General features: G+C 65.9%; 43 protein-coding genes and 4 riboswitches (2 of these 47 cut by a window edge). Of the genes, 30 read left to right on the top strand and 13 right to left on the bottom strand.

Features of this window, described 5'->3' with window-relative positions; all coding sequences use genetic code 11:
• Positions 1-1,012 carry the 3' portion of an LPXTG cell wall anchor domain-containing protein gene (locus J2T21_RS08155; RefSeq protein WP_307580321.1) on the top strand. 122 nt of this gene lie to the left of the window's left edge, so only the last 1,012 of its 1,134 coding nucleotides appear in the window; the start codon falls outside the window, past its left edge; it ends in the stop codon at positions 1,010-1,012.
• Between the two features lie 38 nt (positions 1,013-1,050).
• A complete protein-coding gene (locus tag J2T21_RS08150) occupies positions 1,051-1,479 on the top strand; it encodes an SRPBCC family protein (RefSeq protein ID WP_307580320.1) in 429 nt (142 codons plus the stop codon).
• A gap of 28 nt (positions 1,480-1,507) precedes the next feature.
• On the opposite strand, the gene J2T21_RS08145 is transcribed toward J2T21_RS08150, so the two are convergent.
• A complete protein-coding gene (locus tag J2T21_RS08145) occupies positions 1,508-2,008 on the bottom strand; it encodes an Lrp/AsnC family transcriptional regulator (RefSeq protein WP_307580319.1) in 501 nt (166 codons plus the stop codon).
• 145 nt (positions 2,009-2,153) lie between these two features.
• Between J2T21_RS08145 and kynU the strand changes: the two genes are divergently transcribed.
• Both kynU and J2T21_RS08135 read left to right on the top strand, forming a co-directional pair.
• Positions 2,154-3,440 carry a kynureninase gene (kynU, locus tag J2T21_RS08140; RefSeq protein WP_307580318.1) on the top strand — a complete coding sequence of 429 codons (1,287 nt, stop codon included), beginning with the start codon at positions 2,154-2,156 and terminating at the stop codon, positions 3,438-3,440.
• A 176-nt stretch (positions 3,441-3,616) separates the two neighbouring features.
• Positions 3,617-4,243, top strand: a complete 627-nt coding sequence (locus tag J2T21_RS08135) for a thymidine kinase (RefSeq protein ID WP_307580316.1) — start codon at positions 3,617-3,619, stop codon at positions 4,241-4,243.
• On the opposite strand, the gene J2T21_RS08130 is transcribed toward J2T21_RS08135, so the two are convergent.
• Entirely contained in the window at positions 4,240-4,812 is a 573-nt protein-coding gene (locus J2T21_RS08130) for a TetR family transcriptional regulator (protein WP_307580314.1), read from the bottom strand. The two genes, J2T21_RS08135 and J2T21_RS08130, sit on opposite strands and share 4 nt — an antisense overlap.
• 185 nt (positions 4,813-4,997) lie before the next feature.
• Here J2T21_RS08130 and J2T21_RS08125 point away from each other — a divergent pair, with 185 nt between their 5' ends.
• Both J2T21_RS08125 and J2T21_RS08120 read left to right on the top strand, forming a co-directional pair.
• Positions 4,998-5,327 carry a hypothetical protein gene (locus J2T21_RS08125; RefSeq protein WP_307580313.1) on the top strand — a complete coding sequence of 110 codons (330 nt, stop codon included), beginning with the start codon at positions 4,998-5,000 and terminating at the stop codon, positions 5,325-5,327.
• A 169-nt stretch (positions 5,328-5,496) separates the two neighbouring features.
• Positions 5,497-6,786, top strand: a complete 1,290-nt coding sequence (locus tag J2T21_RS08120; protein ID WP_307580312.1) for an adenylosuccinate synthase — start codon at positions 5,497-5,499, stop codon at positions 6,784-6,786.
• Positions 6,787-6,867: 81 nt separating this feature from the next.
• Here J2T21_RS08120 and J2T21_RS08115 read toward each other — a convergent pair whose 3' ends face one another.
• Positions 6,868-8,496 (bottom strand): MFS transporter, encoded by a 1,629-nt coding sequence (locus J2T21_RS08115; RefSeq protein WP_307580310.1) that lies wholly within the window; start codon positions 8,494-8,496, stop codon positions 6,868-6,870.
• A gap of 97 nt (positions 8,497-8,593) precedes the next feature.
• On the opposite strand from J2T21_RS08115, the gene J2T21_RS08110 reads away from it, so the two are divergent.
• Together J2T21_RS08110 and J2T21_RS08105 are read left to right on the top strand one after the other, a co-directional pair.
• A complete protein-coding gene (locus tag J2T21_RS08110) occupies positions 8,594-9,373 on the top strand; it encodes a carbon-nitrogen hydrolase family protein (RefSeq protein WP_307580308.1) in 780 nt (259 codons plus the stop codon).
• 225 nt (positions 9,374-9,598) lie between these two features.
• Positions 9,599-9,961, top strand: coding sequence for a hypothetical protein (locus J2T21_RS08105; RefSeq protein ID WP_307580306.1), 363 nt, complete (start codon positions 9,599-9,601; stop codon positions 9,959-9,961).
• A 103-nt stretch (positions 9,962-10,064) separates the two neighbouring features.
• Here J2T21_RS08105 and J2T21_RS08100 read toward each other — a convergent pair whose 3' ends face one another.
• A complete protein-coding gene (locus J2T21_RS08100) occupies positions 10,065-10,562 on the bottom strand; it encodes a CoA-binding protein (protein WP_307580304.1) in 498 nt (165 codons plus the stop codon).
• Entirely contained in the window at positions 10,562-11,935 is a 1,374-nt protein-coding gene (locus J2T21_RS08095) for an O-acetylhomoserine aminocarboxypropyltransferase/cysteine synthase family protein (RefSeq protein WP_307580302.1), read from the bottom strand. The genes J2T21_RS08100 and J2T21_RS08095 overlap by 1 nt, the downstream gene beginning before the upstream one ends.
• 157 nt (positions 11,936-12,092) lie before the next feature.
• Positions 12,093-12,188: riboswitch (SAM riboswitch) on the bottom strand.
• Between the two features lie 131 nt (positions 12,189-12,319).
• Between J2T21_RS08095 and J2T21_RS08090 the strand changes: the two genes are divergently transcribed.
• From J2T21_RS08090 to J2T21_RS08075, 4 genes are all read left to right on the top strand, one after another.
• Positions 12,320-12,871, top strand: a complete 552-nt coding sequence (locus J2T21_RS08090; RefSeq protein WP_307580300.1) for a histidine phosphatase family protein — start codon at positions 12,320-12,322, stop codon at positions 12,869-12,871.
• A 33-nt stretch (positions 12,872-12,904) separates the two neighbouring features.
• Positions 12,905-13,552, top strand: a complete 648-nt coding sequence (locus J2T21_RS08085) for a class I SAM-dependent methyltransferase (RefSeq protein WP_307580298.1) — start codon at positions 12,905-12,907, stop codon at positions 13,550-13,552.
• 92 nt (positions 13,553-13,644) lie between these two features.
• The gene (locus tag J2T21_RS08080; protein ID WP_307580296.1) at positions 13,645-15,366 is read left to right on the top strand and encodes a helix-turn-helix domain-containing protein; all 1,722 of its coding nucleotides are present in this window, start codon (positions 13,645-13,647) and stop codon (positions 15,364-15,366) included.
• Entirely contained in the window at positions 15,353-15,871 is a 519-nt protein-coding gene (locus J2T21_RS08075) for a methyltransferase family protein (RefSeq protein WP_307580294.1), read from the top strand. Before J2T21_RS08080 ends, J2T21_RS08075 begins: the two co-directional genes overlap by 14 nt.
• A 227-nt stretch (positions 15,872-16,098) precedes the next feature.
• Here the strand turns inward: J2T21_RS08075 and J2T21_RS08070 are convergent, their stop codons facing one another.
• The gene (locus tag J2T21_RS08070) at positions 16,099-17,538 is read right to left on the bottom strand and encodes an IS481 family transposase (RefSeq protein WP_307580293.1); all 1,440 of its coding nucleotides are present in this window, start codon (positions 17,536-17,538) and stop codon (positions 16,099-16,101) included.
• A gap of 150 nt (positions 17,539-17,688) precedes the next feature.
• Here J2T21_RS08070 and J2T21_RS08065 point away from each other — a divergent pair, with 150 nt between their 5' ends.
• Positions 17,689-18,918, top strand: coding sequence for a flavin-containing monooxygenase (locus tag J2T21_RS08065; RefSeq protein WP_307580291.1), 1,230 nt, complete (start codon positions 17,689-17,691; stop codon positions 18,916-18,918).
• 69 nt (positions 18,919-18,987) lie between these two features.
• Here J2T21_RS08065 and katG read toward each other — a convergent pair whose 3' ends face one another.
• Both katG and acs read right to left on the bottom strand, forming a co-directional pair.
• The gene (gene katG, locus J2T21_RS08060; protein WP_307580289.1) at positions 18,988-21,177 is read right to left on the bottom strand and encodes a catalase/peroxidase HPI; all 2,190 of its coding nucleotides are present in this window, start codon (positions 21,175-21,177) and stop codon (positions 18,988-18,990) included.
• 551 nt (positions 21,178-21,728) lie between these two features.
• On the bottom strand, positions 21,729-23,696 hold the full coding sequence (acs, locus tag J2T21_RS08055; protein WP_307580287.1) for an acetate--CoA ligase: 1,968 nt from the start codon (positions 23,694-23,696) through the stop codon (positions 21,729-21,731).
• 6 nt (positions 23,697-23,702) lie between these two features.
• Positions 23,703-23,793, bottom strand: a riboswitch (SAM riboswitch).
• A gap of 420 nt (positions 23,794-24,213) precedes the next feature.
• Positions 24,214-24,310, top strand: a riboswitch (SAM riboswitch).
• 6 nt (positions 24,311-24,316) lie between these two features.
• Between acs and J2T21_RS08050 the strand changes: the two genes are divergently transcribed.
• Complete coding sequence (locus J2T21_RS08050; protein WP_307580285.1) at positions 24,317-25,654, top strand: acyl-CoA dehydrogenase family protein; 1,338 nt, start codon at positions 24,317-24,319, stop codon at positions 25,652-25,654.
• 80 nt (positions 25,655-25,734) lie between these two features.
• On the top strand, positions 25,735-27,138 hold the full coding sequence (locus tag J2T21_RS08045; RefSeq protein WP_307580283.1) for an LLM class flavin-dependent oxidoreductase: 1,404 nt from the start codon (positions 25,735-25,737) through the stop codon (positions 27,136-27,138).
• 68 nt (positions 27,139-27,206) lie between these two features.
• On the opposite strand, the gene J2T21_RS08040 is transcribed toward J2T21_RS08045, so the two are convergent.
• Positions 27,207-27,860: a DUF1345 domain-containing protein gene (locus J2T21_RS08040; protein ID WP_307580281.1), complete on the bottom strand. Its 654-nt coding sequence runs from the start codon at positions 27,858-27,860 to the stop codon at positions 27,207-27,209.
• 509 nt (positions 27,861-28,369) lie between these two features.
• Positions 28,370-28,464, top strand: a riboswitch (SAM riboswitch).
• Positions 28,465-28,569: 105 nt separating this feature from the next.
• Here J2T21_RS08040 and J2T21_RS08035 point away from each other — a divergent pair.
• The 7 genes from J2T21_RS08035 (at position 28,570) to J2T21_RS08005 (ending at position 37,030) form a co-directional block, all read left to right on the top strand.
• On the top strand, positions 28,570-30,228 hold the full coding sequence (locus tag J2T21_RS08035; RefSeq protein WP_307580279.1) for an ABC transporter substrate-binding protein: 1,659 nt from the start codon (positions 28,570-28,572) through the stop codon (positions 30,226-30,228).
• 6 nt (positions 30,229-30,234) lie between these two features.
• Positions 30,235-31,194 carry an ABC transporter permease gene (locus J2T21_RS08030; RefSeq protein ID WP_307580278.1) on the top strand — a complete coding sequence of 320 codons (960 nt, stop codon included), beginning with the start codon at positions 30,235-30,237 and terminating at the stop codon, positions 31,192-31,194.
• An 18-nt stretch (positions 31,195-31,212) separates the two neighbouring features.
• Entirely contained in the window at positions 31,213-32,121 is a 909-nt protein-coding gene (locus J2T21_RS08025; RefSeq protein ID WP_307580275.1) for an ABC transporter permease, read from the top strand.
• A 13-nt stretch (positions 32,122-32,134) separates the two neighbouring features.
• A complete protein-coding gene (locus J2T21_RS08020) occupies positions 32,135-33,772 on the top strand; it encodes a dipeptide ABC transporter ATP-binding protein (protein ID WP_307580274.1) in 1,638 nt (545 codons plus the stop codon).
• 47 nt (positions 33,773-33,819) lie between these two features.
• Entirely contained in the window at positions 33,820-35,055 is a 1,236-nt protein-coding gene (locus J2T21_RS08015) for an acyl-CoA dehydrogenase family protein (protein ID WP_307580271.1), read from the top strand.
• Positions 35,056-36,474, top strand: coding sequence for an LLM class flavin-dependent oxidoreductase (locus tag J2T21_RS08010; protein ID WP_307580270.1), 1,419 nt, complete (start codon positions 35,056-35,058; stop codon positions 36,472-36,474).
• Between the two features lie 127 nt (positions 36,475-36,601).
• The gene (locus tag J2T21_RS08005) at positions 36,602-37,030 is read left to right on the top strand and encodes a CoA-binding protein (RefSeq protein ID WP_307580268.1); all 429 of its coding nucleotides are present in this window, start codon (positions 36,602-36,604) and stop codon (positions 37,028-37,030) included.
• A 273-nt stretch (positions 37,031-37,303) separates the two neighbouring features.
• Here the strand turns inward: J2T21_RS08005 and J2T21_RS08000 are convergent, their stop codons facing one another.
• Entirely contained in the window at positions 37,304-37,774 is a 471-nt protein-coding gene (locus J2T21_RS08000; RefSeq protein WP_307580266.1) for a hypothetical protein, read from the bottom strand.
• 817 nt (positions 37,775-38,591) lie between these two features.
• Here J2T21_RS08000 and J2T21_RS07995 point away from each other — a divergent pair.
• The 8 genes from J2T21_RS07995 to J2T21_RS07960 all read left to right on the top strand — a co-directional run bounded on the left by J2T21_RS07995 (position 38,592) and on the right by J2T21_RS07960 (position 53,837).
• Positions 38,592-47,858 carry a DUF7927 domain-containing protein gene (locus tag J2T21_RS07995; RefSeq protein WP_307580265.1) on the top strand — a complete coding sequence of 3,089 codons (9,267 nt, stop codon included), beginning with the start codon at positions 38,592-38,594 and terminating at the stop codon, positions 47,856-47,858.
• A 138-nt stretch (positions 47,859-47,996) separates the two neighbouring features.
• Positions 47,997-48,392 carry an MmcQ/YjbR family DNA-binding protein gene (locus J2T21_RS07990; RefSeq protein ID WP_307580263.1) on the top strand — a complete coding sequence of 132 codons (396 nt, stop codon included), beginning with the start codon at positions 47,997-47,999 and terminating at the stop codon, positions 48,390-48,392.
• A 23-nt stretch (positions 48,393-48,415) separates the two neighbouring features.
• On the top strand, positions 48,416-48,739 hold the full coding sequence (locus tag J2T21_RS07985) for a putative quinol monooxygenase (protein WP_307580261.1): 324 nt from the start codon (positions 48,416-48,418) through the stop codon (positions 48,737-48,739).
• A gap of 9 nt (positions 48,740-48,748) precedes the next feature.
• Positions 48,749-50,173: a DUF1990 family protein gene (locus tag J2T21_RS07980; protein ID WP_307580259.1), complete on the top strand. Its 1,425-nt coding sequence runs from the start codon at positions 48,749-48,751 to the stop codon at positions 50,171-50,173.
• Positions 50,174-50,281: 108 nt separating this feature from the next.
• Positions 50,282-50,950 (top strand): DNA alkylation repair protein, encoded by a 669-nt coding sequence (locus J2T21_RS07975; RefSeq protein ID WP_307580258.1) that lies wholly within the window; start codon positions 50,282-50,284, stop codon positions 50,948-50,950.
• Between the two features lie 86 nt (positions 50,951-51,036).
• A complete protein-coding gene (locus J2T21_RS07970; protein ID WP_307580256.1) occupies positions 51,037-51,771 on the top strand; it encodes a hypothetical protein in 735 nt (244 codons plus the stop codon).
• A 48-nt stretch (positions 51,772-51,819) separates the two neighbouring features.
• The gene (locus J2T21_RS07965) at positions 51,820-53,445 is read left to right on the top strand and encodes an HD domain-containing phosphohydrolase (RefSeq protein WP_307580254.1); all 1,626 of its coding nucleotides are present in this window, start codon (positions 51,820-51,822) and stop codon (positions 53,443-53,445) included.
• 101 nt (positions 53,446-53,546) lie between these two features.
• Positions 53,547-53,837 carry an antibiotic biosynthesis monooxygenase family protein gene (locus J2T21_RS07960; protein WP_071214690.1) on the top strand — a complete coding sequence of 97 codons (291 nt, stop codon included), beginning with the start codon at positions 53,547-53,549 and terminating at the stop codon, positions 53,835-53,837.
• A gap of 92 nt (positions 53,838-53,929) precedes the next feature.
• On the opposite strand, the gene J2T21_RS07955 is transcribed toward J2T21_RS07960, so the two are convergent.
• The 3 genes from J2T21_RS07955 to purL form a co-directional block, all read right to left on the bottom strand.
• Positions 53,930-54,712, bottom strand: coding sequence for an SDR family oxidoreductase (locus J2T21_RS07955; RefSeq protein WP_071214691.1), 783 nt, complete (start codon positions 54,710-54,712; stop codon positions 53,930-53,932).
• 213 nt (positions 54,713-54,925) lie between these two features.
• Positions 54,926-56,830 (bottom strand): FAD-binding monooxygenase, encoded by a 1,905-nt coding sequence (locus J2T21_RS07950; RefSeq protein WP_307580250.1) that lies wholly within the window; start codon positions 56,828-56,830, stop codon positions 54,926-54,928.
• Positions 56,831-57,265: 435 nt separating this feature from the next.
• On the bottom strand, positions 57,266-57,671 hold the 3' end of the coding sequence (purL, locus tag J2T21_RS07945; RefSeq protein WP_307580494.1) for a phosphoribosylformylglycinamidine synthase subunit PurL. The gene runs 1,880 nt beyond the window's last position; 406 of the gene's 2,286 nt are visible here — the last part of the coding sequence; the start codon falls outside the window, past its right edge — the gene reads right to left on this strand; its stop codon occupies positions 57,266-57,268.

The raw sequence follows: 57,671 nt of genomic DNA, 5'->3' as shown, positions 1-57,671 counted from the left end.
GACCGAAAGCATTCAAGACGCCACCGTGTCCGTTGCTGAAACCGCCGATGAAGAACCGAATCCGGCGACCGTGCCGGACCTTGGTGTTGCTGCCGCGGAAGACCAGGAAACGGTTGGCGTCGAAGCCGTCCAAGACGAATCCCAAGTCGATGCCCAGCAGGTCTCCACGGGAAGCGGCTCGGCCTCGGAGGCGTCTGAAACACCGGTTTCGCCAGATGGCGACGCGGCTGAGACCCCCGACGGCGTTGCCGTATCCGAAACCCTGGGCACCGGTCCCGTCACCGACGCCGGTTCGGACGGCACTTCGGGTCTCGCGACTGCACCGGCCGTGGAGCCCACGCCCCCCGGACCGACATCCACGCAGTCCGAGGGATCCGGAGTTCCCGAAAGCGAAATAGGCGATGCTACCGAGGTTGAGAGTGACGTCGTTGATCTGCCGTGGTGGCTCAAAGGAATCGAGATCCCGGAAGGCGCGGAAAACTGGACCGATGCCCAGTGGGAGGACTTCATCATGCAGATCGCCCAAGTGCTCGAGAACGAGCCTGCTTTCCAGGAACTCGATTCCATCATTGGAGAACTCGTTGAGCATGGCCGTGAAACGGATCTTGACGCGCTCTACGAGCACTTGCTATGGATGTTCGACGGTAACGAAGCCGCCGCACAGGAAGCATTTGAGGAGATCGTTTTCGGGTTGATCGAGAGCGGCGTGGTGGACGCCGGGATCCTCGATCCGAAGGAATCGGGGTCGCCCCAATCGTCAGCAAGGCCGGAACCGACGGAGCCCGCCGAAACCCCCAAGCCAGAAATCAAGCCCGCTGGCACGGTCACCAAGCCGGTCTTGGACCAGAAGCCGATCGTCAAGGCCGTCCTCAAACCGATCATGAGTTCCCAGACCGGCGAGCTGGCCGAGACCGGATCCAGCGATGTATTGGTCTACGCCGGGGCGGGTGCCGCAATGCTCCTGCTCGGTGCCTTCGCACTGCGAATGCGCAGGAAGCCCCGGGGCCACTAAGCGTTTCATTTTGGACCGACGCGTGACACGATTCGGCTATGACACAGTTTCAGGCTTTGGATACTCAGGAGCTGATTCACCTCTCGGTGACACGGGTGTGGGAACTACTCACCGACTGGGTTGCGGCCCCGAAGTGGATGCCTGGCGTCGACTCCATGGAACCGGAGCAACTCACCAGCCCCGGTGCGGTGCTTGACTACCGCTCCGGGACCCACGAACGCCAGTTGCTCATCACGGAGCTGCACGAAGAGCGGGTCATTGCCCTGTCCTCCGGCGGCGGAGACATCAGCGTGCTCTACCGCTACGAGCTCACCGAGGAATCCGAGCAAACGCGCGTCCGGTTGACCATCAGCGTGGACGCGGCCGAGGAATTGCGGGACGAGGTCGGGGACCTGCTGTCCGCCATCGCAGGTTCCGAGGCCGATACCTTGAAGTCGTTGCGTTCCTATGCGGAGGCAGCCCCGTAACGACGTGCCAGGCCTCGCCCAGTACGTGTCAGTCCGGGTTGGCAGCGGACAGATGCTCGAAGACGATGTTGGTTTGCGTCGAGGAGAACGCGGGGTTTGCACCGAGGTTCCCGGCCACGAAATCCCGCAGGGACTCGATGGAATCGGTGACGACATGGACCAGGATGTCCGGTGTCCCGCCAAGCACAAACACGTCCTGGACCTCGGGAAGCCCACGCAGGGTGCGTGCCGATTCCAGCATGGCGTCGCGTGCCTCGGACCGAACCACCACCGATATCATTGCGGCAATGCGCAGGCCCAGCTTGGCGGGATCGACATCTGCATGGAACCCGCGGATCACCCCGGCATCCTGCAACGCCCGGACGCGGCCCAGGCACGTGGACGGGGCAACCCCTGCGCGCGAGGCCAGAAGGTTGTTGGGGGTGCGCGCGTCCGCGCTGAGCTCGCGAAGGATCCGCAGGTCGACATCATCGAGGCGAACAGCGTTCTGCCAGCTGGTGTGGTTCTTGATGGAACCAGAATTTAGCACGGAAAACTCCTGAGGTTTTGGGCACTTGTTCAGTGCCCTATCTAGTGCACCATGAATAATTCTATGATGGGCATTCCCCGTCGTTGTCCGCCGAGCGATGGCAGGGACCCCGGCACGCATTCCAGAAAGGCCATCGAACCCCACCATGAGCACTCCCACCCAAACGGACCGCGCAAGTCTCCACGCAGCGGATGCAACTGACCCGTTGGCCTCGTTCAAAGATCGCTTCTCCCTCCCCGAAGGGCTGATCTACCTCGATGGAAACTCACTGGGCCCGATGCCGCTCGGTGCCGCCGAACGTGCGGCCGAGGTCATCAACAACGAATGGGCCCACGGTCTGATCCGTTCCTGGAACACCGCCGGGTGGTTTGAGATGCCCAGCAGGCTGGGTGACAAGCTGGCCCGGATCATCGGCGGAAACGACGGCGAAACCGTCGTCACCGACACCACCAGCCTGAACCTGTTCAAGGCCCTGGCTTCGGCGGTGCGCATCCAGCAGCAGGACGCTCCGACAAGGCGCGTGATCCTGACCGAACGCGACAATTTCCCCACCGACATCTACATTGCCGAAGGGATCAGCGACTTCCTGAACTCGGTCAACGCTGAAAACAACGAGCACTACGAGGTGCGCCTGATCGACGAGAACCTGACCCTGGAGCAGGCCCTGGATGATTCGGTGGCAGTGCTGGCCCTCTCCCACGTCAACTACCGCACCGGCGCCATGTGGGATATGAAGGATGTCACCGCCAAGGCCCACGCCGCAGGTGCCCTGGCCATCTGGGACCTTGCCCATGCAGCAGGGGCCGTGCCGGTGGACCTCAACGGCGCCGACGCCGACTACGCGGTGGGCTGCACCTACAAGTACCTCAACGGCGGCCCGGGCTCCCCGGCGTTCATCTGGGTCAACGAGCGCCACCAGGGCCGATTCTGGCAACCGCTGACCGGGTGGTGGTCCCATGCAGCACCGTTCGAGATGGCCGACAGCTACACCGCTGCCAACGACGTGCGCCGTTTCTTGTGCGGCACCCAGCCCATCACCTCCATGGCCATGGTGGAATGCGGGCTGGACGTGGCACTGGAGGCCGACATCGAGCTGGTGCGCGCCAAGTCCCTCGCGCTGGCCGACCTGTTCATCGCCCTGGTGCGCGAGCGCTGCGGCGAGTTCGGGCTCGAGTTGGTCACACCCGAGATCCATGCCGAGCGCGGCAGCCACGTCAGCTTCCGCCACCCCGAGGGGTACGCGATCATCCAGGCGCTGACCGACCGCGGTGTCATCGGCGATTACCGTGAACCCGAGGTCCTGCGCTTTGGCCTCACCCCGCTGTACCTTTCCTACACCGATATCTGGGATGCCGTGGAGATCCTGCGCGACGTCCTGGAAACAAGTTCCTGGGACGTGCCGGCCTACCGCACGCGCCACGCCGTGACCTAGAGGCATCGCCGGTGCCCGTCTTTTGGCCGGCGCCGCGGCCGTGATGTCCCGGTGCCAGTGGACCGCAAAGTCCCCGGGCACCGGGACATTTGCGTGCGCTGCCCACTCCGGTCGGTCCGTGGGTGAATGGTTCAGCGCATAGAATCTTCCACGATGCCCAACTCGAAAGGACCGATGTGGCGAAGCTGTATTTCCGTTATGGGGCAATGAATTCCGGCAAATCCACGGGATTGCTCCAGACCGCGTTCAATTACGAGGAGCGCGGGCAGCGGGTCCTGTTGGCGAAGCCGGGGGTCGACACCAAGGGTGACTCCCGCATCGTGTCCCGCCTGGGCATGAGCCGAGACGTGGATTTCCTGATCCCCCCGACGGCCGACATCCGGGAACTGTTCGCCCGGCAGGCGGCGGGGGACGATCCCGACGCGCTGGTCCAGCACGTGGATGCCCCGCCGGTGGCGTGCCTGCTGGTGGACGAGGCCCAGTTCCTGACTCCGGAACAGGTCGATGACCTGTTCCGCATTGCGATCCTGGACAACGTCCCGGTGCTTGCCTACGGAATCCGCTCGGATTTCCGCACCCACGCCTTTCCCGGGTCGCGGCGCCTGCTGGAAATCGCGCACAGCCTCGAGGAGCTCAAGACCATTTGCCGCTGCGGCAGGAAAGCGGTGTTCAACACCCGGCGCATCGGTACCCGGATCATCTTCGACGGCGACCAGGTGGCCATCGACGGTGATGAGGTTTGGTACGAGTCGCTGTGCGGAGCCTGCTACCTCGAGGCCTCGAACGGACGCTTGGGCAGCTAAGCGCCTGCCCGGTGCTCCAGTGCCAAGCCCTGCAGGATAACCCGCACCCCGTAGTCAAAGGCCGATTCTTCCCATTCGGTTGACACCGGTTCCGGTTCGGCCCCGGCCGAAAGCGCCACCGCTTCCTGGTGGGAAGCAATCGATCCCAGCAAATGGTTGACCAGTACGTGGCGGGCGAAGGTCGCATCGGTCTCCGGGATACCTGCGATCTTCAGGAAATCCAACAACCAACCCATCGGGTCCAACGATTCGGGCCGCATGGACTGGGCCAGTTGCATGACCTCGGCCGAGTCCGGAACGGCGATCAACGCGCTGCGCAGCTGGCGCAGCAGCGCCGCGATGGACAAGGGTGCCAATGAAGGGGTCGGGGTCGTGGGCCGGGGCACCGAATCCAGGAGCTTGGCCGCGACGTCCACGAGCAGTTCCTGCTTGGATTTCACATGCCAGTACAGCGCGCCGACCTGGACATCGAGTTCCCTGGCCAGCCGACGCATGGACAGGTCGGCCAGGCCAAACTCCGAGAGCACGCCCACGGCGGCATCAATGAGCTGTTCACGTGTCAGGGCCATGGCTCCCAGTCTAGGCGGCACGCCCAAACAAGTCTGAATGCAGGCTGACTTCCCCGCGTCATCGAGCCCGCCGGGAGCAGCGCGGCGCAGCATCCGCAAAAAGTCTTTTCCCCGATCTCTCGACGCAAGGGGCACCGGCGAGGTTTGATGGGGGCATGAGTATGCAATTTCCTACACCAGAGGCAATGAACGAGTTTCAGCGGCTCACCCGTGCCCTGCTCGGCGAGGGAGTGGTTGCTGGAAAGATGTTTGGCAAAGACGCCCTGAAGTACGAATCCAAGGCGATTGCCTGCCTGCTCTCGGACACCATGGGATTCAAGGTCGGGCGCGAGAGCGAAGCCATGCGCACGGCCATGGCCTATCCCGGGGCGGCGCTTTTCGACCCCTCGGGACAAGGACGGCCCTTCCGCGACTGGGTGTCGGTTCCCGAAAGTTCGATGGCCCACTGGGAAGCATTGGTGCGGGCCGCATTAACTGCGGCAATCGAGGCAGAGGACGAGCCCAAGGAAGCATAAATCAACCCATTGATCCTTCATCGGGTAAACTCGTGACGTAAGAGCCCCTTACTGTTCTTCCTGATCCTGCTTGGGCCAATCGAAGAGCGAGGGGCATTTCTGCGCCCGGCACCGCCGGGACCCGGCACCATGTGCCGGCCGCGCTGAATCGAGCAAGGGGGAGGATCCCATGCCAGCAATCGTGATCGTCGGAGCCCAGTGGGGCGACGAAGGCAAAGGCAAGGCCACAGACCTTTTGGGTGGCCAGGTCGACTATGTTGTGAAGCCAAACGGCGGCAACAACGCCGGCCATACAGTCGTCGTTGGCGGTGAAAAGTATGAGCTCAAGCTCCTTCCCGCCGGCATTCTTTCGCCAAATGCCATCCCGATCATCGGCAACGGCTGCGTGGTGAACCTCGAAGCGCTCTTTGAAGAGATTGACGGGCTCGAAGCCCGCGGTGCGGACACCTCGAAGCTGCGGGTCTCGGCCAACGCACACCTGGTCGCCCCGTACCACCAGACCATGGACAAGGTCACCGAACGCTTCCTGGGCAAGCGCGCCATCGGCACCACCGGGCGCGGCATCGGCCCGGCATACATGGACAAGATCGGCCGCCTCGGCATCCGCGTGCAGGACGTCTTCGACGAATCCATCCTGCGCCAAAAGGTCGAGGGCGCACTGCGCCAGAAGAACGAGCTGCTGGTCAAGGTCTACAACCGCCGCAACGTCGAGGTGGAGGAAATCGTCGAGTACTTCCTCTCCTACGCCGAGCGACTGCGCCCGTTGGTGATCGATGCGACCCTCGAGCTGAACAACGCCCTGGATGCCGGGAAGGTCGTGCTCATGGAGGGCGGCCAGGCCACTTTCCTGGACGTGGACCACGGCACCTACCCGTTCGTGACCTCCTCGAACCCGACCGCAGGCGGCGCCTCGGTGGGTTCGGGCATCGGCCCGACCCGCATCAGCCGCTCGATCGGCATCATCAAGGCCTACACCACCCGCGTGGGTGCAGGACCGTTCCCCACCGAGCTCTTCGACGAGATGGGCGAATACCTGCAGAAGACCGGCGGAGAATTCGGCGTGAACACCGGCCGCCCGCGCCGCTGCGGTTGGTACGACGCGGTTCTGGCCCGCCATGCCTCGCGCGTTAATGGCTTCACCGACTACTTCGTCACCAAGCTCGATGTGCTGTCCAACATCGAGAAGATCCCGGTGTGCGTGGCCTACGACGTGGACGGGGTGCGCCACGACGAAATGCCGATGACGCAGACCGACTTCCACCACGCCAAGCCGATCTTCGAGTACTTCGACGGCTGGACCGAGGACATCACCACGGCCCGCACCCTGGAAGACCTTCCGGAGAATGCACGCAAGTACGTGCTGGCCCTCGAGGCCATGAGCGGGACCCGGTTCTCCGCCATCGGCGTCGGACCGGATCGTGAGCAGACCATCGTCCGCCACGACCTGATCAACGACTAGGTTCCACACGCCAGGGGGCGTGGTTCTGGCACCGGCAGGATGACCTCCAGCCGGTGCCGGAGCCACGCCCTTGGTGTTTGCTCAGTGGTCGGTTGCGGGAACCAGCTGCACGCGCCGGGCCGCACGGCTGACCTGCAACGAACCGACCCAGCCAATGGCCAGGAAGATGGCGGCGGCAACCATGGCTGCCTGGACGCCCGAGGTGAATGCCTCGGACATGGCCCCGGCGACCTGCGCGGCGCGTGGCCCGAAGGCGGCACCCGCGCTGCCGTGCTGGATGAGCGGGACCAGCCCGCCGGCCGAATCGCTGAGCTTCCGCGCCCAGTCGCCGGCGTCGAGTCCGGGCAGGGCAAGGGCCGCCAAGTTGGTGGTGGCGGCATGCGTGGTGGCCACGGCCAGCACGCTGCCGGCAATGGCCGTGCCGAATCCGGCGCCCAACTGCCGCACGGTGCTCTGGGTTGCCGAACCCTGGCCCGAGGCCTCGGTGGGAATGTCGCGCAACACGGTGCTGGTCAGCTGGGCGGAGGCCAACCCCAGGCCCAGCCCGTAGAACACCAGGGAGCCCACCAGCGGCAGCAGCGGGGCCCCTGCGCCCAGTACGAGCAGCAGGGCCGCCACACCGACGATTTCCATGCCCAGCCCCAGCACCACCACGCGATCGGCCCCCAGGGCCTCGGCCAGGCGGCGGGCCAGGGCCCCGGAGAGGAACGCGCCGGCGGCCATGCCGGCAAGGATGAGCCCGGCGCCCATGGGGTCGGTGCCCAGCACATTGATCAGGTAAAGCGGCAGCACCAGCAGCAGCCCGAACTCGCCCATGGCCACCATCGTGGCGGTGGCGTTGCCCCAGGTAAACGTCGGGTAGGTGAAGAGCGAGAGGTCCAGCAGCGTGCTTTTGCCCGTTCTGGCGCGGCGCAGCTCCCAGCCAATGAACGCGGCCAGGGAGGTGAGGGCCGCGAGCCCCAGCAACGGGATCAGCGAAATGGCCGCATCGGCCGGCCACTGCAGCGGCCCGAAGTCCACCGCGGAGCGCGGGATCCACCAGCCCCAGCTTGGACCCTCGATGAGTGCAAAGACCAGCAGCCCGAACCCGACCGCGCTGAGCAGCACGCCCAGGAGGTCGGCGCCGCCACCCTTGGCAGCGTTGGTCGTTTCCGGGACAAAACGCCAGATGCCCAGGATCACCAGAATGCCCAGGGGCAGGTTGACCCAGAAGATCCACCGCCAGTCCAGGTAGGTGGTGAAGGCGCCTCCGGCCAATGGGCCGATGGCTGCGGCACCCGACATGACGGCGCCCCACACGCCGAACGCCGCAGCCCGTTCCCTGCCGCGGAAGAGCGAGTTCACGCTCGAAAGCGTGGACGGCAACACGGCGGCACCGCCGATGCCCTGCAGCGCGCGCGAGGCGATCAACGTGCCGGGCCCCGTGGCAAGGGCCGCCGAAAGGCTGCCGAGCACGAAGAGCCCGACGCCCAAGGCCAGCAACCTGCGGCGTCCCACCCTGTCGCCGAGCCGGCCGGCGGTCATCAGCAGTGCCGCCAGGACCACGGAGTAGAGGGAATTGACCCATTGGGCCTGGGCCAGATCCATGCCCAGATCCTGGATCATGGCCGGCAGGGAGACCCCGACGATCGTGCCATCTAGCACGATCATGGCCAGGGCCCCGGCCAGCACCGCCAGTGTAAACCACTTGTTGCCTTGTTTTCTCGTCACATTCCTCAGGCTATGGCGAAATCGGCGGTGACGGATCCACCGTTTGGGCGATTGTCGTTACGCTGGATGGAAGCAGTCAGCGACGAAGGGAATCGCCATGAAGGTCAGCGTTGGTCAGTTTGCCCCCACCGGGTCCGTCACCGAGAACTTGAAGACCATGGGCAACCTGGTCGCCAAGGCGAAGGCCGAGGACTCCGAATTGGTGCTGTTCCCCGAGGAAGCCATGCTCGCCGTATCCCAGGTGTCCGGCCCGCTGAATGCGGCCATCGAAGGGAACTGGACCGTATTCGTCCAGCAGCTCTCCTTCCTGGCGGCAGAACACGGCATCGCCATCGTGGCCGGCGGGTACGAGCAAAGCGGCGACGACCGCCCCTACAACACGCTGGCGGTGCTGGGTCCGGACGGCGCGATCCTGGGAACGTACCGCAAGATCCACCTCTACGACGCCTTCTCCTACCAGGAGTCCAAGTCCATCAAGGCCGGGGATGTGGGTCAGGTTCCCATCTTTGACATCGGTGGCCTGAAGGTCGGCGTGCTGACCTGTTACGACCTGCGTTTCCCGGAGGTTGCCCGCCGGCTGGTCATCGAGGGGGCAGAGCTGTTGCTTGTGCCCGCAGCCTGGTTCAAGGGGGAGCACAAGATCGAGCACTGGGAGACCCTGTTGCGGGCCCGTGCCATCGAGAATACGGTGTGGGTCGCCGCGGCCGGAACCAGTTCCAGCCACACCATTGGCCACTCCGCGATCCTGGACCCGATGGGTGTGCCGATCGAGTACCTGGGCGAGGACTCCGAGGGCCTGGTGACCACCGATGTCACCCGCCGCCGTATCGACGAGGTGCGCGAGTTCCTGCCGGTGCTGGCCAACCGCCGGCTGTAGCAAGAAAATCGCCGGGAGCCGGCGCGGGAAGCCCGACGGGTGCCCGCGCCGGCTTCCTTTTTGCCCTCGCGGCTGCCTCGTCCGGCAGCCTAGCCGCGGCGCTTGCCAAACCCGGGCGAACGTCACATTTTCGGCATGTACGACCCCGGGCTCCGCCCATTACTATTGGTGCTCGAAGTATCTCCGAACAGGCAGGAAAAGGCAGTGGGCAACAACAACTCGCAAATGAATGAAGCGATCATCGAGGAATGGGCCGAGGCGACCGCGCAGGCATACAACGACTCCTTGTCGGGCCTGGACCTGGCCCGGGTTCCCAAGGCAGTGCGGGCGTTCATCGACCTGTATGGGCAGAGCAAGGACATGACCTTCAACGCCGAGTACTCACCTGTCGACTACTTCGAGGAGCACCCCGCCTCAGCGATCGGTTCGATCCTTGACACCCCGGAAGCCCTGGAACTGCTGGAGGACGAAGAGGAAGAGGCGCTCGAGGACATCCTCGGCTTTGCCGAGGCCTGGGCCGAGTTCGATTCGAACCAGCAGCCGGACCTGGGGATTTCCGAGGCGGATGACGAGGATGCCGACTGGTAGAAGCCAGCGCGGACACGCCTCCGGGGGCGTCCACGACGAAGGGTCCGGGGCCGAAACCACATGGTTTCAGCCCCGGACCCTTCGCTTTGCGCGCAGTGCCTTGCTAGGCGAGCAGCTGCCGCTTGGAGGAGATGACGCCGGTGTTGAACCCTGCCAGGCGCAACCCGCCGTGGAAGCGGGCGTGCTCGATCTTCACGCAGCGGTCCATGACCACGTCCAGGCCATTGGCCTCGGCCTTCGCCGCGACCTCCTCGTGCCAGGAGCCCAGCTGGAGCCACAGCGTCTTGGCGCCGACGGCGATCGACTCGTCCAGCACGCCGGGCAAATCGTCGTGCTTGCGGAAGACCTCGACCAAATCCGGGGTCTCGGGCAGGTCCGCCAGGGACTTGTAGACCGGCTGGCCCAGGATCTCATCGAGCACCGGGTTCACGAAGTAGACCTTGTACTTGGAAGAGGACAGCAGGTAGGTGGCCACGAAGTAGCTCGCGCGCGAGGGCTTGTTGGAGGCGCCCACGATCGCGATCGACTTGGTGTTGCGCAGGATCTCCAGGCGCTCGGCGGCGTTCGGGCCGACCCAGCTGCGGATGTCGGTGGCGGTCATTACCTGGCTCCCGTCACGGCGGCCGCGCGGGCGGCGTCGATGGAGCAGGCAGCCCCGTCGTAGGCTTCCCCGGCCGGGGCCTGGGCCACCTGCTGCGAGACGGTCAGCGCCTGGTCCAGGTCCCAGAGGATGTCCTCGAGGTCCTCGAGGCCCACCGAGAAGCGGATCAGGTCCTCGGGAACACCGGCGGCAGCCAGCTGCTCGGTGCTCAGTTGCTGGTGCGTGGTGGAGGCCGGGTGCAGCACCAGGGTGCGCACGTCCCCGATGTTGGCCAGGTGGCTGGCCAACTGCAGTGCCTCGATGAAGGCGGTGCCGGCGGCGCGGCCGCCCTTGACGCCGAAGCTGAACACCGAGCCGACGCCCAGGGGCAGCAGCTCCCTGGCGCGCTCAAAGTGCGGGTGGGAGGGCAGCCCGGCGTAGTTCACGTAGGAGATGCGCGGGTCGTTATCCAGCCATTCGGCCACGGCCTTGGCGTTGGCAAGGTGCGAATCCATGCGCTGGGGCAGGGTTTCGACGCCCTGCAGGAGCTGGAATGCGGACTGGGCAGGCAGGGCCGGTCCGATGTCGCGCAACTGCTCGGAACGCAGCTTGGTCAGGAAGCCGTACTCGCCGAAGTTGTCCCACCAGGAGACGTTTCCGTAGGAGGCGACCAGTTCGGTCATCGAGGGGAACTTGCCGTTGCCCCAGTTGAAGGTCCCGGCCTCCACAACGACGCCGCCCAGGGTGGTGCCGTGGCCGCCGAGGAACTTGGTGGCCGAGTGGATCACGATGTCGGCGCCGTGCTCGATCGGGCGCAACAGGTACGGCGGGGTCAGCGTCGAGTCGACCACCAGCGGCAGGCCCGCGGCGTGGGCGACCTCGGCCAGGCCCTTGAGGTCGGCGATGTCGCCGGAGGGGTTGGCGACGATCTCGGTGTAGATCGCCTTGGTGTTCTCCTGGATCGCCGCGGCGAATTCCGCCGGGTCCGTGGAGTCGATGAAGGTCGTTTCGACGCCGAAGCGGCGCAGCGTCACGTCCAGCTGGGTGATGGTGCCGCCGTAGAGCTTCGAGGAAGCCACGATGTGGTCCCCGGCCCCGGCCAGCGCGGCGAAGGTGATGAACTCGGCCGCCATGCCCGAGCCGGTGGCCACCGCGCCGATGCCGCCCTCGAGGGACGCAATGCGCTCCTCGAATGCCGCAACCGTTGGGTTGCCGATGCGCGAGTAGATGTTGCCGTACTTTTGCAGCGCAAAGAGGTTTGCGGCGTCGTCGGAGTCCTTGAACACAAACGAGGTGGTCTGGTAGATCGGCACGGCACGGGAACCATGCTCGGCGTCCGGGGTGCCGCCGGCGTGCAGAGCGCGCGTGCGGAATCCAAATTGATGTTCGGCCATGATCGGTGGCTGACTCCTTGCATGTGCGGGCAAGGCCTTCCACTGCCAGTGGATGCCATGCCCTGAGGTGGTGGGGCTGTGTTGCGTGCTTTTCCCGGGGTCAATGCGGGTCGATGCCGTGGCGGGGGCCCGGCACTCCCAAAGATTGCTTGCGCGCTCTCCATCGTTTCTGGCGGAAGCACCTTGTCCACCGGAGTGTGGAAGGTTGCTGCGGCGTCACTGAACCAGATCTCTCGGCCGCTCGGGATGGTGGTCTGCAATCCATTGTGGCAAGAAAACCGCCGCCGGCCAAAGAATGTGAGCTTAGGTTGCGGGCGCAGGGAGGCAAATCGAAGATCCTGCACCCCGATCCACCGGCAAACCCTGCCCGGTAGGCTTGGAGGCATGAGTGCAACATTGGTTTTGGTTCGGCACGGCGAGACCGCCTGGAACGCCGAGGGACGCCTGCAGGGACAAACGGATATTCCGCTCAACGACCGGGGCCGCGAACAGGCCCACGTCGCGGGACGGGAACTCGGCTTCGGATCCTGGGATGTGCTGGTCTCCTCCTCGCTCGGGCGTGCCGTCGAGACGGCGGAGCTGATCGGGCAGAACCTGGGCCTGGCATTGACCGAAAGGCTCCAGGGCCTGCAGGAACGCAGCTACGGGCAGGCAGAGGGCAAGGTCGTCCGCGACCTGCCTCGGGAGAGGATCGACGAACTGCTGCGGTCGGCCGAACCCGAGGGCGTGGTGGCAACCCGCGGACTGGCCGTGCTGCACGACCTGGTCCACCGACACGAGGGCCGGAACATCATCGCAGTGGCCCACGGAACGCTGATCCGCCTGGCCCTGGACACCATCAGCGACGGCCCCAAGCGCCCCATCATGCGCAACGGCGAAGCCGTGCACGTGGACGTGCAGAAACTGCGCGAGCATTTCCGCGAGGCCGTGCACTAGAAAAGACCGCTCCGGCGGGCGCACCATGTGTGCATGAACCAAACGTTTTTCGGGGACCCCGAATACTATGCGCGCTTCGCGCGTGCCTATGACGCGATGGTCGGCTCCAAGCTGTACAACCAGGTGTTCTGGGGTGCCGAACCCCGCCAATACACCGACTTCGCGGCCCGGGCCATCGGCTCGGGAACCGGCCCGCTGCTGGAGGTCGCCGTCGGCACGGCGCAAGCCACCGGGGCCCTTCACGTAGCCAGTGGCCGGAGAACGACGCTGGTGGACATGAGCGCGCCGATGCTCGAGCTGGCCGGGCAGTCCATCGCCGAGGCGGCCGGCGGGACCTTGCCCGATCGGATCACCCTGGAGTGCCGGGACATGCTTGAACCGCCGACGGACCGGCGCTATGAGACGATCCTGGGAATGGGGCTGTTGCACCTGGTCCCGGACGTCGCCGCCACCGTCCGTGCGCTTGGCCGGCAGCTGGAGGATCACGGGAAACTGTTCCTGGCCTCGCTGGTCAAGGGCCCGCGATGGTCCAACGCCTGCCTGGGCCTGTTGAAGGCGCACGGCGACATCGCGGCGGCGCGCACGGCCGGCGAGCTCTTCGACGAGGTGCGGGATGCCGGGCTTGGACGGGTCACCGTGACACGCCGCGGGGCCATGGGCTACGTGGAGATCTCGCTCTAGCCGCGAGCTCGAACAGCGCAGCCCAAGACCGGCTCGACGCGGCGGCCACCGTACCCCGCAACTGCGGTATTCTGGCCGCAGAGGTGGTCGTCGTGGCGACAAACGGGGCCTTGGAACAGGGCCGTGAAAGCTTTGCGGGGCAAGATTGGAAGGCCGCGCACAGAGGCCTTTCCGCGGCGCGGAACCAGGCGCCGCTGGACGGAACGGACCTGCTCCGCCTGGCCATCGCGGCCTATCTGCTGGGCTTCGACACCGAAAGCCGCGACAACCTTGAACGCGCGTACCACCGCCAGATGGCCGTCGGACGGTTTCCCGAGGCGGTGCGTGCGGCGTTTTGGCTGGTGCTTGAGTTGGCCCTGGGCGGCGACGTGGCCCGGGCGCAAGGCTGGATGGCCAATGCCCGGCGATTGCTGCCGCACTGCCGGCCCGATTGCGCCGAGCAGATGCTGATGCTGATTCCCGAGGCCCTCTTTCAGCTGGATTCCGATCCCGGTTCCGCCCTGGTCGCATCGACCACGGCGCTTAAGGCCGGGGAACGGCTTGGCGACGCGGAGCTGCTGGCCCTGGGGATCCTGGGACGCAGCCAGGCACTGATCCGGCTCGGACGGATCGCCGAGGCCCTGCCGCTGATCGACGAGGCCATGCTGGTGGTCACTCGCGATCCGGTGTGCCCGATCGCCGTGGGAATCGTCTACTGTGCCGCGATCTCCGAATGCCAGGACGTCTTCGATCTGCGCCGTGCCCGGGAATGGACCGAGGCCCTGGGCGATTGGTGCGACCACCAGCCCGACCTGGTCCCATACCGCGGACAGTGCATGGTGCACCGCGCCCAGCTGATGCGCCTTCGCGGTGAGCTGGACAGAGCTGCGGCGGAGGCCGCCCGCGCCGCGGACTGGCTGGCCAGGCCGCGGCACCCGGCCCTCGGGATGGCCCACTACGAGATGGGCGAACTCGAACGGATCCGGGGTGACGCCGCGCAAGCCGAGCGGCACTACGGGCGGGCGCACGGCTTCGGTGTCTCGCCGCAACCCGGGCTGGGCCTGCTGCGCCTGGACCAGGACCGACCCCGGGAAGCCGCTCCGGCCCTGGAACGTGCCCTGGCCGAAGCCTCGGCCGACACCGACCGGGCGCGGTTGCTGCCCGCGTCGGGGGAAGCGCTGCTGGCCGTCGGACGGTTGGCGCGGGCCACCGAACTGGCCCGCGAACTGGCCGGGATCTCCCATTACTTCGGCTCGGTCCAGCTGCAGGCCGAGGCGCTGCTGCTGCAGGGAAGGATCCTGCTGGCGCAGATGCATCCGGAACAGGCGCTGGCGCTGCTCAGCCGGGCGCGGGAACAGTGGTCGTCCCTGGGCCTGCCCCTGGAGGTGGCCCGCACGCGGTTGCCGATGTCGGAGGCCTGCCGGTTGCTGGGGGACGCGGAGGGCGCCCGGATGGAACTGGATGCCGCTCGGGCCTCCCTGCGCGAACTGGGGGCAGCGGCCGCACTGGGCCGGGCCGCCAAGTCGCGGGAGGCCGGCCCGGTACCCGGTCCCGGGGCGCCGCCGGACACCGCAACGCAGACAGTCGGCTTCGGGCCGATTTCCCCGCGCGAAACGGAGGTGCTGCGGCTGGTCGCCACGGGGATGACCAACCGCCAGATGGCCCAGACACTGTTTCTCAGCGAGAAGACCGTGGCCCGGCACCTGAGCAACATCTACACGAAGATCGGGGTGGAGAACCGGGCGGCCGCCACCGCCTACGCGTACGACCGCGGCATCGCCGGGCGCGCCGGAGCCGGCCGGGCCGCGGACGGTGGGAACCATGGGGTCCATTAGCCCGGCGGCGGACAGCCGCAGCGCCCGGTGGCGCCGCGGACTGTCCAATGTCCCGGTCCCCGTGCCGCACCTGGCCGGGGTGGGCGCAGCGGTCCTGCTGGGCAGGCTCGGCGCGACACCCCGGCAGCCTCCCGCAGCTGCGGCCTGCGGGACGCTGCTGGCCGGTTCTGGCGTGCTGCTTGCCGCGGCCGCCTGGAGGGCAGCACGCCCCGTCGATTTGGCACGCCCGCAGGTGCTGGTCGTCTCCGGGCCCTACCGCCTCAGCCGCAACCCGATGTACCTCGCGTGGTTGCTGTTCCACGCCGGCGCCGGGACCGCGGCGGGCAGCGGCTGGACGGCCCTGACCCTCCCGGCCGCCGCACTGCTGGTGCACCGAGCCATCCGGGACGAGGAACGCCGGCTGCTGGAGGAATTCGGGAGCCGGTACGAGCACTATGCGGCATGCACGCCGCGCTACCTGCGCCTGCGCACTACACAAAAGAACCCATTTGGCCGGGATGGGTGATTCTGCGGAAGTCGCCGGCCCCCTCCGCCCCCTACCCTCGGTACCAAGACCACAAGGGAACAATCCCGCCCCAGGGAGTGTGAACACTCGCTTCTTTGTTTACAGTCGCACTCACTACATCGTTTACACACGCACTCGACACTTCCTTTACACACGATGTCAGCACATCGTTGACACCAAAACTCACAACATCGCTGACACCGCGTGCACTCAGATTTTCAGTCAAGTCAGCCGGTAAGTTCCAGCTGGTAATGCTGCTTTTCGTAGTCGATCCGCTTCAGCACCCACGCCGGTCTCGGTTCGCGGATGCGGGCACCGTGGACCTGCCACAGCGGCATCAGCTTTTTGCTGGAGGCAAGACGCAGCGGCAACGGAAAATAGAGACTTTCCTCCCCATCAAGGGTGCTGAACAACGTAAATCCTGTTTCGGTGGTGACCAATCGGTGTTCGCCGACCAGATGAGTCGGCACCTTAAACGCACGGCCACGGTAATAGATCTGTGGGTTGGTGCGAGTAATCTGCACCAGGTCACTTGGTTGGTCCTGCAGCTTGCCGGTCTGGACGGGCAAAGCTTCCTGGGCCTGTTGCTGCGTGGCCATGATGGTGCCACCGGTATCGGTGGATGATGCAGCAGCTTTGAGAGCGATTTGTTTGTCGCGGTAGGCATCAGCCTTGGCCTGCAACTGCTCAATGCCAATGGGAGTGCCGTCGGAGCCCCGGTGTTCCCCTGCTTCCCATGCCTGGCCAGGGGTGAGATGAGTGCTTCCAACCTTCAGAGACTGATGACGCCGTCGATAGTTGTAGTGCTCCCTGAAGCGCACCAAAAGCTTGGAAAGATCATCGAGGTTCTTGGGGGCGTGAGCATCGAGAAACCGGACGAGGGTCTGATGGCTTCTTTCGTTTTTTCCTTGGGTTTCTGGATGCCAAATACGGCCCGTGATGCCCCGACAACCACGCTCGGCTAGGAAGATCTCTGTGCTACTAATCTTTCCACGACGGGCCTGGTTGAAAGAGAGTCCGTTGTCAGTCAAAAGCTCCTGCGGAACCCCGTATTCGTCGAAGGCTGCACGCAACGTGGAGATCGCGTCTTCGCTGTTTTCGGGTCGTTCAAAGCAAAGTGACCCAACATCAAAACGGGTTCCATCATCCAAGAGCTGGTAGATCGTTGCCTTGGTGCCGTCTTGGTCGAAGAGCCGATATTCCAACCCATCGAGCTGCCACATCTCCATCGGATATGACCGAGAGAACCTCATCCACGCACTGCGCGGTCGCTTTCGGGGGTTGGTTTTGGTGACGCCCGATTCGGCGAGGATTCGTCCAATGGTTGCCACCGACGGGACCTGGTCCCCAAATTCTCCGGAGTCCACACCTTCGAACCAGATTGATTGCGGGCCGTGGTCCCAACCGGCTTTGGCCATGCGTTGACGGATCCGCAACACCAATTCCTTGGTTGGCTCCCCGTAAGTCCTCGCCGGGCTCTTCGGAGCCCTGGAATGCGGGTTCAGCGCCTTGTTGCCTTCGGCGATATAGCGTTTCTTGACTTTGTAATAGGACGGTCGGCTGATGCCCAGTTGATCGCATAATTGCGAGATACTGAGGGAGTCTGGCAGACCCGGATCGAACTCAATGATTTGACGGCGTACCGACGCCGATAATGTATTTGACACCCATTATTATCGAATAACCTGAGGTCAGATCCGGGTCTGCCATGCAGTTGCTACCTGTCAGCGATGTCTTGAGAGATCCTGTAAGCGATGTCCTGAGTGATGTTGTAAACGATGTTCTGAGAGATCACATCCCGCCCCAGGGAGGACATCATGGGTACCGAAACAGTGGACACGCTCGTCGTCGGCGCCGGCCAGGCCGGACTCGCGACCAGCTATTGGCTCAACCAGGCGGGCATCGCGCACCTGCTGGTGGACCGCCGCGAAGCACTCGGCGGCGCCTGGCAGGACCGCTGGGACAGCTTTCGGCTGGTCACGCCGAACTTCGCGCTCCAGCTGCCTGGCATGCCGTACGACGGGCCCGACCCCAACGCGTTGTCGGGCCGCGATGCCGTCATCGAGTTGTTCCGCGAATACGCCGGGCGGATCGCCGCCCCGGTGCGCCTGGCCACCGAAGTGACCGGGATGGAAGTGGCCAACGGCGGATTCCTGGTCCACGCCCAGGGGGCCTCGATTTCGGCGCACCGGGTGGTGCTGGCCACCGGCCCCTTCCAGGTGCCGAGCCTGCCGGCCGCGGCGGCCGGGTTCCCGGAGTCGGTCCGGCAACTGCACAGCAACGACTACCGGCAACCGGGCCAATTGCCCGAGGGCGCGGTACTGGTCGTCGGGACCGGGCAGTCCGGCACGCAGATCGCCTCCGAATTGCTCTCCGCCGGGCGGCGCGTGCACGTGGCGGTGTCCTCCTGCACCGGCGCCCCGCGCAGCTACCGCGGCCGCAACCTGTACTGGTGGCTGATGCAGGTGCTGCTACGGGGCCCGGAACTCGGCATGAGGGTCCCCACGGTGGATGACCTGCCGACCCCGGCCGCCCGCTTCGAATGCCATCCGCACCTGTTCGAGGATTCTCCGCGCCTCCTCGCCGAACGTGGTGCGGTGCTGCACGGGAAAGTCCTTGGGGTTGACGGGTCCACGGTGAGTTTCGGGGACGATGTGGCCCGCAAGGTGGCCTTTGCCGAGACCGACTTCGACGTGCGTTCCCGCCCGATGTTCGATGCCTACGCAGCGGCCACCGGGCTTGAGCTGCCGCAGGATCCACCGGCCACCGGCCTCGGTCCGGTGCCGGAGGGGGGAGTCGATCTCGACATGGATGCGGAAGGGATCGCCGCGGTGGTGTGGGCCACCGGCTACCGGCTGGACTTCTCCTGGCTGGGGCTGCCGATCCTGGACGAATGGGGCTACCCGCTGCACCGCCGCGGCGTCACCGTCCAGCCGGGCCTCTACGCGATCGGGCTGCCGTGGCTGCACACCGAGCCGTCGGCGGTGATCCCCGGGGTCGGTGCCGACGCTGCCCACCTGGTCGAGCGGATGGTCGCGGCCGGCTGAACAGCCGGCCGCGGGTCCGCATGTGGGCGGGGACCGGAGGGGGCGAAACACCTGCCCCCGCTGGCCCGATCAGGCCCGGAGACGCCTCCGCAATTCGAAGCGGTCGGCATCCATGAGCTTGGCCCAGGCGGCGGCGAAGTCGCGCACGAACTTCTCCTGCGCGTCGTCCGAGGCGTACACCTCGGCCAGGGCGCGCAGCTCGGAGTCCGCGCCGAAAACCAGGTCCGCGCGGCTGCCCCTGAAGCGGCCGTCGGCGGTGGAGTAGGTCAGTTCCTCGGCATCCGGTATCCACTCCAGGCCCATTTGGGTGAGGTTCACGAAGAAGTCGTTGGTCAGCGCGCCCGGGGTGTCGGTGAAGACACCCAGGTCCGAGCCGTCCCAGTTGTTGCCCAGCACGCGCAACCCGCCGAGCAGCACGGCCATCTCCGGGGCCGAGAGGCCCAAGAGGTTCGCGCGGTCGATCAGCAGGAACTCGCTGGGCATCTTCAGCAAACCCGAGTCGTAATTGCGGAACGCGTCGGCCACCGGCTCAAGCCACGCGAACTGCTCCTCATCGGTCTGCTCCTGGGTGGCATCCACGCGGCCCGGGGTGAACGGGACGGTGATTTCGGCGCCCGCGGCCCGCGCCGCCTGTTCGATGCCCACATTGCCCGCCAGCACCACCACGTCGGCGAAGGAGGTCTTGATCTCCGAGGTGGCGTTGAAGCGGTCAACGATTCCCTCGAGCGTGGCAATGACGGGTTTGAGCTGCTCGGGCTGGTTCACGGCCCAGGAGACCTGCGGCTGAAGGCGGATGCGCCCGCCGTTGGCCCCGCCGCGCTTGTCCGAGGAACGGAAGGTCGCCGCGGCCTTCCACGCGGTGGAGACCAGCTGCCCGACGCCCAGGCCCGAGGCGGAGACCATGTCCTTCAGCGCCGCGATTTCCGGATCCCCCAGGGTCGTTTCCGGGGCGGGTGGCAGCGGATCCTGCCAGGGAAGGTCCTCGGCCGGGACCTCCTTGCCCAGGTAGCGGGACTTCGGGCCCATGTCGCGGTGGGTCAGCTTGAACCATGCGCGGGCATAGGCGTCGGCAAACTTCTCCGGGTTGTCCTTGAAGTTCCGCGAGATCGGGCCGTAGATCGGGTCGAAGCGCAGGGACAGGTCGGTGGTGAGCATGCGCGGTTCGCGGCGCAGGGAGGGGTTGTGGGCCATCGGGACCAGGTCGGCGCCCGCACCGTCCTTCGGGCGCCATTGCTGGGCGCCGGCGGGGGAGAGGAACATTTCCCACTCGTAGCCGAAGAGGATGTGGAAGTACTCGTTGTCCCAGCGGGTCGGGTGGTAGGTCCAGGTGACTTCCAATCCCGAGCCGATGGTGTCGTCCCCGTGGCCGGTGCCGTGGCCGGACTTCCAGCCCAGGCCCTGCAGCTGGAGCGGTGCGGCCTCCGGGGCGGGGCCCTTGTGGGACTCGGCATCGGCGCCGTGGGTCTTGCCGAAGGTGTGGCCGCCGGCGATCAGCGCAACGGTCTCCTCGTCGTCCATGCCCATGCGGCGGAAGGTCTCGCGGATGTCGATGGCTGCGGCCAGTGGATCGGCCAGGCCGTCGGGCCCCTCCGGGTTCACGTAGATCAGGCCCATCTGGACCGCGGCCAGCGGGGCCGCCAGCTCGCGGTTCCCGGTGTAGCGCTCGTTGTCCAGCCAGACCTTCTCCGGGCCCCAGTACACGTCGTCGTCGGCTTCCCAGACGTCCGGGCGCCCGCCGGCAAAGCCGAAGGTCTCAAATCCCATGGTCTCCATGGCCACATTGCCGGCCAGGATGATCAGGTCGGCCCAGGAGATGGACTGGCCGTACTTCTTCTTGACCGGCCACAGCAGGCGGCGGGCCTTGTCCAGGTTGACGTTGTCCGGCCAGGAGTTCAACGGGGCGAAGCGCTGCTGGCCCGACCCTCCGCCGCCGCGGCCGTCGTGGCTGCGGTAGGTGCCGGAGGAATGCCAGGCCATGCGCACGAAGAGCGGCCCGTAGTGGCCGTAGTCGGCGGGCCACCAGTCGTAGGACCTGGTCATGGCCTCGGCGAGGTCTGCCTTCACGGCGTCCAGGTCAAGGGCCTCGAAGGCCTCGGCGTAGTTGAAGTCCGCGGCGAGCGGGTTGGACACCGGGGTGTTCTTGGCCAGGACCTTGAGGTTGAGCTTGTTCGGCCACCACTCGGTGTTGGTGTTGGCGTAGGTGGGGTGGGCGCGGCCGGCGTCGAATACGGGGCACTGGCCGCTCGTGGTTTCGGACATGGCTTCCTTCTTAGGGGGATGTGTCGGCTGGGGGAGCCGAAGTGCCGTGTCGAGGCACAGGCGAGCTGCTTTCCCCAAGGCGAACACGGCGTTGTCGATGGTTGTCCCGTGAATGGCGGAGGATTGCGGCCGGGCACGACGCCGAGGGGTGCTTGTGGCCCGCGGTATCAGGGCCGGGGCTGGTGTTGGCATGCGGATTGGAGCAGGCCGCGGCGGTCCGCCGGGGCGTCATGTGCAGGGATGCCTCGGGCGGCACTGGCTCGAGCGCAACAGGCTTTGTCATGCTCAACTTTTCCCGCCGATCCCGGCATCGCCGGGATCGGAGCGGATTCGGACTGAAATGATTCGTGGAATCCCGCATCGCGGTATGCGGTCCGGGCGGGCGTGACCGGCTGGAGCGCCCAGCAACCAGCTTAACCGTCTAGCGTGCCCGGCGCTATGGGTTTGCGCGTCGCTGCCGCGTCCACGTGAATCGCCCCCCCTCCCAAGATGCCGGGAAGGGGGGCGAAGGCCGTACGGCCTGGCTCGCTTGGCAGTGCGCCAAAGGGGTTCTAGCGCTCGCAGATTTCCTTGATCTCCGCGATGCAGGGCTCGTTCTGCAGGCTGGTGGTGTCACCCAGGGCGCTGCCCTCAAAGAGCTGCGTCAGCAGGCGGCGCATTATCTTGCCCGAACGGGTCTTGGGAACGTCGGGCACGAAGACGATCTCGCGCGGCTTGGCGATGGGACCGATCTGCGTTGCCACGTGGTTGCGCAGCTCGGTGGTGAGGGCCTGCTGCCTGGCCAGCGCCTCGCCGGACAGGTCCGTTCCCACCACCGACTTGTCGAAGGGCACCACGAACGCGGTGGCCGCGTGGCCGGTCTTCGCGTCGCTGGTCGGGCAGACCCCGGCCTCGACGACCGCCGGGTGGGTGACCAGCGCGGATTCGATCTCGATGGTCGAAAGCCGGTGCCCGGAGATGTTGATGACGTCGTCCGTGCGGCCCAGGATCCAGATGTCCCCGTCCGCATCGAAGCGTGCCCCGTCCCCGGCCAGGAACCAGCCCTGCTCGGCATACTTTTCCCAGTAGGAGGTGTAGTAGCGCTCGGGGTTTCCCCAGACGGTGCGGGCCATGGCCGGCCCGGTCTTGGTCAACACGATGTTGCCCTGCACGTTCGGCTCCACCCCGGCTCCCTGTTCGTCGACGATGTCAACGGTTACCCCGGGCAGCGCCCGGGTGCCGCAGCCCGGCTTGAACGCGGTGTCCCCCTGCCGCGGGGAAAGGATCGTGGAGCCGGTTTCGGACTGCCACCAGGTGTCGACCATCGGAATGCCGGCGGGGGTGTCGCGCCCCACCTGGCCGCGCAGCCAGCGCCATGCCTCCGGGTTCACGGCCTCGCCCACGGTTCCGGCCAATCGGATCGAGGACAGGTCGTAGTCGGCGGGGACGCCGTCGGGGAACCAGCCCATCAGCGAGCGCACCAGCGTGGGCGCGGTGTAGTAGCTGGTCACGCCGTAGCGTTCGATGATCTCGAAGTGGCGCCCGGGGTGCGGGGCGTTGGGCACGCCCTCGTAGATGACCTGGGTGACGCCGTTGGACAGCGGCCCGTAGATCTCGTAGGTGTGCGCGGTGACCCAGGCCAGGTCCGCGGTGCACCAGTGGACATCGTTTTCCCGCTGCGCGGGTTCCGGGTGGGAGAAGAGGAACTCGTGGCTCCAGGAGGCCTGCGTCAGGTAGCCGCCGGTGGTGTGGACCAGGCCCTTGGGCTGGCCGGTGGTGCCGGAGGTGTACATAATAAACAGCGGGGTCTCGGCGTCGAAGGCCTCGGGGGAGTGCTCCTTGCTCGCAGTTTCGACGGTCTCGTGCCACCACACGTCCCGGCCTTCGGTCCAGGCGATCTCGTTCCCGGTGCGCCGGAGCACCAGCACGTGTTCGATGCTGTTCTCCCCGGAAACCGCGGCATCGGCGTTGTCCTTGACCGGGACGGCCTCGCCGCGGCGGAACTGCCCATCGGTGGTGACCAGCAGCTTCGCGCCGGTGTCTTCGACGCGGAACCTCAGCGCCTCGGCGGAAAAGCCGCCGAAGACCAGCGAGTGCACCGCGCCGATGCGCGCGCAGGCCAGGGTGATGACCACGGTTTCCACGAGCACGGGCAGGTAGATGACCACGCGGTCGCCCTTGCCCACGCCCAGGGAAAGCAGCGCGTTGGCGGCCCGGGACACCCGGTCCTGCAGGTCCTGGTAGGTGACGGTGGTCCTGTCGCCGGGCTCGCCCTCGAAGTGCAGGGCGACCTTGTCGCCGCGCCCGGCTTCCACGTGGCGGTCCACACAGTTGTAGGCGGCGTTGAGCTTGCCGCCCTCAAACCAGCGAAGCTCGGGCCCGCGCCGGGCCCCGGCATCGACACCGGTGCTCGAGTGGATGGTGTGCCAGTCCTCGGACCAGCTCAGGCGCCGCGCCGCGGCATCCCAGAACGCGAGGCGTTCGTCCTCGCTCCACAAGGTTTCCTCGGCAGCGAGCACGGGCAAAAGGGTTTCAGTCATTGTTTTTCTCCATCGGTTCTGGCGTTAGCACTTCACCTGACGGAGGTGGTTGCTGCGGCGTCAGGGAGCCAGATCTCTCGGCCGCTCGGGATGGGTAGTTTCATTCATCAAACTCGATGGCGTGTCACGGGAGCAAACCGACCGTAATGTGACGGAACGTTCGATGTCAGGCTTTGCTTGGTTTCAAGATCGAATAATCTTCGTATAAATCGAAAATTATCGAATGGCGTAAACGCTGCGAATCAGTGTTCCCGGTGCAGCTGGCACCCGGGAAGGACACTGGAAGTCTCATGCCACCATCCTATTTGCCAATGATTGTACGGCCGACGGGGTTTTTCGGCAGGTCCGAGGGATATTGGCAGATGCTTCGAATGAATGGCCTGAAGAACGCCGCACATCCGATGATTCCGGCGGGCCGGACGGAGTTGGTGGATCGCCATCCAGCCGGTGGCGCAGGGCCCAATTGTGACGATCCGAGTTGTCACCCCTGCGCCGCGACGTGTAGAAATATGACCAACAACCATCCAGAGCGGCCGAGAGATCTGGCTCGATGACGCCGCAGCAACCCCTCCCCTTAATTGGGCGGTAGGTGCTCACGCCAGAACCGATGGAGAGAAATCATGGCTGTCGAGTCTTTCAACGATGCACACAATGTCGAAGCGGATCCGAACATTTTCGGGGCCGTCAATCTTGACGCGTTCACCGGGCACACCGCTGCCAGGCACCTGCTCAAGCTCACCCCCGGAGTCCCCAAGGACGGGCACTACGACGAGCTGGCCGCAATCTTCCGTCCGGTCTTCGCCAAGATCGCCGCGGGTGCCAGCGAGCGCGACGCGAACAGGACCCTTCCATTCGAGCCTGTCGGCTGGCTCAACCGCGAGCGCTTCGGTGCCCTGCGCATCCCGGCGGCCGAGGGCGGCTACGGGGCCAGCCTGCTGGATATGTTCCGCCTGCTCATCGAGCTGGGAGAAGCCGATTCGCAGGTCGCACACCTGTGGCGTTCGCACATCGGCTTCGTGGAATCCGTGCTGCAATTCGAAGACGTCGCCCAGCGGCACCGCTGGGTCGAGCGCATTGTCGCCGGACAGATCATCGGCAACGCCTACACCGAGCGCGGTGGAAACCGGTTGGGCACGCTGAACACGACCATTGCCAAGAATGGCGAGCGCTGGATCCTCAACGGCGAAAAATACTATTGCACCGGCACCATCTACGCCGACTGGGTCGCCGTCGCTGCGGCTCATCCGACCCGGGCCGGACGGCAGATCGCCGTGGTCTCCACCCAGCACTCCGGGGTCAAGATCTTTGACGACTGGAACGGCTTCGGCCAGCAGCTCACCGGGACCGGGTCGACCACGTTCGAGAACGTCCCGGTGGACACGGTCCTTCCCGAGGAACAGCAGATCAACGATCCTGAATCCGCGATCTTCCAACTGGTGCTCCTGGCCGTCCAAGCCGGAATCACCCGTGCGGCACTCAACGACGTGCGCTCCGCAGTCCAGGCCCGCACCCGATCCTTCAGCACCGGAACAGGCGTTCCGGTGCGCGAGGAGCCGCAGGTGCTGCAGCTGGTCGGGGAGATTTCCGGCACGGCGTTCGCCGTGGATTCCATCGTCCTGGCCGCCGTCGCGGAGATCGAGGTTGCCCTGGCCGACGCGTCGCTGAGCGCGGCCGAGCGCTTCGCGGTCTGCGAGCTCTCGGCGGACCGTGCCCAGGCGATCGTGCAGCCGCTGGCGCTCTCCGCGGCGACCAAGCTCTTTGACGGGTTGGGCGCCTCGGCAACCGCCACGAGCTGCAACCTCGATCGGCACTGGCGCAACGCCCGCACCGTGGCCACCCACAACCCGGCGATCTACAAGTCACGCATCATCGGCGACTACGAGGTCAACGGCACGGCGCCCCGGCAGCTGAACGCCATCGGTGATGTCGGCCCCACGCCGGCCACCGCCCTGCACTAGGCATCCGCCCCCAGAACCCACCCCGCCGGTCCGTCCCGTACCGGACCGACAACCACCCGACACTCCCGCAAAGGACAACCATGAGCACGACGCCGGCCACACGCCAGATCCGCTTCAACGCCTTCGACATGAACTGCGTCGGACACCAGTCCCCGGGTTTGTGGAAGCACCCCAAGGACGAGTCCGCGCGCTACAAGGACCTGTCCTACTGGACCGACCTGGCCAAGACCCTGGAGAAGGGCAAGTTTGACGGCATCTTCATCGCCGACGTGCTGGGCACCTACGACGTCTTCGGCGGCTCAAACGAGGTTCCGCTGCGTGCCGGCACCCAGGTCCCGGTCAACGACCCGTTCATGCTCGTCTCTGCCATGGCCTCGGTGACCGAGAACCTCGGCTTCGGCGTCACCGCCGGGACCGCCTATGAGCACCCGTACCCGTTCGCCCGCCGTCTGGCCACCCTTGACCACTTGACCAAGGGCCGCATCGGCTGGAACGTGGTGACCGGCTACCTGCCCTCCGCCGCCCGGAACATGGGACAGGAGGACCAGCTCGAGCACGACGAGCGCTACAACCACGCCGACGAGTACATGGAGGTCGTGTACAAGCTGCTCGAGGGTTCCTGGGAAGAGGACGCGGTGGTGCGCGACGCCGAGCGCGGCATCTTCACCGACCCGGCCAAGGTCCACGAGATCAAGCACGAGGGCAAGTACTTCAAGGTCCCGGGCATCGCGATCACCGAGCCCAGCCCGCAGCGCACTCCGGTCGTCTTCCAGGCGGGCACCTCGCCGCGCGGGCTGAAGTTCGCCTCGGAGAACGCCGAAGCCGTCTTCGTGACCTCCCCGACCAAGGAACTGCTCAAGGCCACCGTTACCAAGATCCGCGACGAGGTCGAGGCCGCCGGCCGCGACCGCTACGACGTACGCATCTACGCCATGCAGACCATCATCACGGATGTGGACTCCGCAGCGGCCCAGGCGAAGTTCGAGGACTACAAGTCCTACGCCGACATCGACGGCGCGCTGGCCCTGATCTCGGGCTGGATGGGCATCGACCTGTCCACCTACGGTCCGGACGACGTCATTGGCGACAACGTGAAGTCCAATGCCATCCAGTCCTCCGTGGCAACCTTCCAGAAGGCCAGCGGGGACGCCGGGAACCCGTGGACGATCCGCCAGCTGGCCGAGTGGGTGGGCGTTGGCGGCTTTGGCCCCATCACGGTCGGCTCGCCGTCCGAGGTCGCCGACAAGCTGATCGAGTGGGTGCAGGACACCGACGTCGACGGGTTCAACCTGGCCTACGCGATCACCCCGGGCACCTTCGAGGACATCGTCGAGTTCATCGTGCCCGAGCTGCAGGCCCGCGGTGCGTACCCGACCGAATACGTCGAGGGCACGCTGCGCAACAAGCTTTTCGGCAAGGGCGACCGGGTGCAGGACTCGCACCGCGCGGCAAACTACCGGTTCTCGAACGCCGTGGTCAAGTAGGCAATAACAAGGGATCGCTTCCTGCTGGTTGGGGAGGCGGTACACCTATGGTGTGTCGCCTCCCGACGTCATTTAAGCTGCCAGACTGACCACCAGGTTGATGGTGGTGGCCAGGACGCCGGTGCCAAAAGGAAAGCCAGCAAGCTGTGGCGCAAGACTGCCGAGCGCATTTCGCGCGTGGTGATGCTGGTGTCCGAGACCTGGTAGGTCATGCCCACGCTGAATGCCATGTAGGCGACGTCCGTGTATTGCGGGCGCTCGTCATGGTTGAATTCGATGCCGCCGGGTGTGCCGCTGTAATAGATCATGGCGTAGTGCAACGTGTAGAGCGTATGGACCATCAACCACGACATCGCGGTGCAGGTCAGTGCCAACAGCGCCAATGGCAACCTGGCGTCTACCGCAAGGTCCCTGCTGCCGGCCATCACCATCACGACCGCGGCCAGGGAACCGATGGCCGCGAAGAGGATCAGCAGGTCCGTGGTCCGGAAACCAGGGTCTTCCTCCTGTGCGTGGGCCGCGGTGCGGGCATGGTCCATGGGGGCAATGGTGATCCACACCCAGGCGTTGTAAATCAGCGCGGCGACTGTCCAGCCAACGGCCGGGGCATAAACCCAAGCTCCCAGGAGGCCGGTCAGTGCCGTGGCGGCGACCCCGCCGGCGAGCATGCCCAGAACGCGCAACCTGCGATGTCTGGCGCGCTGGGACACTGTGCTTTTCATGTGCCGATCCAACCACGTTCGGGGCACATTGGCATATGTTGGACCGGGGCTTGGCCCCCGCGGATGCTCATCGGGCCGCGGGCAAACGGGGTTCCCCATCGTGAGGTCTTGGTCAAACGACGGAAGATCTTGCGAGTGGACGGGACCGCCGGCCTTGGGGGCTTTGGGGGTCCCGGCAGGTTCCTTCGGTGTTCCCCCGGCCGTGGCCGCCATCCCTGGACACGGCGAGGACTGCCGGGTTTGGCCGTTCTGCCCGGCAAGGCATCTCGCAGGATGCTGAAGCGCCACTGATTCCGGCCCGTCATTATCAATATGAAGCGATGATGACGCAAGCAGCCGAAAATCGAGGCTTCACAATCGGTCTTGTGACACTGCGTGAAGCGATTCATCCACAAAATCGATCCATTGCGTCGATTTGTTTCACCGTAGGGCCCATCCCCTTGGTCATATCGAAGATCCTGCGACACACTTGAAGTGTTCGAGGTCGGCAACCAGCCGCTTGCGGGCACACACCATCCAGAGCGACTGAGAGACCTGGCTCGTTGACGTCGCAGCAACCACTCCCGTCACGGGGATCCGGTGCTACCGCCAGGACCGATGGAGATAGCCAAACTCTGCGCGGTCCACCGAATACCGTCAAGCCCCACGCGGTGTCCGATGGGCCAGCCATGTCGCGGCGTTCCTCGGGTGAACCGAGAGGGAAATACTCATGGGCAACACCAACCCACCGGCCAAGCGACGTACTCGCGCCAGCCTCAGCGTCAAGATCCTTAGCGTCCTTTCCGTCGCCACCCTTGCACTGAGCGCCTGCGGGTCCGGAGCACAGACAACGGGCAACGCGGCCGGCCCGGTCAGCACGGAGCCGGTCCAGGGAGGAACCTTCGTCTACGCGGAGGTCACCCCGATCAACAACTGGCAGACCCAGGCCGCACGCTTCTACGAGAAGTCCAACGTCCTCAACAGCGTGCTGGACCGCCTGACCTATTTCGACACGGAATCGGGAAAGCTTGTGGGCTGGATTGCCTCCGAGTTCAGCGCCAGCAAGGACCAGACCGAATTCACCTTCACCATCCGAGACGGCGTGACCTTCTCCGACGGAACTCCGCTCGATGCCAAGGCCGTGAAGGAGAACCTGGACGCGCTTGGGCTGGGAATCAAGGATGCGCAGGTCGCACCGAACGTCGATTTCGCCTCCTACAAGTCTTCGAAGGTCGTAGGGAAGAACCAGGTCAAGGTCGCGCTCAAGGCACCGGACGCCAACTTCCTGCGCGCCACTTCGTCGGTCACCGCGGGCCTGGTTTCCCCGGCGACGCTGAAGCTGGACAACGCCGGACAGTCGGCGATCGCCAAGATCGTCGGATCCGGCCCGTTCGTCTTTGAATCCGAGAAGACCGACGAGGAAGTCACCTTCGCCAAGCGCGCCGACTACAAGTGGGCGTCGGAGACGGCCCCCAACCAGGGCGCCGCATACCTGGACAAGCTCGTGGTGAAGTACCTGCCCGAGGTCGCCCACCGGGCCGGCGCGGTGCAAACCGGCCAGGTCGACCTGGTACGCGGACTCCAGCCCGTGGACGAGCAGGCGCTCAAGGGCAGCGGGGACCAGGTCCTTCCGGCCCAGGGCGTCGACCTGACCACCAACATGGCAGCGGTGCGTATCGGCAGCGGCAAGCTCGCCGACGCCAAGGTGCGCCAGGCGCTCCAGGCCGGCATCGACCGCCAGTCCATCAAGGACACCGTCCTTTCCGACAGCTATGTCATTGCCGATTCGGTCCTGAACCACGCGGCACCCGGATTCATCGACCTGTCCGCGGACCTGGCCTACAACCCGGAAAAGTCCAAGGCCCTGCTCGACGAGGCAGGCTGGGTCGTGGGGGCCGACGGCGTCCGCGAGAAGGACGGCAAGAAGCTGGAGCTCACCATCACCAGCTCGAACAACTCCGTCGTCATCAAGCCGGCCTTCGAATTGATCGAACAGCAGTGGCGCGAAATCGGCGTCAAGCTCATCAACCGCGCCGCCGACAACACCTTCCTGGCGACGGCCATGATCGATCCGAACATCGAGTTCTTCGGTACCCGCCAGTTTGCCTACGGCGGACTGGGCCCGGTCTTCGGGCCGGCCAACAACACCCAGACGCTGAACGCCGACACCGAGCTCAACGCACTCTTCGCCAAGGAACGTGCCGCCACCAGCGAATCGGAGCACAAGGAACTGGTCGCCGAGGAACAGCGCCAGCTGGTCACCGAAAAGGCCCTGTCCCTCGTCCTGTGGGACGAAGTCCAGGTCTACGGCGGCAACTCCGACGCACACGTCGAGTTCACCTCCGGCACCGCCCCGATCTTCCAGGGCGCCTGGAAGACCGGAAAGTAGCCAACCATGGCCGCATACATCGCGCGACGCATCGGACAGGCCTTGCTCGTCATTTGGCTTGCCTACACCTTGGTCTTCCTGGCCGTGCAGTTGCTGCCCAATGACCCGGTAACGATTTTCCTTTCAGCCGATGCTGCGGCCGACCCGGCAACCATTGCCGCCATGAAGGCGCAGTACGGCTACGACCAGCCGTTGATCGTGCAGTACTTCAGCCAACTGGTTGGCCTCTTCACCGGGGACTTCGGATACTCGCTGGCCTCGGGCCAGCCGGTCGGCGAACGCATCGGCGCCGTCGTCGGATCGACGCTGGTGCTGGCCTCCAGCGCCTTCGTCACCGCGGTCGTCTTCGCGGTGGTGCTGGTCGCCTCGGCCACGTTGGCACGCAAGCCGTGGCTGAAGCGGGTGGTGCTCAACCTGCCGCCGCTCTTCGCCGCGGTCCCGGTGTTTTGGCTGGGGCTGGTGCTCCTGCAGGTGCTGTCCATCAAGTTGGGAATCATGTCGTTGTTCCCGGACGGGTCCTTTGCCTCGATCGCCGTTCCGGTGCTCGTGCTGGCCATCCACGTCTCCGCCCCGATCGCCCAGGTGCTCCTCAAGAGCGTGGACAATGTGCACGCCCAGCCGTTCATCGACGTGCTGCGCGCCAAGGGTGCTTCACCCTCGTGGATCTTCTTCCGCCACACCCTGAAGAACGCCGCGGCACCGGCCATGACCATCAGCGGGATCACCGTGGGAACGCTGCTGGCCGGATCCGTCATCACCGAGACGGTGTTCGCCCGCTCGGGCCTGGGCCAGGTCGTGCTGCAGTCGGTCACGGCGCAGGACGTTGCCCTGGTCCAGGGGCTCGTGCTGCTCACGGCCACGGCATTCGTCGTGGTGAACCTGGTGGTCGACCTGCTTTACCCGCTGCTGGATCCGCGGATCCTCAAGAGTGGAACGCACGGGGCACCGCGCGCACTTGTGGCCTAGGAACGAACGGAGAAAACCATGAGCATCAAACTAGATGAACCGTTGACCCGGGTCGAGGCCCAGGACAACGTCCCGGTCGTTGCACCCCTCAAGGTGGACGAGGTTGCCGCGCCGAAGCGGAAGGCAGGAGCCCTTCGTTCCCCCGCCTTCTGGCTCACCTGCGTCCCGCTGACCATGGTCCTGGGCTGGGCGCTGTTCCCGGCGCTGTTTAGCGGATTCGACCCCATCAGCGGAGTGCCCGCGCAGAAGTTCCAGGCACCCGGTGCCGAACACTGGTTCGGCACCGACCACCTGGGCCGGGACGTGTTTGCCCGGGTGGTCCATGGAACCAGCCAGACCCTGCTGACCGCGGGACTGGCCGTGTCCATCGGGCTCGTGGTGGGAACCGGCCTGGGCCTGTTGGCCGCAACCGCGGGACGTGCCGCCGACACCGTGACCATGCGCCTGATTGACGTGCTGCTGGCCGTTCCGGGCTTCCTGGTTTCGCTGATCATCGTCACGGCCTTCGCCCCGGGCCCGATCTCCCTGGGCATCGGCGTGGGCATCGCCTCCATCGCGTCCTTCGCCCGCGTCGTCCGCTCGGAGGTGCTGCGCGTGCGCAGCCTCGACTACGTGGAAGCCGCGTTCATGAACGGCGGAACCTACTGGTCGGTGGTCTCCAAGCACATCCTGCCCAACTCCTGCGGCCCGGTCCTGGCGCTGCTGGCCGTGGACCTCGGTGTGGCCATCCTGGCAATCTCCGGGCTCGGCTTCCTGGGCTTCGGGTCCCCGCCGCCGACCCCCGAGTGGGGCCTGCTCATCGCCGAGGGACGCCAATACCTCGCCTCGGCCTGGTGGCTCACGACCCTTCCGGGCGTGGTCATCGTCGCGGTGGTCATCCTGCTTGCGGGACTCGGCCGCCAGCTCCACAAGATCTTCCGTTTCTAGCCAGGAGAACAGCATGAGCACCATAAACGCGGCACCCGCATTGCTGGATATCCGTGGGCTAAGCATCACCTACGGTCACGGCGACGAAGCAGTCGTCGCCGCGGAGAACATCGACCTCGCACTCAAGCCCGGGGAAATCGTTGCCCTGGTCGGCGAGTCCGGTTCGGGCAAGTCCACCCTGTCCAAGGCCATCATCGGCTTGCTTCCCGAATCAGCAAGGATCCTGGACGGCAGCATCGACCTGGCCGGCGGGAACCTCCTGGACATGGCGGCCAAGGAGCTGGAATCGATCCGCGGCCGGCGCATCGGCATGGTCCCGCAGGATCCCGGCGCTTCCCTGGACCCGGTGAAGACCGTGGGCTCCCAGATCTCCGAGGTGTTCCGCCTGCACCCGCAGGGCCGCAAGCGCTCCAAGGCGCAGCTGCGCGCCGAAGTCATCCGGCTGCTGGAGCTGGTCGGGATCGACACCCCGGAACAGCGCATCGGCCAGTACCCGCACGAGCTTTCGGGCGGGCTGAAGCAGCGGGTGCTCATTGCCATCGCCTTCGCGCTGGAGCCCGCGCTGCTGATTGCCGACGAGCCCACCTCCGCACTGGACGTCACGGTCCAGCAGACGGTCCTGGAGGTCTTCACCAAGCTGGCGCGCGAACTGGGAACCGCTGTCATCTTCGTGACCCACGACCTCGCCGTGGCCACGGACATCGCCGACCGCATCGTGGTCATGCAGCACGGGCGGATCCGCGAGGACCGCCCGGTGCGTGAGATCCTGCGGGCACCCGAACACCCCTACACCCGGATGCTGCTCACCGAGGCCACCGCCTCGGGCGACGAATCACGAACCGCCGATGCAGCCCGCGGCATCGAGGTCCCGGCCATCGAGGTTGCGGGCCTGGGCAAGATCTTCGGCAGCGGGAAGAACGAACGCGCGGCCGTGGAGGAGGTCTCGTTCGCGGTGCGCCCCGGCACGACCTTCTCCCTGGTGGGCGAGTCCGGTTCCGGAAAATCCACGACCGCCCGGATGATCATGAGGCTGCTGGAACCCACCGCCGGAATCGTGAAAATCCACGGGCAGGACGTCACCCACGTGCGCGGGGCCGCCAAGCGCGAACTCTGGCGCAGCCTGCAGCTGGTGTACCAAAACCCGGATTCGGCCCTGGACCCGCGCTACTCGGTGTCCCGGATCATCAGCGAGCCGCTTGAGAACTACAAGGTCGGCAGCAAGGCCGAACGCAGGATCCGGGTGGCCGAGCTGCTGGACGCGGTCAACCTGCCCAGCCGCATGGCCGCATTGGGTGCCAAGGAGCTCTCCGGCGGGCAGCGCCAACGCGTGGCCATTGCCCGGGCGCTGGCCCTGGGAGCCAAGACGCTGGTGCTGGACGAGGCCCTTTCCGCGCTCGACGTCTTGACCCAGGCGCAGATCTTGGCGCTCCTGGAAGACCTCCAGGTCAGCCAGGGCCTGTCCTACCTCTTTATTTCCCACGACCTGCATGTGGTCGAACGCATTTCCCACGATGTGGGAGTCATGCGCCAAGGCCGGTTGGTCGAGGTCGGGGCGGCCGCACAGGTCCTGAACAGTCCCGCCAGCGAATACACCAGACTCCTGCTGGATTCGAACCCCGGGGCGCTGCTGCGCGAGATGGCAACGAATTAGGCCTTGGACAACAATTTCTTGAAACTCATGGATGCAAAGGAAGACAAATGAGTGCAACGTACGTGAAGGAACGAACAGCCGAAGCCCGCTACGCGGAGCTGAGCGCGCGCTTTGCCCCGGTGTTTGAGCGCATCGCCAAAGGCACCGTGGAGCGCGAAAACGACCACGTGTTGCCCTTTGAACCAGTGAAGTGGCTCAAGGACGCGGGCTTCACCACGCTTCGGGTCCCGGCAGCCTACGGTGGGGAACCCGTCAGCCACGAGCACCTCTTCCGGCTGATCGTGGAACTTTCCGCGGCCGACTCCAACGTCGGGCACCTGTTGCGCTCGCACTTCTCCTTCGTTGAAACCATTGCCCTGCAGCCCGAGGAATTCCGGCTCCGTTGGTTCCCGCGGGTGCTTGCCGGCGAGATCTTCGGCAATGCGGCCACCGAGAAGGGCGGCAACGCCCTGGGCACGACCAACACCAAGCTCCGCGAGGAAAACGGCCAGTGGCTGCTCAACGGGGAAAAGTACTACACGACCGGGTCGATCTTTGCCGACTGGGTCGTGGTCATGGCCAGCACCGAGGGCGTCGAGGGCCGCCAGTACGCCATCGTGCGCGCCGACGACGCCAAGGTCCGGATCATTGACGACTGGGATGGCTTCGGCCAACCCCTGACGGGAACCGGCACCGCGATCTTTGATGACGTCGTGGTCGAATTCGAGGACATCATCGCGCGCAAGGTTTCATCCACGCTCGAGCCCGCGTTCTTCCAGCTCGCACTGCTCAGCGTGCTGGCAGGCATCGGCCGCGCCGCGCTCACCGACGCTGCCGATCTGGTGCGCAACCGCACCCGTACGTTCAACACCGGTTCCGGGGACCTGTTCCGCAACGACCCGCTGATCCAGGAAAAGGTCGGCCGCATCGCCGCGGCCGTCTACGCGGCCGACTCGATCGTCTTTGCCGCGGCCCGCGACCTTGATGCCGCGGTCGACACCTCGCTGGGTCTGGATCCGACGGCTGCCTTTATCCGCGCGGAGCTTGCCGTGCAGCAGGCACACGTGAGCGTCCCGAAACTGGTGCTGGATGCAACCAGCGAACTTTTTGACGTCACCGGTGCTTCCTCGGTGTCGCGCGGCAAGTCCCTGGACCGGCACTGGCGCAACGCCCGCACCGTCGCGACCCACAATCCCGTGGCCTTCAAGGCCCGCTCGGTGGGCGACTACTACATCAACGGCACCATTCCCACCGGGCTGCACTCCATCGGGGACGCCAAGGATTCGAAATCGGAGAGCAAGTAAATGGGTACCTTTGACGCGCGTCCACGGCTGCTGCTGAGCGCCTTCCTGATGAACACCCCGAGCCACATCCTCGGCGGCCAGTGGCGCCACCCCGAGGCCCAGCAGCACCGCTTCAACGAGCTGAAGCTGTGGGTCGACCTGGCCAAGCAGCTCGAGGAAGCGAAGTTCGACAACATGTTCTTCGCCGACGTCGTGGGGCTGTACGGCAACCACGAGGGCGGGTGGGCCTCGATGGTCCGCAAGGGCATGCAGGTTCCCTCGCACGACCCGCTGGTGCTGCTCTCGGCGCTCGCCGCGACCACCAGCGACATCGGCCTGGCGATGACCAGCTCGGTGGTGCAGGCCTCGCCGTTCCAGTTCGCGCGCCAGCTCTCCACCCTTGACCACATCTCCAACGGACGCGTCGCGTGGAACATCGTGACCAGCGTGCTGGAGAACTCGCACCGCAACTTCGGTGCCGCGGGCCTGGCCGCCCACGACGACCGGTACGACTGGGCCGACGAATACGTCGAGGCCACCTACAAGTTGTGGGAGGGTTCCTGGGAAGAAGACGCACTTCTTGCCGACAAGGAATCGGGGCTCTTTGCCGACCCGGCCAAGGTCAACAAGATCCACCACCAGGGCAAGCGCTACTCCATCGAGGGCCCTCACACCGCCCTGCCAAGCCCGCAGCGCACCCCGTTCCTGTTCCAGGCGGGCTCCTCCGCGCGCGGCAAGCAGTTCGCTGCCCAGCACGCGGAAGCGACCTTCCTCTTTGCCCCGCACCCGGAGTACGTGGCCAAACAGGTGGGCAAGATCCGCGAGCTCGAGGCCGCTGCGGGCCGGGCCAAGGGAGACGTGAAGGTCTTTGCGGGACTGTCCTTCGTGGTCGGCAGCACCGAGGCGGAAGCCAAGCGCAAGGAAGCCGAGTACGACGAGTACCTGGACCTCGACGCCATTGTTGCCCACATCGGCGGCGGCATCGGGATCGACCTGGGTGGCCTGGATCTGGACACCCCGTTGGGGGATGTCCAGACCGAGGGGGCCCGCGGCGTTCTCGAGGCGGCCATCGCGTCGGTGCCGGGAGGCAAGCCAACCATTGGCGACCTGGCCCGCTACCGTGCCAAGGCCCAGCAGATCTCCGGCACCCCGGAGCAGATCGTGGACGAGATCGAACGCTGGCAGGACGCCGGCATGGATGGGCTCAACATCATGAACCAGATCCTGCCCGGTTCCTACACCGACTTCATCGACGGCATCCTCCCCGAGCTGCACAAGCGTGGCCTGGCCCAGACCGAGTACGCGCCGGGAACCCTGCGCGAGAAGGTCTTCGGGCGCGGTGCCCGCCTCGAGGAATCCCACCCGGCGGCGAAATTCCGCGGCGCCTTTAGCGAGTACTCGGCAGCGAACACCGAGCAGGCACTGGAGCGCTCGCTCTAGATCGCTTCGGGCGCTCCCAAGGGTGCGGGGAGCCGGAAGGGCACTTGACCTTTTGGCTCCCCTGTGGCGCCTTGGCGGCGCATCGGCTATGGGCCAAGACCCAGAATATGGCGGTAACGTAGGGAACATGAGCAACGAAGTTGGCCAACGCCACGTCAACGACCCGGCGGTGATTCACCGGCTCCTGCAAACCCCCGCGCGATGGGCAGTGGTCGGGCTGACCAACAACCCGCGCCGCGTGGCACCAGGGGTCTCGCGCTTTCTGCAGAAGAAACTGGGGATGGAAGTCATCCCGGTGTCCCTCAGTGGCGAGGAGGTCTTGGGCAACACCGGGTACAAGCGGTTGGCGGACATCCCCGGGCACATCGACGTTGTTGATTGCTTTGTGAACTCGCAAAAAGTCGGCGACATCGTTGACCAGGCGATCGCCGTCGGAGCGGATGCGCTTTGGCTGCAACTCGGTGTCGTCGACGAAGCGGCAGCCACGCGTGCCAAGGCGGCCGGGCTTGACGTCGTGATGAATACCTGCCCCAAGATCGAGTATCGATACCTCTGAATTCGACCGGAAATAGATATTCCATTGGTTGTAGTAGACGTGGAACACATTGTGTGATTAGAATATCGGCAGCACAAGCAACACAAAATTGGGTGCTGGGGACCCAATAAATACTGGGGGAAGTTCGAACTTGGGGTTTGAACTTATCTAACGGATCGGCTGGGGCCGTTCCGTAAACGGTGCTTATTGCGTGGTTGTCGCGCCCCTTGGGGTAATTGGGGTAATTAAAGTGTTCGGCAAAATTGGGGATAATTCTGCACGGATTCCAAAGGGTCACCGCGCGATGCGCAGCGGCTCTTTTTTGGCGGCGATTTGGAGGAACGGCGTCGTCCGTTCAACCGTTGGCGCCAGTGCGACGACGGCGCTCGTCGCAACGATGATGTTTGGCGGCGGTGGATTCAATCCCGCTGTGGCATCACCTGTCGATAACCAGGACACCGCCGCGGAACAGCAACTGCTCGACGCGGTGAAGAACGGCGAAACGACGGTCGATTCCGACGGGTCGAAGAATGCACCCCTGGCACCTGCCACGGAGGAGAAGGCAGCGGAAGCACCTGCAGAGGGCACCGAACCGCCCGCTGCCGAGAAGGTTGCCGAGCCACAGGGTTCCCCGGCCCCCAAGTCCGGAGCTCCCGCGGCAAAGAAGCCCGTCGAGACGAAGAAAGCGGAGGCGCCCGCCGCCGAAACCCCCAAGAAGGCCGAAGCGACGGCAAGCGACCCCTCGGCGAAAACCGCTGATCCCAAGGCCGCACTGCTGGCGGAAGAGCCTGTCACTCCGTCGGCTGTTGGTACCTGTGGTCCCAATGGGGGCACGGGAAATCTTGGCAAGATGGAGCAAAGGTCGGAAGTGACCGATTGGATGGTTGGAAACCTTGCCCAAGGGCTGTATGAAGGTGGATTCGTCCAGTACAGGGTCGCGATGAGTGGCTTGAGCCTTGGTGAGAACGAATTCGTCTTTAGGTATCAAGTCAGGGACGGCGAAAGATGGGGTTTTGACTACGCTAGCCGCTTCTCCATGGATGGCGGAAACAACATCAGGACCAGGGTTGTGGAAGGCTCCGGCTCTGCCCGTGAAGATACCGTGTACGTGAAATTCGATGCCACCGAGACGAGCGGAATCCTTTATTTCAGTGTTCATATCGCTTCCGAACTTGACCATGGGCCGTCCACCGGAGCCTCATCGATTTCAGGTTCCTCGTACCACGTATCCAAGGTTTCACTGAACTGCGTCGGTCAGGGCACCTCGGCCCTGTCGATAAAAACGGCCGGCATGCAGGTCGGTTTTGTGACAGTTGTCAAGAAGGCCATCCCCGCTGATGGGACGGATTTCAATTTCAATTTGTCCTCGGAGGAAGCAGAATCTTCAGCCAACTTCGAACTGGATGACAGTTCAGATTCCGACACCGGTGAGAATCTTCCGAACCAGATTGAATACAACGTTGCACCGGGCGAGGTCACGATTTCGGAAGGTGTCCTTCCTGCTGGCTGGAACCTCGCTGACCTGACCTGTACGGGTGTCACACCGACGGTCGACAAGAGCAAACGGATCGTTTCATTTACGTTGCCAAACAGGGCAGACGTTATTTGTACCTTTACCAACTCCAAGACCACGTACAAGGATCTTGCGGTCTCCAAGACGGTCACGCCCAAGTTCGACCGTGACTACGACTGGACCATCGAAAAGGACCTGGCAGGCGGCCAGGCCGCCAGCGTGAAGTCGCCGACGGCCAGCGTCGACATCGATTACAGCGTGTTGGTCAAGGCCAGCGCCCCGAAGGACACCAACTTTGTTGTTGACGGTGTCATCACCGTCGAGAACCCCAACTCCGCCGCCATCAACGGCGTGACGCTGAGTGACAGCCTCCCCGGTGCCCAGTGCGCCATCGAAACTACCGGCGGCACACCCGTTACCGGCCCGATCTCGATTCCGAACGGCACTACGAACTTCAACTACACCTGTGAGATGCCGGCCGGAACCACGGAAGCAACCGCAGGAACCAACACCGTCAAGGCCACCTGGGACGCGGCGTCCTACTTCGGCACCGACGGCGAAGCCAGCGCCACCAAGGACTTCACCTTCACAGGTGTGGAACCCACCGTCACCGATGACAAGATCACCGTCACGGACAACAAATTTGACCTGAGGACGCTTCCGGGCGGCAACGAGGTCACCGCGGAGCAATCATCAAAGACGTTTGACTACTCCATCAAGTGGCCAGGGGTCCCCCGCGAATGCACGACCTACGACAACACCGCAATCTACAAGGAAGCCGACGGCGGAACCGGAAGCGATTCGGCGTCGGTCCAGGTGTGCATCGGTGCCAACCTGGAAGTCACCAAGAACGTCCAGGGAAGCTTCAACCGGGCCTGGTCCTGGAAGATCGACAAGACCCCGCTGCTGAACGGCCAGCCGGTCGCGGACAACACGAAGTACAACACCAATGCGAATGGCGAGGTCACCATCGACTACCGGGTGACGGTGACGCCGCAACCGTACGTGGACAGCAACTGGGCCATGACCGGCACCATGACGGTGACGAACCCGAACAAGTGGCAGGACGTCAACGCAACCCTGACCGACTCGGTGGACGTGGGCGGCGACGCCGTCTGTGCCGTGACCGGCCAGACCAACCCGGGCACCGGGACCGATCTGGACCCGACCAAGCCCGGATTCCAGACGGTCATCCCTGAGGACAGCTCCATCGAGTTCGACTACGCCTGTAAATTCGATTCGCAGCCCAGGTACACGGGAACCAACACCGCCAGGGTTGACTGGAACAAGGCCGAGGCCTCAACCCCCGGCGAGTTCGACGAGGGCGCCGCCGAGGTCACCGCTGGTTCGTGGACGCAGAGCCCATTGAACCAAAACGTGACCGTGACCGATGACGAGTTCACCTTCAGCCCCGCATGGATCATCGACGGGGCCGACGGCACGAAGCCACAATCCAAGGACTACGAGGTGACCTGGACGGTCCCGGCGGCAGACGCCGGACAATGCGTACCGTTCACGAACACCGCCAAGGTTTCCGCCACTGAGGTCCTCGCATCCGACGACGCGACCATCCAGGCCTGCCTCCCGGCCGGCTTGAGCGTGTCGAAGACCGTGGATGCAAGCTACGACCGCACCTACACGTGGGACATCGAAAAAACGGCCAAGACCGACGGGACCGTCAATGCGGGCCCCGAAGGAAAGGCGACGGTTGGCTACGACATCAACGTCACCGGTGAGGGCTACAGAGACACCAAGTCCATGGGCGGCACCATCACGGTGGCCAACGCGAACCAGTTCGGCGGAGACGTCGAGACCACGGTTTCGGATAGCACGTCGCTGACAGGCCTGGTCTGCACCGTGGATGCCACCCAAGACATGAACCTGAACGCTGCCGGCATTCAGGTCAACGTACCGCAGGCTACCCTGGTCGGCGGGAACTGGATTCCCGGAACCACGACCGTGAACTACGCCTGTGATCCCGGCAAGGTAGCCGAATCCGACTACGTCGGCGGAACCAATACCGCAAAGATTGCCTGGGCCGGCGGCGAAGCCACCAGCGAGACAAAGGCCATCGAATTCAAGCCGGGAACGATCACCGACGAAACCGTCAAGGTATTCGACGACCAGGCGATCGCCGGTGCCGAAGGCGCAGAGGTGGGCACCGTCTCCTGGGGCGAGGTCAAGGACAAGGCCACTCGATCCAAGGCGTTCCCGTACGAGCTGGAGCACGTAGTGGATCCCGGCACCTGCGGCACCTTCACCAACAAGGCCTGGCTCGAGCTTGAAGGCGACGGCTCGGAGAGCCCCTCCGACGAAGCCACCGTCACCGTGTGTGACCAGGCAGGACTGCAGGTCTCCAAGACCGCCAAGGCATCCTTCGACCGCATCTACCAGTGGAACGTGACCAAGGACGTCGACAAGACCCGGCAGACGATCGCCCCGGATGGAAAGGCAACCTTCAAATACACGGTCAAGGCAGTCCCGAACGGCTTTGACGATTTTGACGAAACCCTGGACGGCAGGATCACCCTGACCAACCCGAACCAGTTCGCCGACGGAGCGATCACCGCAACGGTTACGGACACGGTGGACATCAATGGAGTGACCTGTGAAATCCAGGCCACCGACCACGACCCGACCACCGACGGACTGCAGGTCCTGGTGCCCGCCAACGCCGGGGAAAACGACGGCATCGTCGTCTTGGACTACACGTGCACGGGCAAGCCCGCCAGCCACACGGGCAGCAACACGGTCGACGTGTCGTGGAAGGATGCCACTGGCACCCCGCAGTCGACCCAGGCAACGGACAAGGTCGAGTACCTCCTCGACACCGAGTACGACAAGAACGTCCTGGTCTTCGACGACAAGGTCTACGAGACCGACTACCCCGAGCTGCTGGGCGAGGCCACCTGGAACAAGGACAAGGTGCCCACGGCATTCACCTACGACCTGAAGTTCGAGGGAACCCCGGGGACCTGCACCGACTACACGAACACCGCGATCGTGACCGAGAAGGGCTGGAACCAGGCAACCCTGGACTCCGACAGCAAGGCCGTCACGGTCTGTGTCGAACGGGACCTGGTGGTCGAGAAGACCGCCAAAGCCACCTACGACCGCGACTACAACTGGAAGGTCGAGAAGCAGGCCGACGAGACCTCCTTCAAGGTCGATGGAAACGGCAAGGTCACCGCGGGCTACAAGGTGACCGCCACCCAGGACGGCTACACGGATTCGAAGTGGAAGCTCACAGGCACCATCACGGTGGCCAACCCGAACGAGTTCGGTTCGATCACCGCCGATGTCACCGATGCCTTGAATGTTGCGGGCATCACCTGCTCCGTCGCTGAAGGCCAGGACGTGGTGGTCGCTGCCGGCAAGACGGCAACGCTCGACTACACCTGCGATGTTTCAGCCGGCGTGGACGAAGCCGATTACACCGGCACGATCACCAACACCGCGACGGCCACCTGGGGAGAGAACCGCAGCGCATCGGGCGGCCAGGTCGACGTGGACTTCGCACTGGCCACGGAAACGGACACCGAGATCACGGTGACCGACGACCACTACGCCGAGAATGACGGCGTGCTGGGCACGGTGATCCGCGCCCAGTCACCGAAGACCTTTGCATACGACGTTGATTGGCAGGGCGTTGCCGGCAAGTGCACCACCTTCACCAACACGGCCGTTCTCGAGGGCGACGACGACAACCCCGCAGGCAACGAATCATCCGCCGACATCGAGGTCTGCGTCGAGGACGGCCTGACCGTGGTCAAGACCGTCGATGCGGGCTTCACCCGCGACTACGACTGGGGCATCGACAAGCAGGTCGACCAGGGCAAGTTCACGGTCGACGGGAACGGCAAGGTCACCGCGAACTACACGGTCAAGGCGCTCCTGGACGGGCACAAGGACCAGGACTGGACGATGTCCGGTGCGATCACCGTGTTCAACCCGAACCAGCAGGAAGCCCTCACCGTCGATGTCACCGACACCCCGGAGATCCCAGGCGCCGTATGTGCGGTGGCCAGCGGCATCGACGTGAATGTTCCTGCCGCGACCGAGGCGGAGGGCGTGGTCACCAACGGAAGCGCCACGGTGCTCTACAACTGCACCTTTGCCGACGAGGTCTTGGCAGGCGACTACACGGGCAAGAAGAACCACACCACCGTCACCTGGAAGGGTGTCGACGGGATGGACCGCACCGTGACCAACAGCGCACCGATCATCTTCACGCAGGACGGCAGCATCGACGAGACCGTCACCGTCGTCGATGACAAGACCGTTTCCGGGGCCGAGCATGAACTGGGCACCGCGAGCGTCTCCGAGGCCCCGAAGACGTTCGCCCCGTACCCGGTTGAACTCCAAGGCACGGCAGGGATGTGCACCACCTACACCAACACCGCGGTGCTGAACGAGGAAACCGCGGCCGACGGCAAGGACGCAAACAACAAGGCCAGCCAGGACGTGGAAGTCTGTGCCAAGGCCGGACTGCAGGTGGCCAAGGACGCCACCGCATCCTTCAACCGCCTGTACACCTGGGACGTGGAGAAGTCCGCAAACCCGTCGAAGCAGACGATCGCCCCGGACGAAATGGCCACGTTCACCTACACGGTCACGGCCGAACCCAAGGAAAAGATCGACACCGGGTTCACCCTGGACGGCAAGATCACCCTGGCGAACCCCAACCAATTCGCTGACGGTGCGATCACCGCAACAGTCAAGGACACCGTGGACATCGCCGGATTGACCTGCGACATCACCGAGCCCACGGATCATGATCCGGACAAGGACGGATTCCAGGTCCTGGTGCCCGCGGGCACCGACGGCACCACCGACGGCACCGTGGAGCTGGCGTACCACTGCGCCGGCACACCCGCCAGCTACAACGGCACCAATACCGCGCTCGTGACATGGACCGACGCAGCCGGGGAACCCGCTTCGGCCAAGACCACGGTCAATTTCGCCTACGAGGCCACCGTGACGGACGAGGACGTGCAGGTCTTTGACAACAAGGCCGGAACGGTTGGGGAACCGGTCCTGCTGGGCACCGCACACTGGAATGACGGACCCACGACTTTTGACGCCTACGACCTGTCGTTCCCAGGCGTTGTGGGCACCTGCACCGACTACGCCAACACCGCGACCTTGACCAGCATGGCCGGGGAGCCGCGGGCGATGGTGGCAGCCGGGGAATCGAACCTCTTGGCAACCGACGAGCAGACCGTCACGGTCTGTGTCGAACAGAACCTGGATGTCTCCAAGGACGCCACGGCTACCTATGACCGCGACTACGACTGGAAGATCGAGAAGCAGGTCGATGAGACCGACTTCAACGTCGACGGCGACGGCAACGTCGTGGCCAACTACACCGTGGCCGCAACGCAGACCGCCCACAGCGATTCGGGCTGGACGCTCGGTGGAACCATCACCGTGCACAACCCGAACGACTTCGGCTCGATCACCGCAGACGTCACCGATGCCCTGAACCTCGGGGACATCACCTGCTCCGTCGTTGACGGCCAGGACGTGCAGATCGCTGCCGGCGCGACGGCGACGCTCGACTACGCCTGCGACGTTGCCGCCGGCGTGGACGAAGCCAAGTACACCGGCTTCATCAAGAACACCGCGACCGCCGCCTGGGGCGATGGACGCACCGCTTCCAGCGGCATCGTCGACGTGGACTTCACGCTCGATCAGGCCACCGACGCATCGGTCAACGTCTACGACGACTTGACCAACCCGGATGCGGAGCCCGTGAAACTGGGCACCGCGACCCTGGACGGCGAGAACGTCTTCACGTACGCGCAAGAACTGGCGGGCACGGCGGGCAAGTGCACCACGTTCACCAACACTGCGGTGCTCAAGGAAAAGGCCGGCAGCGACGAGGACAACACCGATTCGGTGTCCGTCGAGGTCTGCGTGGAGAAGGGCATGACGGTCGTCAAGACCGTCAAGGCCGGATTCACCCGCGACTACGACTGGAGCCTCGACAAGCAGGTCGATCAGGGCAAGTTCACGGTCGACGGAAACGGCACGGCGACCGCGAACTACACGGTCACCGCCAACATGGACGGGCATGCCGACCAGGACTGGACGATGTCCGGCTCGATCGACGTGTTCAACCCGAACCAGCAGGGGGCACTGACCGTCGACATCGCCGATGCCGCCTCGGTTCCCGGCGCCACCTGCACCGTCGCCGGCGGCGGCACGGACGTGGTGGTCCCCGCGGCCACCGAAGCCAACGGCGTTCTCACCAGCGGCAAGACCACCATCACCTACGATTGCGTGATCGAGGGCGAGCTGGCCGAGTCCGACTACGAGGGGCACACCAACACCGCCACGGTCACCTGGACCGGCACGGACGGCAAGGACCGCACCGCTTCCTTCGAAGCCGAGGTGCTGTTCACGCAGGGAGGCAGCATCGACGAGACGGTCACCGTGATCGACGACAAGACGGTACCGGGCGCCATCCACGACCTGGGCACCGTCAGCGTCGGAGACGACGAGGAGCAGCGGACGTTCACCTACCCGGTGGAACTCGCAGGAGTCGCCGGACAGTGCACCACCTACACCAACACCGCGGTGCTCGAGGAAAGCACCGAGCACGGCCCCGGCGAGGTCACGCTGACGAACTCCGCCAGCGACAACACCGCCTCGACGGACGTCACGGTCTGCGCCAAGGAGGGCCTGTCGGTCACCAAGACCGCCGAGGCATCCTTCGACCGCGAGTACCTGTGGGAGTTGGACAAGCTCGTTGACCGCACCCGGGCCACGATCGGACTGGACGGCACGGCGACCTTCGACTACACGGTGGCCGCGACCCCGTCCGGCTTCGAGGACTCGAACCACGCGGTGTCCGGCACCATCACCCTTCAAAACCCGAACCAGTTCGCCGACGGTGCCATCACGGCCACCGTCACGGACAGCCTCGACATCCAGGGCACCACCTGCCTGATCAACGCCGAGGACGCCAACGATACCGTTGACGGCCTGCAGGTCCTGGTTCCCGCCGGAACCGACGGAAAACCGGGCACCGTGGTCCTTGGCTACACCTGCACCGGCACCCCGGAGAACATGGACTACTCCGGGGAAAACACCGCCACCGCCACCTGGGCAAACGCCACGGGCGACGAGGTGTCCGCCACGGGCACGGCCGGGGTCACCTACGCCGAGGCCGGCTCCACCAACAAGGACCTGACGGTCCTTGACGACAAGGCCGGAACCGTCCAGGCCCCGGTGTCCCTGGGCACCGCGGACTGGAACTCCGACGGCGTTCCCACGGAGTTCACCTACCAGGTGATCTTCACGAACCCGAACCCGGATGCACTGGACGGCACCTGCACCACCCACACCAACACCGCCACCTCGGTGGCAACCCCCGACGCCGGCACCTCGGTCGAGGTCTGCGTTGAGGTAGGGGCCCCGACGGTTGAAAAGACCGTCACCGGCACCCGGCAGAACGCCGATGGCACCTGGAACATCACCTACTCGCTGGAGGTCACCAACAACGACGAGGTCCAGGGACGCTACTCGCTGGATGACACCCTGTCCTTCGGCGGCGGCATCACCGTCACCGACGCCTCGTGGACCGGCCCGACGGCCGGGGACGGAGGCGACTGGGACCTGGCGACACCGGATTACACCGAGGTCATGGCCACCGACAAGCTGATCGATGCCGGCTCCACAGAGGCCTACCAGGTCACGGTCACCGCCAACGTCGCGGCCGGGGTCACGGGCACCGAGGCCGGCAACTGCGAGCTGGTCGAGGGCGAAGAGGGCACCGGGTTCCTGAACACGACGACCATCACCGCCAACGGGCAGGACACCGAAGCCGAGGCCTGTGCGGCACCGGTTGCCCCGAGCCTCGACAAGCAGGCCCTGGAACTGGTCCAGCACGAGAACGCCGACGGGGACTGGGACGGCACCTGGGACGCGAGCTACAAGCTCATCGTCTCCAACCCGGGCACCGACGGGGCGAGCGCAAACTACACGCTCACCGACACCCCGGCCTTCGCCGACGGCGTCACCGTCAACGACCGCCACGTCGGCTCCACCGATGTGGTTGTCAACGAGGCCTGGCACGGCGGCAACTCCACCGACGACGTCGTGGTGGCGGACCAGGTCCTGGAATCGGGAGCCGTCCACACCTTCACGGTCATCGTCAACGTGACCCTGACCTCCGCGATCAACGATGCGGAGAGGGTATGCGGCGAGGGAGGCCACGGCCTGTTGAACACCGGTGTTCTCACCGCAGGAAACGAGTCCGACACGGACAGTGCATGCCTGGAAATCCCGGCACCGAGCAGCAACGTCGTCAAGACGGCCGTCACGGCCGAGGAGAACGCGGATGGCAGCTGGGATGCGCAGTACACGGTCGTGGTGAACAACACCTCGGACGTGGCAACCCGCTACAACCTCACCGACACGCTGCGCTTCGGCGAAGGGATCACCGCCAGCAGTGCCAACTGGACGCTGGAAGGCACCGATACGGCCGGCAGCTGGGAGAACCCCGGCTCCGAGCCGGGCACGGTGCTCGCCACCGACCGCAACCTCGAGGCACGCGACTCCCACACCTACGTGGTGCACGTCGTCGCGGTCCTGGCGGACGGGGTCATCGGATCCGAGGCCGGCACCTGCCAGCCCGAGGACTCCAACACCGACGGCGGCTTCCTGAACGAGGCCACCCTGAGTGCCAACGGCAAAACCACACAGTCCCGCGCTTGCGAGACCCCGGTGAAGAACCCGCGCAGCTACTCGCTGGTGAAGACCTCGAACCCGGCCAGCGGCACCATCGTCTGGCCCGGCGACACCGTCGGCTACACCCTCACGGTGCGCAACACCGGGCAGTTCGTGTACACCGGGGCGGTCGTCACCGACGAGATGGCCGGCTGGCAGCACGCGGCAACCTTCGACGAGGGAAGCCTGCAGCTCAGCGGCGGCGAATCGGCCATCGAGGGCAGCAAGCTGGTCTGGACCGTGGGGGACCTGGCGGTGGGTGAGGAGAAGACCCTGACCTACTCCATCACCGTGGATGACGAGGCCTGGGACGAGGTCCTGGTGAACGTGGCCACCGGCAACGGGGACGTCCCGCCGTCGAAGACCGTGCACCCGACCCCGGAGGAGCAGCAGCTGCTGCCGGCACCGCCGGTCGTCGTGGTTCCGCCGCGCAAGCCGGGATCGGTGGTTGTGGTTCCGCCGCGCAAGCCGGCATCGCCGCTGGCGAGAACCGGCGCGGATGACTCCACGCTGTGGATCCTGGGCTCCGGGGCACTGATCCTGCTCCTCGGGGCAGCGTTCACGGCCGCTTCCCGCCGCCGCAAGGGCGAGGGGAACTAACCAGAAGGAAAACCCGAAGTTCGCGGTCGGCCTCTCCCCAGTCCGGGGACGGCCGACCGCGAACCCCTGTAGACCGGCCGGTCTTGCCGCAACCCCCAGGTGGCAGGGCCGGCCACTTCCATGCCCGGCGGGACTAGGATGGGCACCGTGGAATACGAATCCTGGCGTGCGATGTTGCTCTCCCTTCCGGGTGCCTTCGAGGACTTCCCCTTCGGCGAGGACGCGGCCGTCTTCAAGGTCGCGGGCAGGGCCGGGGCACGGGCCAAGATGTTCGGGCTGCTGATGCAGCGCGGCGGGACAACGACCCTGAACCTGAAGTGCGACCCGGCCCTGGCCGAGCAGCTGCGCGCCGCAAACCCCCAGATCACCCCGGGGTACCACATGAACAAGAAGCACTGGAACACCGTGGTGCCGGGCCTGGATGCGCAGACCATGCTGGCGATGATCGAGGACTCCTACGACCTGGTGGTCGCCTCGCTGCCGGCCGCCGATCGCGCGGCGCTGGGCTGGAAGGGCCTTCTCGAGCGGGGCTGACCCGGAATCTGTAGGCTGGGGGCATGTACTTCATCGTCGTAAAGTTCCAGACCAAGCCCGAATACACCGAGCAATTCATCGACCTGGTGACCCCGTTCACCGAAGCCACCCGCGCCGAGCCCGGGAACCTCTGGTTCGACTGGTCCCGCAGCGTCGAGAACCCGGCCGAGTTCGTGCTCGTCGAGGCCTTCCTCGACGACGAGGCCGCCGGCGCCCACGTGAATTCCGACCACTTCAAGGCCGGCCTGGAATCCATGCGCCCGGCCCTCGCCGCCACCCCGAAGATCGTCTCCCGCAAGGTCGAGGGCGACTCCTGGGGCGACATGGGCGAACTGCAGATCGGCTAGCGGCCGGAAATGTTCGAGCCACTGCGGCACAAGCTGCAGCAGACGTTCTCCGCCCAGGAACACTACGACCCGGTCTGGGAACGCGAGCTGGACCGCGGGGACGATGCGGGATACTTCCCGCACGACTCCGCGGTCTGGGTGGTGCACGGGGGCATGAGCCCGATCGCCGCGGGCATCCGGGCACTGCTGACCCAGGCGCTGCATCCCGGCGCGCTGGCCGGGGTGGCCGAGCATTCGGACTACCGGTCCGATCCGTTGGCCCGGCTGGCCGGGACCATCCGCTGGATCTTCACCCTGACCTACGGCGACACGGCGGCCGCGAACACCGCCTGTGCGTGGGTGGCCCGCCGCCACGAGCCCGTCACCGGCACGTACGTTTCCGGGACCGGGGTTCAGCGCGACTACGCGGCCAACGACCCCGGGCTCGCCGAATGGGTGCACATCGCCTTCGCCGACGCGTTTTTGCGCAGCCACGAGATCTTCTCCGGCCCCGTCCCGCAGGGAGCCGACGCCTACGTGCGCGAATGGGCCAAGGCAGGCGAACTCATGGGCGTGGCCAACCCGCCGCGCAGCGATGCCGAGCTGAAGGCGGCCATCGCCGGCTACGAATCCCGCGGCGAACTGGCCGGAGGCCCCCGTGTCGAGCAGGTCGTCTCCTTCCTGAAGAACCCGCCGCTGGATCCGGCGGTGCTGCCCGGCTACAAGCTGCTCTTTGCCGCCGTCGTGGACACGCTGCCGGAAAACCACCGCAGGCTCTTGGGCCTGCAGCGGCCCGCGCTGGGCCCGGTGCCGCTCCCGGCCCGCCTCGGCGGCAAGGCGGTGCTCGGGGTGGCCGGCCTGGCCCTGGCCAAGCGGGGACCGGCCGAGCTGGCCGCCCGGCGCAGGCTCTTCCGCCTCGGGCTGCTGTCCGACCTGAGCTACCCGGAAGCCGGGATGACCGAGCTTGACCCGATGCCCGGGGGCTACCGACACCTGCGGCTGCGCGAACGGGTCGGCTCGGGCCAGGCAGCCTTCGACAAGCTGGCCGAAGGCCTTCTCACCTGGTCCCTGCATGGGCGTTCGGGCCTGCGCACGCGGCCCGACACCCCGCGGGTGGAGCTCGGCAGCCGCGTCGAGCTGGGCTTCGGCGTCGGCCCGGCACGCATCAAGGCGCCTTGCCGCGTGGTGCGGCTGATCGACGAGGCCGGCCGGTCCGGCTTTGCCTACGGGACGCTGGCCGGGCACCCCGAAACGGGGGAGGAGTCCTTTGCCGCGGTGCTGGGGAAGGACGGGTCGGTGTACCTGGAAATCAAGGCCGCTTCGAGGCACTCCAACCGGTTCTACACGATGGCCTCCCCGGTGGCGGAAGCCGCGCAGCGACTGGCCACCCGGCGGTATGTCGCCGCCGCCCGACAGCTGGCCGGCGGCCACCAACCCGGAGTGCAAACGCTGTAGGCAGGGTCGAGTGCCGGTGGCTTTCATGGCCCGTGCGGCGAAAGCCCATGCATCCCGTGGCGGGCTGTCCGTAGACTGGGGGCCGGGAACAAACACCGGGAGGTTTGGATGTCGGAAACGACGGTTGCAGAGGTCATGGCGGAGCTGGCAGGGCTTGAAAACCCGAAGGTGCGCGAGGCCAACGAGAAGCGCGGGGACGACCACGGGGTTAACCTGGCCCAATTGCGGGCGGTGGCCAAGCGGCTGAAGACCAGGCAGGCCCTGGCCCTTGAGCTGTGGGCCACGGACGACACCGCGGCCCGGCTGCTGGCGCTGCTGGTCTGCAAGCCCAAGGAATTCGGGTCCGGGCAGTTGGATGCGATGCTGCGCGAGGCCCGGGCCCCGAAGGTGCATGACTGGCTGGTGAACTACGTGGTGAAGAAATCCAGGCACGCCGAGGAACTGCGCGTGGCCTGGATGGCGGACGCGGACCCGGTGGTCGCCAGCGCCGGCTGGGCGCTGACCAGCGAACGGATTGCCAAGAAGCCCGAGGGCCTGGACCTGCCCGGGTTGCTGGATGTCATCGAGGAGCAGATGAGGGAGGCGCCCGATCGCCTGCAGTGGGCCATGAACCAGGCGCTGGCCACGATCGGGATCGAGCATCCCGCACTGCGCGCCCGCGCCCTGGCGATCGGCGAACGCCTCGAGGTGCTCAAGGACTACCCGACGCCGCCGAACTGCACCTCGCCGTTCGCCCCGGCCTGGATCAACGAGATGGTGCGCCGAAAGGAAGGTTGAGGCCGGGCGACAGATGGGGCAGGTGCCCCATGCGCCGGTTGCGGCGGCACTCCTACGCTCGGGGTATCGAGCACAAGGAGTTCGCCATGAAAGCACCAACACCGCGTCAATGCGCCGATGAAGCGGAGGCCGGGCCGCGGCTGCCGCAGGGGAGCGCCGAACGCTTTTCCGGGTACGCGCTGATGGGCATGCCCTTCGGCGCGGGCCGGTACCTGGCCTACCGGCGCTTCACCGCAAGTTCCATCGGCCCGGCCTACCATGCGGTGTGGCTGCGCCGGGGAGACGGGCACTGGAGCGTCTATGCCGACGCCCCGCCCGAACTCAGCTGCAACAGGTACTTCGGTGCCGCCTTCAGCCACGCGATCCAGTGCCCCGTCAGCGGCCGCTTCACCGACCCGTTCACGCTCGAGGTTGCGGTGCCAGGCGTGCTGGAATGGCGGATCCGGCTGGAGAGCACCCGCGCCGCGGGCGCGCTGGGCGCAATGGCCGGGATGATGCCGGCCGCCGTGTGGCGCAACGACCGGTTGCTCGGCGCCATGGGCCGGGCAATGGGGCCGGCGCTGCGTGCCGGGCGGCTGGGCATGGCCGGGCTGGTGCCCAACGGCCAGCGGTTCCGGGCCCGCCCGCTGCGGGTGTGGACGGTGGCCGCCGCCGAGGCGGTCATCGACAGCCAGGACGCAGGGGCGCCACGGCCGTTGGCCGCCCAGGAACACCTGGCGGATTTCTGGCTGCCGCAGCGCGGGCTGTTCGTGGCCGACCTGGACCTCGAATTCCCCTCCACCGCACCCGCGGTTCCGGCCGCTGCCGTGGGCGGCGGCTGAATGCCCTGAACCGCGTGCAGGGCGGGGCACGGGACGTAAACTGGAGTCGTGGCCAGGCAGGGATCGGACGCGTTTTCAGGGCCCGCGGGGCCCGGGGCGGAATCCGCTGCGCAGCCGCCGGTTCCCGAGGCCGCACCGCGCCGCAGCGAACTGCTGGCCGCGCTCTCGCTGGCCATCGACCTGGGGCTCGGCCAGCCCATGGAACACATGATGCGCGCGACGCTGCTGGGACTGCGCATCGCCAAGGCCCTGGACCTCGACCAGGAGGTGCGCGAGCGGATCTACTACGCGAACCTCCTGGCCTGGATCGGCTGCCACGCCGATTCCTTCGAGCTGGCCGCGCTCTTCGGCGACGACATCGGGTTCCGCTTCGACTACTACCTCATCGATGCCACCGGGCTGCCCATGCTCTCGATGATGGTGCGCCACACGGCCGCGGATCAGCCGGGCGGGCAACGGGCCCGGGCCCGGGCGCGGTTCATCGCCACCGCACGGAAGTCCGTGCGGGATTTGATCTCCTCGCACTGCACCTCGGCCGGCCGGCTGGCCGCACGCGTGGGCCTGGACGAGCACCTTCCGGGGATCCTGGAGCACACCTTTGAGCGCTGGGACGGCAGGGGACTGCCGGCCGGGAAATCCGGGGTGCAGATTCCGCTGGAAATGCGGATCGCGCAGCTGGCCGACACCGTCGAGGTCCACCTGCGCACCGCGGGCCTGGACGGGGCCGTGGCCATGGCCAGGGCGCGCCGCGGCACCCAATTCGACCCGGCGCTCGCCGACCTGTTCTGCGCCCGGGCCCCGGAACTGGCCCGCGGGCTGCTGGAGGACGACCCCTGGCCCGGGGTGCTGGAATCAGCGCCCCGCGACGCCGCGCTCACCGGGGCGGAACTGGAGGCGGTGCTGGAGGCCATGGGAGATTTTGCCGACCTGAAATCCCCGTGGACCATCGGCCACTCCCGGGCCGTGGCGGCCCTGGCCGCCGGCGCGGCGGCCAGCTACGGGCTGGGTGCCGTCGAAACCCGGGTGCTGCGCCACGCCGGCTGGGTGCACGACCTGGGCCGGATGGGGGTGTCCAACGCCCTGTGGGATTCCCCGGGGGAGCTCTCGGGGATCCAGCGCGAGCACCTGGACATGTACCCGCTGCTCAGCGAACGGATCCTCGCCCGGGTGCCGGGCATGCGGCGCGTGGGGCAGGTGGCGGGGGCGCACCGCGAGCGGCTGGACGGCTCGGGCTACCCGCTGGGGCGCACCGCCTCCGGGCTGGATCCGAGCCAACGCCTGATTGCGGCCGTCGATGCCTACCAAACGTATCTGGAGCCGCGCCCGCACCGGGCGGCGCTGGATGCACGGGCGGCGGCCATGCGCCTGCGCGTCGAGGCCGACTCCGGCAGGCTTGAGGCCCGCTCGGTCGAGGCGGTGCTCGTCGCGGCCGCGGGCGCCGGGGGACGGTTGCCCGGGGCAGGACCCGGCGGCCTGACGGCCCGCGAGATCGAGGTGCTGCGGCTGCTGTGCCGGGGGATGGACCACCAGAAGATTGCCGCGGCCCTGGTCATCTCCCCGAAAACCGTCCGGAACCACATCGAGCACATCTACCTCAAGACCGGTGCGGCCAACCGCGTCTCCGCCACGCTCTTCGCCCTGGAGAACGGGTTGTGGGACCGCGAGGCCAGGTGACCGGGACGCCGGGCGCCACCTGGCCCGGCCGGACGCGGCGGCGTGCGGTAGCTTGGAAGGACAAGCGGCCCGGCGCGGATGCCGGGCCCGGAAGGAGCAAAATGTCCATCGTTGTCATCAACGCCCTGAAGGTTCCCGGCGAGGCCGGGCCCGAGCTCGAGGCGCGCTTCGCGGCCCGCAAGCACGCAGTGGACGGCTCCCCGGGATTCGAGGGATTCAAGCTGCTGCGCCCGGTCGCCGGGGAGGACCGCTACTTCGTTTACACTCAGTGGGCCACCCGCGGGGACTTCGAGAATTGGCGAGACAACCGTGCCGGCCACGACCACTCCGCCCAGGCGCCGGTGTCAAGCGGTGCGGAGCTGCTCGAGTTCGAGGTCGTCGACCTCGGCTAGTGCCGTCGTCGAACCCGGACGCAAGCCGGCCCCCGCAGCGGTTTCGCTGGGGGGGCCGAATCATGCCGGCGCCCGTCCGGGCTATCGGTGACTCAGTACTTGTAGGACTGGCCGCCGTCGATCGGGATGACCGCGGCGTTGATGAAGCCGGCATCGCCGGAAAGCAGGAAGGCGACCAGCTGGCCGACCTCCTCGGGCTTGCCGAAGCGCTTCATCGGGTTGGGCTCGACGAACGCCTTGCCGACCTGCTCCCAGTTTTCGGGGTCGATCTGCTTGAGCGACCCCTCGACCATGGGGGTCATGATGGCCCCCGGGGCGATGGCGTTGATCTGGATGCCGTACTGGCCGTATTCGATGGCGGAGTTGCGGGTCAGGCCCACCACGCCGTGCTTCGCCGCGGCATAGCCGGACTGGTTGCCCACGCCGCGGATGCCGCCCACCGATGCGGTGTTCACCACTGCACCGGAGCCCTGCTCGCGCATGGCCTTCAGGACGTGCTTGAGCCCGTAGAAGACGCCGGTGAGGTTGATGCCGACGACCTTGCCGAACTCCTCCGAGCCGAAGTCCTCGGTGGGATTCTGCTTGCCTTCGATGCCGGCATTGTTGAAGAAACCGTCGATCGAGCCGAAACGCTTGAGCGTTTCGGAGACATAGTTCTGGACCTCGGACTCGTTGGCGACGTTTGCCGTCAGGGAGAGGATCTCCGTGTCCGGGGCAACGGCGCGGATCTCTTTTTCGGTTTCCTGCAGCCCTGCGGCGTTCAGGTCGACCAAGGCCAACTTGCCCTTTTCCTTGGCGACCTGGATGGCGGCCGCCCGGCCCAGGCCGGAGCCGGCGCCGGTGATGATGACTGACTTTCCTTCGAACCTCTGCACTGTGGAATTCCTTTCCCTGGATGAAGCGGGGATAACCGCCTGTATACATGCAAACACATGCATTTGGGGGATTATTCCCTTGCGGCCTGCTGCAATGAGTGATTCGGGAATTCAAGGTGCGAGGCAGCCGGGTGCCGGGTGCAGTTCCCGCGTGTTCGCCACGGGAGCTGCACCCGGCCATCGGCCCGGTCGGATCGGAGGTTCCGGGGCGGGTCAGGCCTTCGCGACCTTGGACGCCCCGGCGTGGATCTGCGAGAAGAATGCGGCAAGCTCGTCGGTGGCATCCAGCGGGAGCACGTTGGCCACGTACTGGTCCGGGCGGACCACCACCATGACGCCGTCGCGCGAGAGCCCGCGCTCATCGAAGATGTCCGCGCCGGGGACCGTGCCGTAGACCTTCTCGTAGTCGGTGAGCTTGAAAGGGCCAACCTCGGGCTTGAAGACCGCGGGGACTGCGTTGATGTCGATGTCCTCGTGCTTCTGCTGGTAGATGACCTTCACATCGAACCAGGCGTCTTCGTCGAGTCCGGCGGGCGTTGCGGCCAGCGGCGAGTCCGGCGCGGTGGAGAGCCACCGGGCCAGCGATGCCACCGGGGAATCGGCCCCGGGGGCGGCGGGATCGGCGAAGACGTAGATGCGCCAGCGTCCGTCGGCCGTGGCGTGGTGGCCCAGCTGCATCGGGTTGGTGTCGCAGACGCGCGAGGCCATGGCCGACTTGAAGCGCTTGCCCAGCGGGAACCCGGCCGCCAGCTCCTGGTGCGTCGGTGCACCGGTGAGCATGGAGGGAGCGTATTCGGTCATGAACCCGGCCGGGAACTCGGCGGTGCGCACGTAGAAGTCCTCGAGGTCCGAGGGGTTCTCGAAGTCCTCGGGCTTCTTGGCCATCATCGTCGACCATTCCTTGTCGAAGTCGATGAGGTTCTTCGCGACGACCTGGCGTTCGGCCGAATAGGTGGACAGCAGGGACTCGGGGCTGCGGCCCTCGAGCACGTGGGCGAGCTTCCAGCCGATGTTGAAGCCGTCCTGCATCGAGACATTCATGCCCTGGCCGGCCTTGGCGCTGTGCGTGTGGCAGGCGTCCCCGGTGATGAACACGCGCGGGTTGCGGGTGCCAAGCTGCTCGGGCAGCACGTCGTCGAAGCGGTCGGTGAGGCGGTGGCCGACCTCGTAGACGCTGCTCCAGGCGACGTTGCGCACGTCGACCGTGTAGGGGTGCAGGATCTGGTTGGCCTTGGCGATGATCTGCTCGATGGTGGTCTTGCGCACCGCGCCCTTGTCGTCCTCGGGGACAACGCCCAAGTCGACGTACATGCGGAAGAGGTGCCCGCCCTCGCGCGGGATGTGCAGGATCGAGCCGCCGTCGTGGGACTGGATGGCGCACTTGAGACGGATGTCGGGGAAGTCGGTGGAGGCCACGACGTCCATGACTCCCCAGGCGTGGTTGGCCTGGTCGCCGGCCAGGGTGCAGCCGATCGAGGAGCGGACCTTGGAGCGGGCGCCATCGGCGCCGACGACGTACCTGGCGTGCACGATGCGCGTGGTGCCTTCGTCGGGTCCGGCGCTGCGCACGAGCGTGACCTTGACCGGGTACTCGCCGGTCTCGGCGACCTCGAGCGTCTGGAAGTCCCAGCCGTAGTCGGGCACCAGGCGGGTGGGGGAGTTCTGGGCGACCTCGGCGAAGTAGTCGAGCACTCGGGCCTGGTTGACGATCAGGTGCGGGAACTCGCTGATGCCCACGGTGTCGTCCAGGGCGCGGCCGCCGCGCACGATGTTCTTGGGGTTTTCGGTGTCCGGGCGCCAGAACGCCATCTCTGTGATCCGGTAGGCCTCGGCGGTGATGGCCTCGGCGAAGCCGAAGGCCTGGAAGGTCTCGACGCTGCGGGCCTGGATGCCGTCGGCCTGGCCGATCTCAAGGCGTCCGCCGCGGCGTTCGACCAGACGGGTGGTGATGTCCGGGAACTGGGCGAGCTGGGCCGCGGTGAGCATGCCCGCGGGGCCGGAGCCGACGATGAGCACGTCGACTTCCTCGGGGAGTTCCTCCGGGCGGTTGATGCCGACTCCGGCTGCGGGCTTGATACGCGGGTCACCGGATACGTAACCGTGGTGGTGGAACTGCACGGGCTTTCCTCACTTTGCAGGTCTATGTCTGTTGGTCTTGGCATTTGTTCTATATTAGAACGATGGGTTCTATAGTCGAACACATGCTCGTGATGTAGAACTCTACGGCAAGGCGACGTGGCTCACAAGTGTGCAGGTGGCGATCGAAGCAACGAACCCGCGCACCATTGGGTGCGCGGGTCGCCGGGAACTCCAAATTTGCTCCAAACCAAAATTTGGGTTTGGGGCAAATTTGAGACTGGGACCAAATGTCGCCTGCCCGATCCGCATGCTTCCGAAAATGGAGGGGCGGCAGGCGACGGAAGATCCGTCATGGTGGGCTCCGGCGGCTTGCCACCGATTGAGCGGGTCCCGTGCGCAGGGCAGGACTTAAACGGGCAGCGGGGGCGTCGGGGAAAAATCCCCGACGCCCCCGCTGCCGCAGAGCGCTCGTGCCTAGCCGAAGTACTTCGGCAGCGTGGCCTCGTGGGCCTCGCTCAGCTCGTTCAGGTCCAGGTCGAACTGGCCCTGGACCTCCAGCGAGGTGCTCGCGGCGTCAACCACGCCGAGGCGAACCACCGGGAACCGGCGTGCCGTGGCCATGTCGTTGAAGCGGACCTCTTCGGAACGCGGAACCGCGACGACGGCGCGGGCCTGCGACTCGGAGAACAGTGCGGTGAAGGCGTCCACGCCGTCACGCTCGCACAGGTCATCCAGCGCCACGCGGGCTCCGACGCCGTAGCGCAGGGCCATCTCGCCCAGTGCGGCACCGAGGCCGCCCTCGGAGAGGTCGTGTGCCGAGTCGATCATGCCATCGCGCGAGGCGTTGATCAGGATCGCACCCAGGGTCTTCTCCGCTGCC

The sequence above is a fragment of the Paeniglutamicibacter psychrophenolicus genome (assembly GCF_030812255.1).
Lineage (GTDB): Bacteria > Actinomycetota > Actinomycetes > Actinomycetales > Micrococcaceae > Paeniglutamicibacter > Paeniglutamicibacter psychrophenolicus_A.
The sequence above is the reverse complement of the archived record's forward strand: the minus strand, read 5'-3'. Positions and strand labels throughout refer to the sequence as shown.

What these genes read in the sequence shown, in the direction of transcription:
- kynU (WP_307580318.1), top strand. Translation starts at nt 2,154, where the DNA reads ATGAGCACTCCCACCCAAACGGACCGCGCAAGTCTCCACGCAGCGGAT.
- J2T21_RS07960 (WP_071214690.1), top strand. Translation starts at nt 53,547, where the DNA reads ATGTCCATCGTTGTCATCAACGCCCTGAAGGTTCCCGGCGAGGCCGGG.
- J2T21_RS08090 (WP_307580300.1), top strand. Translation starts at nt 12,320, where the DNA reads ATGAGTGCAACATTGGTTTTGGTTCGGCACGGCGAGACCGCCTGGAAC.
- J2T21_RS07990 (WP_307580263.1), top strand. Translation starts at nt 47,997, where the DNA reads ATGGGCACCGTGGAATACGAATCCTGGCGTGCGATGTTGCTCTCCCTT.
- J2T21_RS08005 (WP_307580268.1), top strand. Translation starts at nt 36,602, where the DNA reads ATGAGCAACGAAGTTGGCCAACGCCACGTCAACGACCCGGCGGTGATT.
- J2T21_RS08010 (WP_307580270.1), top strand. Translation starts at nt 35,056, where the DNA reads ATGGGTACCTTTGACGCGCGTCCACGGCTGCTGCTGAGCGCCTTCCTG.
- J2T21_RS08085 (WP_307580298.1), top strand. Translation starts at nt 12,905, where the DNA reads ATGAACCAAACGTTTTTCGGGGACCCCGAATACTATGCGCGCTTCGCG.
- J2T21_RS07975 (WP_307580258.1), top strand. Translation starts at nt 50,282, where the DNA reads ATGTCGGAAACGACGGTTGCAGAGGTCATGGCGGAGCTGGCAGGGCTT.
- J2T21_RS08100 (WP_307580304.1), bottom strand. Translation starts at nt 10,562, where the DNA reads ATGACCGCCACCGACATCCGCAGCTGGGTCGGCCCGAACGCCGCCGAG.
- J2T21_RS08075 (WP_307580294.1), top strand. Translation starts at nt 15,353, where the DNA reads ATGGGGTCCATTAGCCCGGCGGCGGACAGCCGCAGCGCCCGGTGGCGC.
- J2T21_RS07985 (WP_307580261.1), top strand. Translation starts at nt 48,416, where the DNA reads ATGTACTTCATCGTCGTAAAGTTCCAGACCAAGCCCGAATACACCGAG.
- J2T21_RS08030 (WP_307580278.1), top strand. Translation starts at nt 30,235, where the DNA reads ATGGCCGCATACATCGCGCGACGCATCGGACAGGCCTTGCTCGTCATT.
- J2T21_RS08150 (WP_307580320.1), top strand. Translation starts at nt 1,051, where the DNA reads ATGACACAGTTTCAGGCTTTGGATACTCAGGAGCTGATTCACCTCTCG.
- J2T21_RS08035 (WP_307580279.1), top strand. Translation starts at nt 28,570, where the DNA reads ATGGGCAACACCAACCCACCGGCCAAGCGACGTACTCGCGCCAGCCTC.
- J2T21_RS08105 (WP_307580306.1), top strand. Translation starts at nt 9,599, where the DNA reads ATGAATGAAGCGATCATCGAGGAATGGGCCGAGGCGACCGCGCAGGCA.
- J2T21_RS08040 (WP_307580281.1), bottom strand. Translation starts at nt 27,860, where the DNA reads ATGAAAAGCACAGTGTCCCAGCGCGCCAGACATCGCAGGTTGCGCGTT.
- J2T21_RS08130 (WP_307580314.1), bottom strand. Translation starts at nt 4,812, where the DNA reads ATGGCCCTGACACGTGAACAGCTCATTGATGCCGCCGTGGGCGTGCTC.
- J2T21_RS08015 (WP_307580271.1), top strand. Translation starts at nt 33,820, where the DNA reads ATGAGTGCAACGTACGTGAAGGAACGAACAGCCGAAGCCCGCTACGCG.
- J2T21_RS08045 (WP_307580283.1), top strand. Translation starts at nt 25,735, where the DNA reads ATGAGCACGACGCCGGCCACACGCCAGATCCGCTTCAACGCCTTCGAC.
- J2T21_RS08095 (WP_307580302.1), bottom strand. Translation starts at nt 11,935, where the DNA reads ATGGCCGAACATCAATTTGGATTCCGCACGCGCGCTCTGCACGCCGGC.
- J2T21_RS08110 (WP_307580308.1), top strand. Translation starts at nt 8,594, where the DNA reads ATGAAGGTCAGCGTTGGTCAGTTTGCCCCCACCGGGTCCGTCACCGAG.
- J2T21_RS08125 (WP_307580313.1), top strand. Translation starts at nt 4,998, where the DNA reads ATGAACGAGTTTCAGCGGCTCACCCGTGCCCTGCTCGGCGAGGGAGTG.
- J2T21_RS08020 (WP_307580274.1), top strand. Translation starts at nt 32,135, where the DNA reads ATGAGCACCATAAACGCGGCACCCGCATTGCTGGATATCCGTGGGCTA.
- J2T21_RS08120 (WP_307580312.1), top strand. Translation starts at nt 5,497, where the DNA reads ATGCCAGCAATCGTGATCGTCGGAGCCCAGTGGGGCGACGAAGGCAAA.
- acs (WP_307580287.1), bottom strand. Translation starts at nt 23,696, where the DNA reads ATGACTGAAACCCTTTTGCCCGTGCTCGCTGCCGAGGAAACCTTGTGG.
- J2T21_RS07970 (WP_307580256.1), top strand. Translation starts at nt 51,037, where the DNA reads ATGAAAGCACCAACACCGCGTCAATGCGCCGATGAAGCGGAGGCCGGG.
- J2T21_RS08025 (WP_307580275.1), top strand. Translation starts at nt 31,213, where the DNA reads ATGAGCATCAAACTAGATGAACCGTTGACCCGGGTCGAGGCCCAGGAC.
- katG (WP_307580289.1), bottom strand. Translation starts at nt 21,177, where the DNA reads ATGTCCGAAACCACGAGCGGCCAGTGCCCCGTATTCGACGCCGGCCGC.
- J2T21_RS08065 (WP_307580291.1), top strand. Translation starts at nt 17,689, where the DNA reads ATGGGTACCGAAACAGTGGACACGCTCGTCGTCGGCGCCGGCCAGGCC.
- J2T21_RS08050 (WP_307580285.1), top strand. Translation starts at nt 24,317, where the DNA reads ATGGCTGTCGAGTCTTTCAACGATGCACACAATGTCGAAGCGGATCCG.
- J2T21_RS07980 (WP_307580259.1), top strand. Translation starts at nt 48,749, where the DNA reads ATGTTCGAGCCACTGCGGCACAAGCTGCAGCAGACGTTCTCCGCCCAG.